The following is a 57,671-nucleotide window of genomic DNA, read 5'->3' on the forward strand; positions in this document are numbered from 1 at the left end:
AAGGTTTTTGGAAAAGCAGTTACACATAGCGAAATCTGCAAAAATCCTCCCACCATGATGTAGAGGAGGAAAATTGATGGCCGTTATTGGTTATATCCGCGTATCAACAATCGACCAGAACAGCGATTTACAGCGTAATGCACTCATAAGCGCAAACTGTGACCGAATTTTTGAAGACCGTATGAGCGGAAAAGTTGCCAGTCGTCCGGGTCTTAAACGCGCTTTAAAGTGCGTTAATAGCGGAGACACCTTGGTAGTGTGGAAACTGGATAGGCTAGGACGCAGCGTTAAGAACCTGATCGCACTCATATCAGAGTTACATGAACGCGGTGCCCACTTCCGCTCTTTAACAGACAGTATTGATACCAGCACCGCCATGGGGCGCTTCTTTTTCCACGTGATGTCGGCATTGGCAGAGATGGAGCGCGAGCTAATTGTCGAACGGACACTGGCCGGGCTGGCAGCAGCCAGAGCACAAGGGCGCATCGGTGGAAGGCCCAACGCATTAAAACCGCATGAGCGGGAACAGATTGCAAGGCTATTGGTTAAGGGGCATACCCGGCAGCAACTGGCCATTATTTACGGTGTGGGGTTATCGACGCTGTACCGGTACTTTCCGGTAGATGGTCAGAGGAAGAATGACGCGGTAGGATTGTAATTCTTTTGCAAATAATGAAACGCCGCAGCGATGCCATTTATCTCACGGAAATGGGCGCATTTATCGCGCGGCGCATCAAAAAGGCACTTCAGCAAAGTTATAGAATGGCGGCGGGGAAGAGGTGGACCACTCCAGTGTCCGTCCGCCCCACGGGTCGCCGGTCATATCCCGGTTTTCGTGGCGGTCGCGCACCGACACCCAGAACATAATGACCTGGCACAGTATCCCGCAGGCTATCAGCGCAGCACCGCTGGCTGCCACGACCAGCAGGGGATGGAACTGGGGGTCAATATTCTGACTCAAGCGGCGGGTCATCCCCATGAACCCCAGCACATAGAGCGGCATAAACGCCACATAAAATCCGATGATCCAGAACCAGAACGCCCTCTTGTTCCATTTTTCATTCAGGGTGAACCCCGTCGCTTTCGGGAACCAGTAGGACACACCAGCCATACTGCCGAACACCACTCCGCCGATAATGACATTATGGAAGTGGGCAATCAGGAACAGGCTGTTGTGCAGGACAAAGTCAGCTCCCGGCACGGCCAGCAGGACGCCGGTCATACCCCCTATAGAAAAGGTGACAATAAAACCTACCGTCCATAACATAGCGGAGTGCATCTGAATGCGCCCCTGATACATGGTGAACAACCAGTTGAAGATTTTCACACCAGTCGGGATAGCGATAATCATCGTCATGATCCCGAAGAAGGCGTTAACGTTCGCACCGGCTCCCATGGTGAAGAAGTGATGCAGCCATACCAGGAAGGAAAGCAAAGTGATGGCGACAGTTGCCCACACCAGCGAGGTATAACCGAACAGACGTTTCCTGGAAAAGGTTGCCACCACTTCCGAGTAGACCCCGAAGACCGGCAACACCAGGATATACACTTCCGGATGGCCCCACGCCCAAATCAGGTTGACGTACATCATCATGTTGCCGCCCATATCATTGGTGAAGAAATGGAAGCCCAGATAGCGGTCAAGGGTCAGCAATGTCAGCGTGACGGTCAGCACAGGGAAAGAAGCGATAATCAGCACGTTGGTACACAACGACGCCCAGGTGAACACCGGCATCTTAAACATCGTCATACCCGGTGCACGCATTTTCAGTATGGTGACGAAGAAGTTAATCCCGGTCAGTGTGGTCCCGATCCCCGACAGCTGGAGTGTCCATATCCAGTAATCCACCCCGACACCGGGACTGTACGCTAACTCCGAAAGCGGCGGATATGCCAGCCAGCCGGTGGTCGCAAACTCCCCCACTCCCAGGCAGAGATTAACCAGCACCACGCCTACCACCGTTAACCAGAAACTCAGGTTGTTCAGGAAAGGAAAAGCCACATCACGCGCGCCAATCTGCAGGGGCACCACAATATTCATCAGGCCGATAACGAAAGGCATCGCCACGAAAAAAATCATGATTACACCGTGACCCGTAAAAATTTGATCGTAGTGCCAGGGCGGCAGATACCCCGCCCCTTCCACTCCGGATGAGGCCAGTACCTGCTGGCTGCGCATCATGATTGCATCGGAAAAGCCGCGCAGTAACATCACGAACGCGACGATGATGTACATGATCCCGAGCTTTTTATGGTCAACGGAGGTCAGCCATTCGGACCATAAATATTTCCACTTACCGTAATATGTGATGGCGGCAACAATTGCCACACCAAGTATCAGAATAGCAACGATCGTTACCCTGACAATCGGGTCCTCAGGTATGGCATCCAGCGTCAGTTTTCCTGTGAGCATAATTAATTTCCCCGCGCTCTGTGTGAGAGGTGTTGTTCCGGCTCTGACCCAGTCATTCCCGTCTCCTTATCGTGATCGTGTGCTTTAAATTTTTCAGTCACGTATCTGAACAACGTCGGATCGATGACAGAGAAGAATTCAACCGGGTGGTTTTCGTCAGGCTCAGCCAGTTTTTCAAAATCAGCCGGACCGAGCAGCATATCCGGTGATTTCTTCACATCAGCGATCCACTGTTCAAACGCGGTATTATCCGGTACGGCAGTCGCTTTAAATTTCATGCCGGAAAAGCCCCTGCCGCTGTAACTGGACGAGATTCCGTTGAAGGTTCCCGTTTCACCGGCGATCAGATGCAGCCGGGTCTGCATGCCCGGCATCGCATAAATCTGGCTGCCGAGTGCCGGAATAAAAAAGCCATTCATCACGGAATTGGATGTAATACGCAAATTCAAGGGGGTATTTACCGGGAATACAATCTGATTGACGGTGGCAATGCCCTGTTGGGGATAAATAAACAACCATTTCCAGTCCAGGGAGATGACTTCGATATCGATGGGTTTCACCGCAGAGGTCAGTGGCCTGGATGGGTCAAGCGCATGGGTGGACTTCCATGTCAGCACGGCCAGAAACAGAATAATCAGGACGGGCACCGTCCAGACCACCGCCTCCACTTTATTGGAGTGGGACCAGTCAGGCGTATATTTCGCCGTGGTATTCGTGGTCCGGTATTTCCAGGTAAACACAACTGCCATCAGAACCACGGGAATAACGACCACTAACATCAGACAAAAAGCCGTAATGATTAGCGCCCGTTGTTCAATAGCGATTTGCCCTTTGGGATCAAGTAAAACAGCATGACATCCGCTTAGTAATAACGTCCCTGTTATTACCGGCAGGCACTTCACAATGGTCTTATATTTATGATATCGCATGGGACAACCTCATTTCACGGACTTGCAGACCGGCAATAAATAATGAAACCTTTTCACGGGGAGATACTCTGCCCTTCTCATTCCCGCTACCGCCATTCCTGTTATTTAATGGCCCGACATCTTCTGAAGCGGTCCTTTCGGTTTTTTGATTAGCCAGATAATGCCTATGGACCCCAGCATCAGAACGGTGGCCGACTGATAGAAATCGTTCGTTGCCAGCATGATGGCCTGACTGTCGATCATTCTCGAAAACAGAGCCGCTGACGTGTCTGTCGGAATACCGGCCGCGCCCAGCGTGTTGCTGACAATCCCTGGCACGTCAGGATTGATTGCCGTCACCAGCTCCGCTCGGTTAAATTTTGTCATATGTTCCCAGTAGGTCTGGGTCAGGGAAGAGCCTACCGCCATGCACATGACACGCAGGAAGTTCTGCAGCCCGGAACCGGCTGCCACTTTCTCCGGCGGCAGTTCGGACACGCCCAGCGAGGTGAGCGTGATAAGGCAGGCGGGAACTCCGGCCCCCAGAACGAACATGGGAACGGCAACTGACATAAAGTCAGCCTGCGACGTCAGCAGGGCACGCATCACAAAGGAGACCGCCAGTACCCCCATGCCATAGCTCACCAGCAGACGGGGATCGACCTTCGGCAGCAGACGACCAATTATGGGCGAGCTCAGGACGGCCAGGATCCCCATGGGGCCCGTCGCATACCCGGCCCAGGTTGCCGTGTATCCCATCCATTGCTGTAACCAGAGGGGGGTCAGCACGATATTCCCGAAGAAAATACCGAACATCAGACAGAGCGTGACGGTAGATACCACCCAGTTACGTGACTTAAATACGCTCAGATCCAGCACCGGTTGCTCAGCGGTGAGCTCCCAGATAATCAGCGAGATCAGGGCAATAGCGGCCACAATGGCGCAGACAATGATAATATCCGAGGAAAACCAGTCCAGTTCACGTCCTTTATCCAGCATGATCTGAAAGGCTGCCACAAAGATGACGAGCAGACCCAGCCCCACGCTGTCCAGCCGGGAACGGCTGATATGTGTTTCTTTCCCCTTCAGCACCCACCAGGTCCCAAACCCCACAATCAGACCAAAGCCGATATTGATGTAAAATACCCACTGCCAGCTCCAGTTATCCGAGATAAGCCCACCCAGTATCGGACCGAATATAGGCGCTACTACCGTCATCATTCCCCAGAGCGCCACGGCAATGTTGGCCTGTTTCTTCGGGAAGGCTGCAAGCAGCAACGTGGAAGAAAGCGGGATCAGCGGGCCACCGGCAAGCCCCTGCAGCACACGGAAAATGGCCAGGCTCGGTAGTGACCAGGAAAGACCGCAGCAGACAGAAAAAATCACAAATGCAACAACAGAAAAAAGGAATACGCGCACCTGACCGAACTGCATCGCCAGCCAGCCGGTCAGCGGCACCGTGATGGCTTCAGCCACCGCATAGGCGGTGATGATCCAGATTCCTTCTGTTGTCGACACGCCCAGGTAACCGGATATTGTGGGCATCGCGACGTTAGTAATGGTGGTATCGAGTACCACCATAAAATTCCCGAGCGAGAGCACGATTGCCGCAACAACCAGTTTGAATCCGGACAGAGGTGGAAATGCTGAACCAGACATACCTTATTTCTCCGTGTGGTCATCTCTGGCATTCGATGTCAGGTCCACCGTCACTTCCATGGACAGCCCGATGCGCAGAGGATTTTTACGCAGTTCTTCCCGCTCCAGACGAACACGCACCGGCAGTCGCTGCACGACCTTAATCCAGTTACCCGTGGCATTCTGCGCCGGTATCAGTGAAAGCGCGGAACCGGAGCCTCCGTCAAATCCCTGAACCACGCCGTGATAAACAACACCGCTGCCGTACAGGTCTGAAGTCAGCTCTACCTTCTGGCCCGGTCTGACGTCGCTGAGCTGACCTTCCTTGAAATTCGCATCAACATAAATATCCTCGATGGGCACAACCCGCATCAGCCGGTTTCCAGCCTGAACATGCTGCCCGATATCCACTGAGCGCTGTGTTACCACTCCATCCACCGGGGCCCGGATAACCATACGCGCCAGGTTTATACGGGCCTGATCGAGACGGGTTCTGGCCGCCACCACAATGGGGTTAGTTTCAACGGTACTGTTCAGAAACAGGGCCTCGTTCGCCTGCCGGGATCCTTTTGCTTCGACACTGCCAGCGCGAGCAGCTTTCAGACTGGCTTCCGCTTCTCCCAGCGCGGCCGTTGCCTCCCGTAATTCTGTCTGCGCATCCGTAAAATCCTGCTCAGATACGGCCCCGGCTTTCACCAGATTCCGGCGACGTCGCTCATCAAGGGTGGCCTTATCAAACCGGGCTCGTGCCCTCGCCACATCATGTTCGGCGCTCTGAATACCTGCTTCACGCGAATCAAGCTGTCCGCCCAGAGCGGTGTCATTGGCCATAATCTGCATCACCTTCCGCCGGGCGCTGCCAAGCTCAGCTTCAGCCTGTGACACCGCAATTCTGGCGTCCGTCTCATCAAGCACGACCAGTACATCACCGGCATGCACAAGCTGCGTGTTGACCACATTTACTTTCTTCACCGGTCCGCCGACAAGCGGCGTGACGTCTGCGACTTCGGCAGCGGTATAGGCGTTATCCGTTGAGACGGATTTACCGGCAAAGAAAATCAGCCAGATGGCATAACCGATGGCGATAAGAATCAGGACGCCACCAAACAAAGCGAATAATTTACGGCGATGCTTTTTTTTATCACCGCTATCCGGTTTTGCATTCGTGTTATCCGGAGCCCTGTCCATATCCTGTGGGCCGTTTTTATCTTTATCTTCAGTCATTACGGTTTCACCTGCGCATCAAATGTTGAACTGGATTCAAATCCGCCCCCAAGGGCCTTGACGAGTGACACATCCAAGACATAACCCCGGGAATGCATGGCTGTATTCGCCAGCTCAGCCTGGAGTAACGCATCTTCAGAAATGAGAACTTCCTGATAATCGGCCAGCCCCCCCTGATACCGGGCTTTTGCCAGATGATAAGCTTCCTCGCTGTGGGACAAAGCAGATGCGGTTGCTTCTGACCTGCCCACCAGAGCAGCAAGGCTCCGTGTAACATCAGCAGTTTCACGTAATGCCTGTGTCAGCGCCTCGTTATACGACGCCACCGCATATTCATATTCCGCTCTCGCACCTTTATAGTTGGCGCGTAAACGCCCGCCTTCAAAAAGGGGTAAGCTGATGGCAGGTCCGACGCTCCCGATATCAGAGCCCGAGCTGAACAGGTTATTCAGCCCCAGTGACTGGTATCCGACGAAGGCCATCAGGTTCACGTTCGGGTAAAACTGCGCTCTGGCAACACCGATATTGCTGGCGGCGGCTTCAACCCGCCACCGTGCGGCCACCACTTCCGGATTGCGTCCGAGCAGGTTTGCGTTCAGCGCATCAGGTAACCCGACAGGGCGGCGCATCTGCAACCGGGGTCTGAGGATATCCAGCCCTCTGTCCGGCCCCCGGCCCAGTAAAGCCGCGATGCCGTTTTGGGTTAATTTGATTTGCTCATCGGCTTCAGCCAGCGCCGCTCTGGCGACATCCAGCCGGGCACCGCTTTCTTCCACGGAGACTCTGGAATCAAGTCCCTGAGCATGGCGTAACTGCACCAGCCTGACGGTATCCGTCCGGTTACGCAGTTGTCGGGCCGCAATGTCACGACTGTCATACTGGTACTGCAGACGGATATAAGCGTCCGCGAGCATCGTCGTCAGCATCAGTTTCGCGGCGGCGGCATCTGCCTCAGCAGCGCTGGCTTCGGATGTCGCGGCACGCAGCGCATCCCGGTTTTTACCCCAGAAATCCAGTTCCCAGCTAAAGTTGAGGCTGGCCTGCCCCATATCATTCCATCCGTGCGGCACGGCTGTTTTAGGGTAGATGTAGTTGTAGCTGAGCTTCTCTTTATCAATGGACGCGCTGGCGTCCATTGACGGGTATAACCGGGAACGGGCGACACCGGTTCTGGCCGTGGCTTCACGCACCCGGGCTTCTGCCTGTGCCAGAGAAGGTGAATGCGCGGTGGCTTCACTCATCAGCTGGTTAAGCTGCGTATCGCCGAAGGCCATCCACCATTTTTCCTGCGGCCAGTCAGCATGCGGAGCGGAAAAACTGCGTTGTGAAATCAGCGCCGCAGCCTGCTCCGGCTGAGGAGCAGTTCCCAGATCGGGGATCGCAGCACATGACCCCAAAGCAAGACTGAGCACGGAGATAACACATCCTTTCAGATAATGCGGACGGTACCTTACTGACTTCGTCCCATGTGCAAATCTGTAACCTGACACACACCTCATTCTTGATCGCCCTGTTTATTCTAGTTTACGGCGAACAAAGTAAACCGATCGGTTCGGTACAGTCAAGACCAAATTTCACTCAACTACGTCGCAAAAATACGTGAGTAGCACTCAGGCCTGAACGATATGATTTCGAGTTTCATCTTATGGTAAGATCAAGCTTTATTCCGGATAAGGAAGTGCAGATGTCGGTATCAACAAAGACCTCAATTGACACTAGAAGAAAAAATAAAATACTTTCTAATGATATAGTTAGTAACTTACCTGAAAAAGCACAACGCGTGCTTGAAGGAGCAAAAGCTATTTTTCTGGAAAGAGGCTATGCAGCAGCATCAACAGATATGATCCAACAGGCTGCCGGAGTCTCAAAATCAACCGTATATGCATATTATCCAAATAAAGAAGCATTATTTACAGCAGTGATTGAAATAGAATGTGAGCGTTTTCTTCAAAAAGTACATAAAATTAAAATTTCGGGAAAAGATATTTATGATAAATTATTTAAAATAGCCCGAACGTATCTGGATATTGTGCTTTCGGAAAATGGCCTCGCTCTCTACCGTGTTGTAGCTTCTGAAGCACCGCGTTTTCCTGAATTAGGTAGACGTTTCTATTTAGCAGGTCCAGAAAAGATAAATAACATTGTTGAAGAAATACTACAACAAGCTGAATCTAAAGGAGAAATCTCGTTAGGTGGTATTGGGCGAAATGCAGTTGCTTCCTTATTCGTGAATATGGTACGCGGTGAGCCTCAAATACAGTGCTTAATGCATCCAAAATCTTCCACTTCTGCTGCACAGCGTGATCAATGGGCAAAGGATGCGGTCAATGCCTTTTTATTAGCCTTTCGTAAAGGATAATTATAATCTCCAGTTTTAAAGAAATTAGAAGATGCTCAGGAGTTTATAATATTATCAATTTGTTCCATATTATTATATGGAACACTACCATCAAGTGGATTACATTTTCCGAATCGTTCTTCTCTATAACTCCAGGCGACTAAATTTAGTTAGCGCCCTAACTTGCCTCTTGACAGAAATTTTGTCTATCCTGATCAAATCGAACCGTACCGTTCGTTTTAGTCAGGAGACGTTAGCATGATCGGAGTAGTAAGGTTTTCAGAACTAATGGAGCACTGGGAGGCAATTTCTCTACCAGCACCAGGAAGCATCTATGAGCCAAAGCAGCGCTCAAGCAACTGCCTCAAACATAACCCTTGCAACATAAAAGATTGGATTACTATTGAATTCTCTCAACAGGGATCCTACAAACGAAAATATGAAAATTTTCGCCATAAAGATCTTGTACTACTACTCTTTATTATTTCGGCTCGATATTTTATTCATAGAGTTTTATCTTCGTTAGTCTTAATATTATTCAGTTCATCCTTCATTATGCTCTCAGGAAATTGTCTCCTCATCCATAGTTACGAGAGAAAATTTCATAGCGAACTAAAAACTAGTTTAACAATTTTATTTTTAAACTCTTTACTTTATAAAATAGGGTTCATTTGTACATTATCGATAATATTCATGAATAATGAAACAGTGAATCGTAATTTAAGTTTTGCATAGAAAAATATGTAAAAGGAGTTTTTCATGTTGAAAAGCAGCGAGATCATAAACGGTTCGCTTCCGAAACCTGACTGGGTAACCATACAAGAAGCCGTTAACATAATTAATACAGAGAGCAACGAAAGAATCAAAGAGAGTGATATTTACCGTTATGCATTATATAATAAAATTAATCTCGCCATATACTTTCAATCTCCAATTATTCTGCGAAAAATAAAATATGCATTTCAAAAAGTAAAAATGCATCCAGCTAGAGGGACATTGATTCATCGTTTATGTCTGCTAGAAAAAAATAGCTTTATTAATGGATGGGACTCAATTTTCAGTACTGAGGGCAGATACGTCCACTCCACACAAAATATTATTGATACATCACTTATTGGGTTTGAATGTATTTTAATAAAGCGATTTCTCGCATGCTCATTGAATATACCATTACCAATTATTGGGAAAAACACGGTAAATTATGGCATCACTGTTACTATGTCCAATGAAGTTTTTCAGCTGTTTGAAAAAACAACCTGGAAGTGTAGAATTGAACATCAAATAAAAAACCTACCAACAGATCTGGCGTTTGATATTATGGAGAGAATTTCTTCAGAGGGAACGATAAATCAAAATACAAAGCAAGAATATTTCCCCCTCTATAATTTGCCTCAGGATTCCTGCTTTGTTATTCGTTACTCAGAGATTGAGAAACTAATTAGCACCCAGGTTACAGAGAAATCCCTCCCCTCTTCAACTAGAATATCCACACCCTTGTCAAGGTTATTTTGGCTCGCTTGTAGGCACAATGATGTTATCAGTCCATTAATAAAACAACCCTATAAATTATTGACAATTTTTGAAGAATGGGCGGCAGCTGATGGTATCACTGACCGTCTAAGCGGTGATACTTTAAAAACAGCACTAGAGCGTGGCTCCCCTCCGTCCTCATCCTTATTAAATTGATATTGTGTTTATCTGTCAACAATATGATCCCGTATTTAGTTTATTAAACCCCGTAATACGGGGTTTACCACTACCACTTCTCCTTCCGTTATGCTTTTTTATTATCTCCAGGCATACCAATGTTTGTTTTGCTACAGGAGACAATCATGACATCACATCAGTTATTACGCTTAAAAAAGGTTGAAGAAAAAACCGGCTTGAAACGTTCACAAATCTATCTGTATATGAAAGAGGGTACATTTCCTCGTTCAATAAAAATCGGACCAGCCAGTGTGGCCTGGCTGGAATCAGAAATTGACGAATGGATCAATATTAAATTGTCCCGGCGCTAAACGCGGTCAAGGGAAGGCGAATTAAAGCAACTGATTCAACTAAATACCCTCCAACAGGCTATATACCCAGATATTTCTGCATCTATCTTGCCTGTTGAAAAAAATATACGGAATACATATTATGATCCCTTCACTAAATTACGCCGTACTCACCAATGCCCTGCAGGCGCTTAATGAAGGCAATATTCGTCACTGTGAAGATCTCGGTTTCACATTTGACGAAATGAATGCCCTCAGCCAGCTCTCGCCAGATGCACTCTTTACGCTGAGCCGAGCAGCCGCGCCTTTTATCGCAGTCTCGCTACGCCACGATGTTCTGCACCAGTTGCTGGCCCATTCTGGTCAGGAAGAACAGCGCCGACAACTAATTGACCGGGCCATACGACTGGGCGGCTCCATCGCACTGATGAACCACTATTTTGGTCTCACCTCCAATGAAGTCTGCCTTCGCCGTCGGTTGCTGGGTGTCAGCGTGCCGTATGGCCGAACGCCTGAACCGGATGAAAAGACAGATGTGGCTATCTGGTTGCAATGGCAGCAGCGCAGGGTAGAAAACCTTGAATCGCCCGATGCACTGATCACCATGATGCAGGTGACGGAAATCCTGCAGCCAGAGGCCGAAGCGCTGTCACTCACCACGGTCTGGAAACGTATCGCACTGTGCGAACAGGAAGCCGCTACTGGCAGGAGGACTCTCCATGCCGGATGAGATCGACCGCGATCAGGAATTTAATGAACAGCGACTGGAGGAGATGATTGAGCAGAACCGTTTTAAGCCGGGTTCAACACGATCATTATTTCACTGTCGTATATGTGGTAAACCTATTCCTGAAAAACGACGGCAGACTCTGCCGGGCATAACCACCTGTACAGAATGTCAGGAACAACTTGAGCATCGCAGACGCTAATAATAGCGATAAAGACGTTCGGGGATATTATTTCTCTGCACGTCTTTCTGTTTCCATTAAAATAGAATGCCTTCTTTATTATCTGTTCTGCATCCTTCTCCCTCTTTCCGCATCTGATAATCCTCGCCAGTTTATCTCTCTTATTTTTGTTTTGAATTTATCGTTTATATCCCGCACTGAATATCTGATTCTGAAAATGCCATAACAACATGGTTGCCCTGATGGACGTTCATTCGTCCAGGCCGGGGATTGTTCTTTAACAAATTGGATCGGGCTGTCACGTAACCACAATTCAGGGTGCCGCTGAATGTTCTCGCTGACCCGTTAAAACCGGAATGCAGAACCGGGATGTGACCTTTTTATTGCTTTCACGGCTATTTTATTAAAGGAAATACCATGAGAAAACCCAATTATCACGTCTTTATCACTCAGGGAAGTCAGCCCGATGCACAGGGCGAGAAAAACACGTACTGGACCAGGGTTGGTGTGGCCTTCGCACATAACGGTAAGCCTGGCCTGAATATCGTGCTGATCCCCGGTATTGCGGTTTCAGGCAGGCTGGTACTGCTTGAACCGAGAGAAGAGAGTGACATTTCACAGGATGCCGCAGCCGTTTAACCCGCTTTTGTCCTTCTCCCCGGTAACGTGTTTTTGTATACGCTGCCGGACCCACGGTTACGAGGCCACTATGCTTTCCACCACAGCCTTTCTGGCGCTGGCGACGCAGTGCGCCACCAGTGTTCACCCGTCCACGGCACTTGATGTGGCACGGGTCGAATCCGGTTTTCACCCTTACGCCATTGCTGAAATCGTGCCGGGCGGCAAAGGTGTGATTTCACATTTTCCCGCAAGCCATGATGAGGCGATGAGCCTCACCGGACGGCTGGCGGCGCAAGGCCGACGCTATTCGGTCGGCCTGATGCAAATCACCAGCACCAATTTCCGCCATTACGGCGTCACGGCCAGCGACTTACTTAACCCTTGCATCAATCTGTCGGTATTTGAGCGCATTCTCGCCGACTGTTACCGGCGCGGTAGCACTCTGAAACGAGCGCTCAGTTGTTACTACTCCGGCAACTTTGAAACCGGTCAGCGACCGGAATCCGCCTTTAACCAGACCAGCTACGTACAGCGCATTGGCTATGTCGTCCCGTCCACCCGGGAAGACCGGCAGCGAGCCCCTGACCCGAGCACACAACCGTCTGCCCGTTATCCCGCCGTTGTGCTGCGCGGCGAGCCTGCCGGTGCCACTGCGCCGATCCTGACTTCCCTGCATTATCCCGATTCCGTCATTCGCGGCGCTATCCCTGTTATCCCTGATGAGGAGAAATGATCATGCGTAAACGCCGTTACTCCGCTGTTGTTTCCGTGCTGCTGTCTGCCCCGGTGCTGGCGGCGAACAGTGGTTTTAACAAGGCCAATGAAACACTGAGCAATACCTCGACCGGCCTGCTGGGACTGGCCGCCGTCACCATCACACTGGCGACTATGTGGGTGGGCTACAAGGTGCTGTTCGACGGCAAGAGCCTGCATGACATGCGTAACATCATCATCGGCGCGATCCTGATCGTCGGCGCGTCCGGCTTCGGTGCCTACTGGGCGTCATAAGGGAGGCAACGATGGCTACGCTGAATAAAGCACTCACGCGGCCTGCCGCCATTATGGGTATTCCTCTGGTGCCGTTCGTTCTCGTCAGCGGGGCCATCGTCCTGCTGGCAGTCTATGTCAGCTATTACCTGGCGATTATGCTCATTCCTGCATGGGCGGAAATGAAAAATAAAACCCGAAAGGACATTCATTATTTCAGTCTGCTCTGGCTGGCGTTTAAAACCCGTGGGCGGCTTTTCACCAATACCCATTTTGGCGCGAATGCCCTGCTGGCAAACCAGTACGATAACGTTGATGTCTCGGAGTTTATTCAGAAAATGAAATTAAACGAGCGTATTACGCTGGATAAATATATTCCGTACTCCTCCCATATTCACCCTTACGTCATCAGAAACCGTCACCGTGATTTGGTTGCCACCTGGGAGCTGGACGGCACAGTCTTTGAATGTGAAGACGAACATCACCTGACCCTGATGGCCACGCACCTGAATAACGTTATTCGTTCGTATGAGGGTCTGCCGGTAACATTCTATATTCACCGGCTCCGTGAAAAATACCATGATGTTTTTGAAGCCTGTTCGGGTATTCCCTTTTCCGATGAGGTAACACGTCGGTATTACCAGCCGGTAAAAGACAAACCGTTCTGGCGGCACCGGCTGTTTTTCACCGTCTGCTACGCGCCGTTCTCTCAGATTGAGAAGAAAACCATGAAAGCGCAGTCGCACAGTAAACGCCAGGCAGCACTGGATGACGCGCTCAAAATCATGCTGGAATACCGCGAAGCACTGGAATCTTCATTATCCCGCTATATGGCAACGCCGCTGGGGATATATGAAGAAAACGGGCGGGTGTATTCCTCACAACTGGCGTTCTTCCATCGTCTGCTTACCGGTCAGTGGCAGAAGGTGGCCGTAACGCGCTCACCATTTTATGAAACGCTCAGTACGCCAGACGTCTTTTTCACCACCGACACCGGTGAATGCCAGACGGTCAGCGGTTCCCGTTTCTTCCGCAGCCTGGAGATTAAGGATTATTCCCCGGAAACCCATACCGGTATGCTGGATGCGCTGCTGTACGCCGAAAGCGAGTATGTTCTGACGCAGTCCTTTACCTGCATGGCACGGGATGAGGCGCAGAATCATATCCGTCTGGCGGAAAAACGGCTTAACTCCACGGACGACGACGCGACTTCCCAGCGCGAAGAGCTGATTGTCCTGCGCGACCTGCTCCAGTCCGGACATGTGTCGTGCGGTAAATTCCACTTTTCCCTGCTGATCTCCTCAGACAGTGCCGGACAGGTGGTGAAGGACACTAACGTTCTGGCCCAGCCCTTCGCCGATCTTGGTATTATGACAACGCTCTCCACCCTGTCACTGCCCGCCGCGTATCTGGCGCAACTGCCGGGCGTGTATACGCTGCGACCCCGACTGGTGGCCGTCAGCAGCCAGAATTTTGCCGATATAGCCTGCCTGCATAACTTCCATCCCCACAAACGCAGCGGTAATCCGTGGGGGGAAGCCATCGCCATCCTCACATCTCCCGGCGGTGGCGGGTATTACCTGAACCTGCACGACAGCCAGGCCGGGCGGGATGACACCGGTGAGAAAACGCCGGGGAATACGGCGATTATCGGGAAAACCGGATCCGGCAAAACCCTGCTGATGACCATTATGCAACAACTGATGCAGAAGTACCGTAACCCGGCGTCGTTTGCGCCTTCTGCCACCATCAAACGGCTGACCACGGTGTATTTCGATAAGGACCGGGCGGCGGAGATGGCGATCCGCCAGGCGGGCGGGCGTTATTTCCGCATCCATACCGGCGAGCCCACCGGCTTCAACCCGTTTGCGCTGGAGCCAACCCGCCGGAACATCAGTTTCATCAAACGGCTGGTGCGCATGCTGTGCCGCCGCAACGGTAAGCCGCTCGATCCGCGCGATGAGGAGCGGATCAGTGCCGCCGTGGACACCATCATGCTGGACTATCCGCCGGAGTACCGCCGGTACGGGATCACCCGGCTGCTGGAAGTGCTGCCGGAGCCGCCGACCACAGACGCCCGCACCAACGGGCTGCGTATTCGCCTGAAACAGTGGGCGCAGGGGGGCGAGTTCGGCTGGGTGTTTGATAACGAGGCCGATACTTTCACCATCAGCGATGTCGATAACTTTGGTATCGACGGCACCGAATTTCTGGATGATGACGATATTCGCGGCCCCGTGACCTTTTACCTGCTGTACCGTGTGACCAGTCTTCTGGATGGTCGCCGCCTGGTGATGTTTATGGATGAGTTCTGGCGCTGGCTGGCCGATGTCGAATTTTCCCGCTTCTCCCTCAATATGCTGAAAGTCATCCGAAAGCTGAACGGTATCTTCGTTCCGGCAACACAGTCACCGGATGAAATCGTCAGACACCCCATCGCCCCGGCGATTATTGAGCAGTGCGGTACCCAGATTTTCCTCGCCAACCCGAAAGCCAGCCATGCGGATTACGTGGAGAAAATGAAAGTGCCGGAAAGTGTTTATGACACGGTCAGGAGCCTGGATCCGGGCGAGCATTATATGGTCATCCTGAAAACACCGCTGCGGGCCGGGGAAACCCGCCCGTTTGTGGCGATGGCGAAAATGGATCTGTCCGGGATGGGTAAATTCACCCGGCTTCTCAGCGGCAGTGAGGACAACCTGAAAATATTCGATGCCATTTATCAGGATGGTATGCGACCTGATGAATGGAAAGATACTTTTTTTGACCGGGCAATCTGAAAGCCAACCTGAGGTACTATCAATGCGTTCCAGGAATCACCGTCTGGCATTATTGTTATTTTTCTCGGCGCAGGCGTTCAGCGCCGGAATACCGGTTTTCGACGCCGTGCAGAATACCGAATCCATTAACCAGTGGATGCAGAAACTACAGCAATGGGAGGGTACGGTTACCCATTATAAAAGCGAACTTAATGCGTATAAGAAGCAACTGGCTACCGCAACCGGCGTGCGGGATATTCAGGGTTTTCTCAGTGATGCCCGAAGCCTGAAAACCGATATTGATAATCTCCGTAAGAACGGTATTTCACTGGATGATCTGCTGACCACGAAGAACAGTTCATATTCTTATGAACTGCAACACCTTTACAGTAAATACAAATCGTTCAGCGTATGCAGCGAGGAACAGGAAGGAATAAAATATCAGGCCCTGGCCGACAGTTGCAAACAGATAATCCTCAATCAGGCAATGGCGATTGAGAATACCACTGACGTTGAAAACAGGATTAACAGCACACTCAGCGATATATCAGACTTATCTGACCGTATATCGAATGCGCAGGACTCGAAAGAGTCTCAGGATCTGGCTAACGCCATCGCGGCGAAAAGCGTACAGTTAAATGCGCTGACGAATCAGTGGGAGATGTCTGTCAGGCAGGCTGAACAGCGAACGACATTGCTGGAACAGCAAAGACAGAAAGCCTTTGAACAGCAGCAGCTAACGGCACCTGTTGCTGACCTTAATAATTTATAAGGAGGTTATCCGTGCTCAGATCCTTATTCACCTTATGCACACTCTCAGGCGTGATATTACTGTCCGGCTGCAAGGAAACCAAATCCGAAGCCTGGTATAAGCAACATCCTGACGAAACTTATGCGGTTTATACGCAATGCCTGAAGGATGGCGAGGCAAGCGATAACTGCGAATTTGCCCACCGGGCAGCACTTATGTTTGCACAGGAAGGCCAGCCCGGGGTTAAGGAAAAATTCGAGGCGATATTTCAGCAGGAAGCTGCAAAACGAAATGCAGTGACACAGTAATAATATTTCCTCCAACAAAACAGGGAATTCTCCCTGTTTTTTTATTTCCTTTCTTTAAATATCAGGTGAGGCACCATGTCCGGTGGTATTTTTGTTGGTATGGACAAAAACATCATGGATGGACTGAATGCTGTACTGGAAGGTCAGTCTTCCACTTACGGCACGATGATCAGCGTCATCATTGTCAGCTCTTTTACCTTATTTATACTGTATCGCGGTTATCAGACACTGGCTGGCAAACTCCGGACCCCGGTTGAAGATGTCGTCTGGGATGTGGGGCGAATGTTGCTGATCACCACCTTTGTGTTAAACCGGGATGGCTGGCTTGATATGGCGGTAGCGGCTATCCAGGGACTCAAAGACGGTGTCAGCGGCGATGATAATATCTGGGCGCTGCTCGATACTGTCTGGGGAAAGGCACAGGCGCTGGGGCAAAAGTTATTTAATATGGACACATCAACTTACGTCAAACTGAATGGCGGCCTTGCCCAAGTGCTGGTATGGGGCGGCTCTATTGTCCTGCTGATGGCAGCCACCTTTGTCAACCTGCTCGCCGAAATCACCATCCTGTTAATGACCACCACCGCGCCGCTCTTTATTTTCTGCCTGCTGTACGGTTTTCTTAAACCGATGTTTGATAACTGGCTGAAAACGATTTTTGCGGCAATATTAACGATCATGTTTTCCGCCTTATCCATCCGTATCGCCATTAATTACCTGAATAAGATACTGGATGCTGCAACAAAAACATCCGCTGAAACCAATATGGTCACGCTGGCGGCGCAGTGCCTGCTGGCCGGGATTGCGGCAGGTGTGGTGGTCTGGTTCTCCGCGAGGCTCGCCAGCGCACTCAGCGGGGCCGCTGTACAGGCGGTGCTGCAGGGGGCAGCCATGAGTGGCCTGAGCGGACTGGCGAATAAATCCTCCAGCCTTGCCGGGCCGGGCGTCAGAGGCAGTGCCCGCCTGGCTGCGAAAGGCGGCATGGCCGTCGCCGCGGCGACCGGCAGGCTCACCGGCGCAGGCGCGGGTAAAACCGTGAGCGCCTGGCAGAAACGCACCACCGCCATCGAAAGCATGAAACGCCTGAACCGGCAGCGTCACCGTTAATCCTCCCTGCCGTTAATTTCCTTTCCCCGTCACGCCGTGGCCTGCGCCACCGGTGCGGCATTCCTGCATCCATACGATAAGGGGCTTCCATGAAATTCAGCATCATCCTTCTGATGCTGTGCGCGCTCACGGGCTGCGCACGGCATCAGGGCGACCTCCCACCGGTATCCGGCGAACCCGAGCCAGTGAATTCCCCCGCCATCATTCAGGAGCTGACTCACCATGTCTGATATTCAGAACATTGTTAATGTTTCCCGCTCTTTTGAATCCATACTGCTGGAAAAGGAAGAGCGTTCCCGAAAAACCGCCTGGCGGGTGGCCGCTGCCGGACTGGTTCTGGCCGCAATGGCGATTGCGGCCATTATTATTCTGCTGCCGCTGAAAACCTCCGACACTGAATTATGGTCAGTGGATAAACAGACCGGGCGCTATGAATATATGACCCGCGTGAAGGAGCGGGATATTGCTGCTGAAAAAGCGCTGGCACATTCACTGGCAGCACACTATGTCAGACTTCGCGAGGGATATAATTATTTCTCCCTCCAGCGTGATTATGACGACGTGCAGTTATTTAACAGCGACAGCGTGAACCGGGACTATCTGGACGGGTTTAACGGCGACCAGGCACCGGACGTGATTTTTAATAAGGCGGAATATGTCGTTTATATCGCCATTATTTCCAATGTGCATGCGCCTGCCACCGGGCCGGATAATCTGGCAACACTGCGTATTAAGCGCACAATCCGTCGTGTTGCTGATAATTCCGTGAAAACGGATGTGTGGAATATCCGCCTCACTTACCGCTACGTCCCGCACCGGCAACTGACCGACAGCCAGCGCGAAGTGAACCCGCTGGGCTTTATCGTCACCAGCTACCAGCGCGATAAAGAGCTGAGGGGGGAATGATGCTGAAACATCCCCTGCTCCTCTCTGGCTTAATGGTGTCATGCCTGGCATGGGGCGCAGCGACACCGCGCGGCAGCGCGTATGACAGCCGGATGCAGAACGTCACGTACAACAGCCAGAACGCCACGGTCGTCAGTACCCGCCCCGGCTACGTCACCATGCTGGTGTTTGATGACGGTGAAACCGTTATCGATGCGCAGGCGGGTTTCCCCAAAGGCTGGACCGTGACGAAAAGCGACAACCGGGTGGGCGTCAGCCCGAACCCGATTACCCAGCCGGTCACGGACGCCAGCGGCAACAACGTCAGCCAGGTGTTTCTGCCGACGGCAAAAGACTGGAAAACCAATCTGTTCGTGGTGACCTCGAAGCGCGATTACAGCCTGGAACTGAACGTGCTGGATAAAGACTCGCCCGCCCAGGCCTTTGTTATCCGCTACCGCTATCCCGACGAACTGCGAAAAAAGTCTGCCGCCGCCAGCGCCGCCCGTCAGCAACATCAGCAGGAAGCACTGGACCGGCAGCGGATAGCGGCGGCATTCGGGCAGGCCACCACGCCGCGCAACTGGCGCTATACAAAACGGGTGGCAGCTGGCTCAGCCTCCATCGCCCCGGACTTTACCTGGGATGACGGTCGTTTTGCGTATATCGGTTTTTCTCCTGCGAAAACCCTGCCATCCGTTTTCCGGGTGGTGAACGGCCTGGAGCAGGCGGTCACGCCCCGAACCATTAAACAGGGCAACTACACCGTGATGGCGGTTCCGGCATCGCCGCAACTGGTTCTGCGTTACGGCACCTCGGTGGTGGGGATCGAAAACGACGGATCCGGGCGTATCCCGCTGACCAACAGTGACACCGTTTCGCCGTCCGTTACGCTGGAGGCAAAATGACCGACAAATCTTTCCCGGACGAACCGGAAAAAACCACCGCAGAACGGGAAGCGGAAGCCCGTGAACGCGCCCGCGCGGCAATGGCATATCAGGAGCCGGAGCAGAAAACGCCGCCCGGTCAGCCGGAAGTGACCCGTTTCCGTAAAGCTTCAGGTCGCCGCACGCTGATCGTCAGCCTGCTGAGTCTGGTCCTGGTCATCGCGCTGGCATCCGGTGGCGATCGTCTTCTCAGCGCCCTGAAAACGGGTGATGAGAAAGAATCTGGCACCGCGCCGCCCTCCTCCGGTACGGTGCAGCATGAGCGTAAGAATCTGGGTCTGGACAGTAACCCGTTTGGCCTGTTCGGGCCTGGGAGGCAGGAAAGCACAGACCCTGCCAGTCAGAGCGCCCCGGCCACTCCAGCTCTGCCGCCCGGGCCGCCCGCCCTGAACAAGGCGGCAGCACTGGCAGACGGGCTGAACAGCGACAGTACAGGGTCAGGCGACGATACACGCACGTCCCGAAGCGGATCGCGCAGCAACGCGGGAACGTCGGGCAGCCCGTCAGCCTCCACGGCGTACACATCCTGTCAGTCTGTACTGGTCAGTGGCGAAGATGGACGTCTGCGCTGCCCGGATACGACAGCACCGGCAGGCAGCAATAACAACGACAATCCGGGCGTTGCCAGTGTCACTGGTGTCAGGCGGCTGGGCCTCGATCCCGATCTCTATATCCCGGTGGATCGTTATATTCCGTGTTCGATGATGCGGCGCTTCGTATCCGATGTTGGCGGTCATATCTCCTGCCTGATCGGTGAGAATGTCTGGAGCGCCAGTAACCACGTGAAGCTGATCCCGGCAGGAACGGTCGCCCGTGGCGTCTACCGCACTGGCGCACTGCAACACGGGCGCAGCCGGATGTTTGTGCTGTGGACGGAGCTGCGCACGCCGGAGCCCGGCAGCCTGCAAATCCCGCTCACCGATACGCAGGCCACCGGCCCGCTCGGTGAGGCGGGTATCGCGGGCTGGATCGACAGCCATTTCTGGGCGCGTTTCGGCAACGCCCTGATGCTCAGTACCGTGCAGGACGTGGCGGCAGCGGCATCAGATGCCGCGCCGGGTAAAGACCGCAATACCGACTATACCGAAAACACCCGCGCCGCCACGGCGGAAATGGCGAAAACGACGCTGGAAAACAGCATCAATATCCCGCCCACGATGTACCTGAACCAGGGCGATGTGATCGGCATCATGACCGGTACGGATATTGATTTTTCCTCTGTTTATCAACTACGGCTGAAAAAGAAATGGTATGAACGCTGAAAACCTGTCACTGGATTTTATGAAAAACCGGCTGTTTGGCGACTTTCTTGCTCAGGATGGCCTGACAGAAATTGCTGTTAACCGGCCGGGTGAGCTGCATACAAAAATTCGGGGAAAATGGCAAAAACAGGCATCCCCCATCACGTTGCGTCAGTGCCATGCTTTTGCCAGAGCGCTGGCGTCCTGGCATGACGATAATATTGACGATACATCACCCATCCTTTCTGCAACATTAGGATCTGGCGAACGTATTCAGGCGATTATTCCTCCGGCCTGTGAACGTAATACGGTGTCCATTACGCTGCGCAAACCCTCGTTTGAGCAGAAAACACATCAGTCATGGATTGATGCGGGATTTTATCAGCGCGTGGCCGGTCAGGAAAAAACGGAAAGTCAGGATAATGCACTAATCCGGTTATATCACAGCGGGGATATTCCCCACTTTATGGAAAAGGCGGTGGAATACGGCAAAACGATTTTTATTGTGGGTGAAACCGGCTCCGGCAAAACCACCTATATGAAAACGCTGCTGCATTATATTCCGCTGCATCTCCGTCTGGTAACGATTGAGGATAATCCCGAAATCCGTTTTTATCACCACAGCAATTATGTTCATCTTTTTTACCCGGCGGATGCCGGGGATAATGCTATTGTCACGCCCGGCAGGCTGATCCGTGCTAATTATCGTATGAACCCTGACCGGATATTACTGGCGGAAATTCGTGGGCGGGAAGCGTGGGACGCGCTGAAAATTGTCGGCTCCGGGCATGAGGGGTTAATCACCTCCCTGCATGCGGGCTGTCCGGCAGAATGTATTGAAGGGATCATTGACCGCTGTTATGAAAACCCCGACTGCCGGAACATTCCTTTTGATGTGTTGTTACGCAAGGTACTTAAAAGCATTGATGTCATCGTCAGCATTGATATACACGGCGATGTGCGCCGGATGAGTGATATTTACTTTAAGCCAGTTCATTTAAACAGCACGAAAGAGACATTCAGAAAATAACCCCGACAAATAACATTAGCCAAAAAACGCAACCTTTAATTAATCATAATGGTAACTGAAATGAAAAAAGCAATATCCTCCGTATTATTGTTCTGCGTTATTGCATCATGTTCAACATCTGTACTGGCTGCTGATGCCTGCGAGGTGGTGTTATGTATGTACGGTAAAGCAACCGGAAATGGCGGCGGCAGTGAATGTCATTCCGCTGAACGTGCATTCTTTAATATCGTGAAAAAGAATAAACACGGTTTTCTGCCTGACCATACAGCTGATGCCAGACAATCGTTTTTACTTGAATGTGATTCGGCAGACCCGGCGGCTATCAGTCAGATCATCAGTAAATATGGCCGCGTTCGTGGTTAATACTGGCGAGACGGGCACAGCGCATGACGGTTTTCAGGTTTTTACGGCTTCTGTTTTTCGCGGATTAAGGAGCGAAGAAACAGGGGCCGTAAAAATGAGGCAGCGGACAGAAATATTTTCGCGGGTTAAGGAGCGAAAATAATTCAGGCACCGCGCCTCACCTGCAAACAGCCGCGCCCACGCGGATTTTGCAGGCCGGGGGGAGCCGGATAAATTTCGCCGCCCCAGCGAGCGAAAAGCTGTCGCCCACGACAGCGGTTTACCCGGGGGGCACAGCCCCGCACACCGTCGCGGCTAAGTCTCCGGCCAAAAGCCGGTAGCGTGGCGCGACCACCCTCTTTAAAGGTCAGCTTCCCTTTTATTCCCGCTGCGAGGAACGAGCAAAGGGAAGAAAAAGGCGAAAGCGACCGTCTTAAAGGGGGTGGTCGCGCGTAGCGGGCGACGGTGTGCCGCCGTTGACTTTGGGGGTTTTGGCGCGGCGTCCAGCAACGTCATTACCCCCATGTGACAGGCAATAAGGGCGTCCAGCCCGCATGTACTGGCGCACGCTGTTTCTTACCGGGAAGCATGCTTTCCGACGCATGGCCGCACAGCGGCCACCTTCTTTACCCCATACGCTCGCCCCGCCTTTTCGCCCGACACCGTGGGGCGAATTGATGGGGCGATGTTATGGGGCGAATAGCTGACGAAGGAGGCATCATGATTTTAAATAAGCACGCCGTTTCACTGTCTCCGATAATGAATGGCGCTCTGCCCTTCATTGCTTTTATGCAACAGAATCAGCTTATGCTGGCGTTATTAGCGGGGCTGACGATGCCGTTTTTGGCCTTGATGAAAAGCGATGAACCGCAGAAAGCCCCGTTATGGAAAAGGTTGATTATCGCTTTTTCCCTGTTGTGTTTTCTCTCCGGCACACTGGCCCCGATAGTCATCGGATCCTTCCAGTGGCTGTTTAAGACCAGACTCACCAGTGATAATACAGTACTGGCCTGGTCAGCACGGATTACTTTCACTGTGACCGGGATTATTTTTCATATTATGCTTCGCCGGGTATTCACGCCTGAACTGGACAGAATAAAGAAACGCCTTGTTAAAAAAACCACCCTTGAACGGGAATTGCGCACCGATGTCCGCACCGTAAAATCCCTGCTGCCGGAAACACTGCATTATAACCCGCTGGATTATATCGACCTGAATAAAGGTATTTTTACTGGTATGGACAGCGAGAAGGAGCCGTTGTATCTCCCGTTAAAGGACTGGCAGAAACAACACGCGGATATTATCGGCACCACAGGAGCCGGTAAAGGGGTTGCTGCTGGTATATTGCTTTATCAAAGCATTCTGGCCGGTGAAGGTGTGTTTGTTATGGACCCCAAGGATGATGAATGGGCACCGCATCTTTACCGCAAAGCCTGCGAGGATGCAGGCAAACCCTTTGCCTTAATCGACCTGCGAAAAAAGCAATACCAGCTAAACCTGATTGAAGATATTACGCCCGAGGAACTGGAAGAATTGTTCGTTGCAGGTTTCAGTCTGGCAGAAAAAGGACAGGAAGCTGACTTTTATCGGATCGACGACCGGAAAGCCGCCCGAATAGCCGCACAATTTGTCATCCATAATACAGCCTCAACCATTCGAGAAGTTTATAACGGAGACTATGTTCAAAGTATTGCAGATAAGATAAAAGCCTTTTTCGGCAAGATTGAGGAACTGGCCTTGCTCAATGCCATCAATGCCCCTACCGGATTTTCGCTTAATAAGATATTTGATGAAGGCGGTTGCTGTTACGTCATCGGTTCAATGCGAAACAGCAAAATAATTACCGCACAGCGCATGCTGCTGGTTCGCCTGTACCAGTTAGCAGAAAGGCGCGACCGTGTAACAGACATACCCCGCCCCATTGCTATTTATCTTTCAGAACTGAAATACCATTTATCCAGGCCAGCACTGGAGGGATTAGGTGCGGCGCGGGATAAAGGTGTGCATATTATTATGGATCACCAGTCCATTGCCGATTTAAAAGACTGCCCGGCAGATTTGAAAGGTGACGCCGTTGTCGGTGCGGTCGTTGAGAACGCTAAATTCAAACTGGTTTACCGGGTTATGGACCCGGATACGGCGGAATGGGTTGCAAGAATGTCAGGCACTATTCTGGTGGATGATGAACTCCGTAAGGCTAAAACGGATAATATGCTGACGGAGACCATCGACAGTGAGCGTACCATTCGCCAGGCCGAACGTTTCTTTATTGACAGTAATATGATCCTGAACCTGCCCGATTTTGTCAGCTTTATCTTTACGACAAAAACGCTACCTTCTGCCTCACTGATTTCACCGATAAAGATCAGAAAGCGTCAGCTAAAAATCTTCTCGGTTTCCCCTGATATTACCGCATCGGCGGCACCGGTGAAAATCGCACTGGATTTTGACGAGGATGATAAACCATCCATACAGGATGTAATGACAACGCACCCGGGTCTTTTTTTCAACGAAAGCGAAGTCAAACCGGCAGAGCCCCAACCTCATGAGGGAGAACACCTGTCCCCGCTGGATTTTTAAGGAGCGGTTATGCTGATTTCGACATATCAAGAGCGCCAGACACGCAACAGAGAAAAAATAAAACAACTGCTGAACTTCCTGAAAGAAGAAACCTACAGCGATTTCAAAACGCTGATGCTGCTATTTGGTTTCCGGGATCATAAATCGCTTTATTCGCTGCTGGCAAAAACTGAGCAAATGGGGTTAATCCAGAAGCATGTGCTTGAATCACGAACAATGAAGATTTCATTATGGGGGATCACCAGCGACGGGCTGGCGGTGGTGTTAACCCCGAATGATAAAATCTTTCCTGCGCGGTTTGAACCATCAAAAATCACCGGCTGGACGCTGGAGCACCATCTTGATAATCAGGCCGCCAGACTTATTCTGGAGAAGAAAGGCGCTTCGGGATGGATTAACGGCGACCGGGCCACCTTTCTCAGCCAGTATCAGGTAAAACATCGCCCGGACGGATTACTGACGCTGCCCGACGGTAACGTTATTGCCATTGAAACCGAGCGCCGCCTGAAAACCCGAGCCCGGTATCAGTCGATCATGGCAAGCCACCTGCTGGCCCGTACCCGCAAGCAGTGGATTTACGTTTTTTATGTTGTACCCGATCCACAGAAGAAGCGTGCACTTGAACTGCTGTTTGACAGCATCAGGCATGTCATCATCAACCATCAGCACGTCCCGCTGGAAGAACGCCACCGCCGGGTGTTTCGCATTTATACCCTTGATGAACTGAAACGCCTGTCATTAGACAGCTATACGTAAGCTTTTACACAGGCCATCATGGTGGCCTCACCGGCCTGGCGGCGATACCGCCAGGCCAGAAATTATTTATTCCACTGCGAGGCGCAGACTGTTCGGTACTCGCTGTGCTGCGTTCCGCCTCAGTCTGCGCCTTGCAGCGTTGCCGGTTAAAAACCATGTAACCGCATTCCCTTGCGGTTGTCCGGCTCCGGCCTCAGAGTTTATCCATCAGATAACGATGTGCTTTAGAGGCTGCGCTGGTCGCTTTGAAAATATAACGCTTGTCGTTTTTCAGCGCTTTCAGCCAGGAAGCAATATAGCTTTCATGTTGTACCTCTCCCTCAATCCCCAGATCCGCCATCAGAAAGGCACTTCCCAGCTCCGCCACCAGTTCTTCTTCTGCATAATCAGCACTGCCAAACTTCCCTTTCATTTCACGGCCCAGACGTTTTTTGCCACCACTCCAGTGAACCAGCTCATGCAGGCCGGTAGCGTAGAAATTCGCCGCATCAGAAAACAGATGGCGCTCCGGTAGCCAGACTTCATCTGTTGATGGGCTGAAAAAAGCATTTTGTCCTTTCTCGATGATGTTTGCGCCGCTCTTCCTTAACAAATTTTCAGCCTGCGGTAACGGGTCAAATGTCGCTTCCGGGCTGACCGTTTCCGTTGTCAGGGGCAAACCGTCGATTTGCTGAACGTTAAATACGGTGAAGGTTTTCAGCATCGGGATTTGGTCGATTTCTCCGGCGTCGTTTTCCTTCTCAAGTGTGGTGTAGAAAATAGCTGTTGTGCCATGCTCACCCTTGCGAACCTGTCCACCAGTTGCCTGTGCCTGTTTGTAAGTCACCCAGCGGGAATCGCTGAAACCTTGTTTAGATGCGCTGCACCATAACAGCATGATATTAATACCGCTATAGACTGTTCCGGTTGTGTAATTGGATGGCAGACCAGACATGCCGGATACACGCTGCCAAGGGCAGGACCAGGGTTTAACACCGGCTTCCAGTGCTGCAATGATGTTGTCGGTAACGGTCTGATAAATATCCTTTCTGGTTTTAGAAAATTTCGTTTTTGAGGAGCCTGACGGGTCCAGCGGGGATACGCTGGTCGCCGCTGCGGTGTTAGGGGCGCTTGTCCGGGGGTTAAGCAGGGAAATTGTCATGGTTTTTTCTCCGTCAGTGTGTGATTTTCGTCTTCGTATCGCCTGACGGTTCGCTTTCCCGGCATCGTTCTGTGCTGCAAGGGCGCAGCATGCGTGCCATTTACCCTTGCGGGACGGGTTGTGTTGGGAAACGATTAACAGGAAGCCGATACAGGAACGAAAAGCGCACAGGAGAAAAAACTTGCCCCTGCATATCCGGGCGTAGCGCCCTTGCTCCGCAGAAGTGAAATGGTTTTATTTTTTTTGAGGGTATAGCGGTTTATTGAATTTAGGCATAAGGTAATTTTGTCGGGGCCACCCAAAACTGATCTTTGCTTCAAGATTTACCAGAAATTTTTTGTTGCATCCGGTTTAATTACAATCGCTGAAATTTCCTATGAGTGTAAGGCCACCTAGACTCCCTAGGCTCGCTAATGACTATACCCTTTAACAACTCTCTTTAAGGGCTGTATGGGATTAATGGCAGAATGGCTACCGTATTATTAACAACAAGTGGGTTCGCTTATCAATTCAATGGATAACTTGTACTGAGGGAGGAAGTAGAATGAAGCTTGAAGCAATTCGGTTATCTGGTTTCCAGTCTTTTGGCAAAGAACCAACTGAACTAAGCTTGGAAGATGTGACCTATCTCATTGGTCCTAATGGATCAGGTAAAACAGCAGCACTTCAGGCTTTATGCCGACTTTTTGCGTTTGATCCAACATTGCGTCGTGTCCAGCGAACAGATTTCCATGTCCCTTTTGATGAGGATGAATTTCCTCCTGAGAGACAGTTGTGGATTGAAGCTGACTTTCTGTTTCACGAACTTGCGGAGGACGAGGATAACAGTACTGTGGCTCCTTATTTTGGTCACATGCGACTTGATGAGCCAGAAGGTATTCCACGTGTGCGTTTTCGCCTCACTGCTACTATGGGAACAGATGGGGATATAGAAGAAAACTTAGTATATGTTTTGGATGTCAGTCCTGATAGCTCACCTCAAACCACAGCTCAAGTAACCAGGGCAGAGCGTAATAATATTCAAGTTCACTACTTACCAGCCAGACGGGACCCTGCAGACCATATTGCTTACGGTGCTAACGCTTTACTCGGACGTTTACTCCGTGCTGTTCGTTGGGATGATGAACGTAATACGATTAGAGGATTAACCAACCAGATAAGCGACAGCCTAGCAGCTAATCCCTCCATCAATGCTTTCAGTGAAAGTTTGAAATTAACTTGGGCAACCCTACACAAAGGTAAATTTTTCTCAGATCCTAAAATTACATTTGTGGCTTCGGAGATTGAAGCATTGCTACGCCATTTATCGGTTTCATTTACTCCCGGCCATGATGGCTCGCTTGTCGATTTTTCTCGGTTGAGCGATGGTCAAAAATCGATGCTTTACCTTTCTCTTGTTCTATCATCTCAAGCGATCGGTAGAGCTGTTCTCGCAGAGGAAGATGTTACATTTGATCCCGACAAGTTGCGCCCTCCGATTTTTACGCTGGTCGCAGTGGAAGAACCAGAGAATAGCCTTTCTCCCCATTACCTGGGACGTATCGTCAGTGCCTTGAATACCATGGCAAAAAATATTGATGCTCAAGCCTTAATTGCTACTCATGCACCATCAATGTTACGAAGAGTTGATCCTAAATTTATACGTTATCTACGACTTACTGAGGAAAGAAAAACACGAATTACGTGTATCAAATTGCCCCCTAAAACAGATGAAGCACATAAATTTGTGAGAGAGGCTGTACAAGCATTCCCTGAGATCTATTTCTCACGCTTGGTTGTGCTTGGTGAAGGAGATAGTGAAGGAATCGTACTGCCTCGTTTGCTCCAAGTTAAAGGCACTCCTGTGGATGAATCAGCTATTACGGTAGCACCGTTAGGTGGCAGGCATGTAAATCATTTCTGGCGGTTGCTTTCAGCACTGCAGATTCCCTATCTGACTTTGCTTGATCTGGATGTAGCTCGGTATGGCGCTGGATGGGGGCGAATTAAATACGTTAACGATCAGCTTGCAGCATTTGAGCCGGAGAAAGTACTTCCTACAGAATGGAAAATTACAAAATGGAATGATGAAACTACGCCAATAAGAACTCACCATTTTTTTAATAAAGGCACTCAAGACATTTTCAAAGAACTTGAAAACCGATCTGTGTTTTTTTCCTTTCCTATGGATTTGGACTTTTCCATGTTGCTAGCTTATCCCGAAGCTTATGGAGTTGAAAAAGAGGAGCCGGATGAGTCAACAATAAAAGCAGTGCTTGGCAAAAGCTATGACAATATTTCTCAATATAGCGTAGATGAACAGAGTTTTTTCGCTACATATCATCTACGTTTTAAATTAGGTAGTAAGCCCGCCGCACACATTGATGCTCTAGCGAAACTAAGCGACAAAAAATTAATTGCGAATATGCCAGAGTCGCTTAATAGACTAGTTGATGCCGTTATTGCCAAACTTGGAGAATTACCTGAATGATTCCTATTGAAGCATGGCAACCCGCAGATGGATTAACGCTGGAACCAAATGCAAAACGAGCAGCAAAAGCCCGCAAACGTTGCTTAGCTCTTACCGCTGGACCGGGCGCAGGTAAAACTGAAATGCTTGCGCAGCGGGCAGATTTCCTGTTACGGACAGGGACATGTCGGTATCCGAAGCGGATTCTCGCTATCTCCTTCAAGGTTGATGCTAGTAGAAATCTAAAAGAGCGCGTCGAACGGCGCTGTGGTGCAGACCTTGCCTCCCGTTTCGATAGTTATACTTTCCATGCATTTGCCAAGCGAATAATTGATCGCTTTAGACCAGTACTGAAAGGAAGAGAGGCATTAGATTCAGACTATACGATCGTTGATAAGAAAATCAGTATTTCTCGTTCCCAAATCGAATTTAGTGATCTTGTTCCGTTGGCTATTAAAATATTGCAAAACTCAAAAATTGCTCGTAATTCTATTCGTCAGACTTACAGCGATATTTTCCTTGATGAATTTCAGGATTGTACAAATTTGCAATATGAATTGGTTAAACTTGCTTTTCTAGGGACTAAAATCCGGCTTACTGCAGTAGGTGATACCAAGCAAAAAATCATGGGTTGGGCGGGAGCGATGGATGGTATATTCCAAACATTTACTGATGATTTCAATGCAGTTCCACTTAACATGTACCGAAATTTCCGGTCAAAGCCACAATTGCTGCGAGTACAAAACGAAATAATTCGTCGGCTTGATCTTGCATCTGTCATGCCAGATGAACAATTGAATGGTGACGAAGGTGAGATTCATGTCGAGAGTTTCAGAAACAGTCAAGAAGAAGCCATTTATTTGGCAAATATTATTAATGACTGGATTAATAAAGAAGGATTGGCACCAACAGAAATTGCCGTCTTAGTTTCTAAGCAGTTAGATCTCTATGCTGACCACCTAATGATGGAGCTGGAATTACGAGGAATTCCATATCGAAACGAGCAGCAAATGCAGGATATTACTGTTGAGCCAGTTGCACGTTTAATCGTAGATTATCTTTCATGCCTCTATGGAAAGCGTGAACCCAAGGCTTGGATCCGTCTGATGAATCAGCTGATTCCTTTTGCTGATGAAGAAGTACAGTCCTGTGCGCGAAAGGACCTTGATCGTTTGTTAAAAAAACAGCGCAAAGAAGCAACTAGTGCTGAACAGCTTGATTCACCTTTTTCTTGTTGGTGGAAGTTTGTAAAGGAGTTTTTAAAACATATTGGCACTGATACAATCGTAGCCCTATCACCTGATTACGAATCACACAAGCGTCTACAGGAAGTTTTTCGTGATACCAAAGCAAGGATTGAAGAGTTGCTTGAAATTGAATCAGATTTGCCACAAGCTCTTGGACGGTTTACGGATGACCAAGCAGTCAGAATTTTAACCATTCACAAAAGCAAAGGGCTTGAGTTCGATTCTGTAATTATAATGGCGGTGGAAAACGAGATTTTCTTTGGTAACCAAGATGAGAATCGATGTGCATTCTTCGTTGGTGTTTCACGGACGAAGAGACGATTATTTTTAACTCATGCTGCACAGCGTGAACGGCCTGCTAATGCCAAACGTTGGGAAGTCCATCGAACTGTTCAATCCGAATATATTGGTTATGTTACACCATTTATTAAACGGTAATAATTAGCAGCGTTCAACTATTTGTTAAACGCCGTAGTAATTTTGAAAAGACCACTCTCCGCCTCACAGAAAGGTCATGAATAATTACTTAGCTCTACTATATAAAATTAGATCAGCGCTAAGTAAGATTCATATAGTATATAGCAATATACTCGCTACTATGCATAAAGTTACAAATAATATTTATTGTTTAATCATCATCCCTCGTTTCTCTTACAGCCAATTGAATGTTTTTATACTCAGATCTTAGAGAGTCATATTGGGAAGAATCCAATAACTTTCCAGAATTTAATGTAATAACATTGGCATCATTTTTAAATTCATTTAATGCATTATTCTCCATTGCACACAGTATTATCTGATAGTCCTCTGGGATACTGCGCATTAGTTCTTTGATGACGGTTTCATAACGATGCCCCGCCTGTTCTTGCTGGTTGGGTGTATCAATGACGAAAGGAGGCACTATGCAAGTTTTAGCACTATGTATTTGTTGCAGTACGGAGAGTTGATAAGCAAGCAATCCCCTGGCAGCCTCAGCAGCACCGCCACCAAGTAACTGTTTATAATCAGTAGGTGATTTCACTTTGCTAAGATTTACTCCTGTTGATCCTAGTGCTTCAATATTTCCCAATAGCTTTGACATAAAAGAAGAATTCAGTTCTTCCTTATCCTTGTTTGAAAGAAGTTTTCTCTGATCTTTTTTCAATTCGGCGACAGAGTTATTGGCTTTGCTGATTTTAAGATCTTCATTATCAATTTTAACTTGAATACTTCTTGAGACCTTTTCTTTCGAAATAGCATCAATTACTTGTGTAATGAGTGTTTTTTCGCCCGCATTGTCATCGGTGAGATACTTCTTATTAATTCTTTCAATTTCATTAGTAGCAAATTGAGCTACCTCATTTAACTCAAATAATGAGGATCTAAGCGCCTCTATTTCTGATGCTATTGAGTTTGCCTCGTCAAGTAGCGAATCCTTCTCTGAAAGAAGCAATGCTCTGTTAGTCAGTGAGTTATCGTGAAGAGTACCACACAATGGGCACTCTAAATGATCTGTCGGTATAGATTCGACCGCAAACTTATAATCTTCTTCGAGTTCGTTTGCAGAACTGGTGGCTAATTCATACTGTTTTTCGAGATCATATATATTTGAGGTAATCGTAGCCTGAGCATCATAAAGCCTCCTTTGGTAATCGATAAACTCTTGAAGCTCAGTATTTATCTCTTTCTGAATTTCGCTAAATTTCTCATTATCTAATGCTATGGTGATATCAGCAGAATTATCAACTATGACGTCAACTGCGCTTTGAAATTTTTCTATTTTTGCTGTTGATTCTTTTTTTACCTCACTATATTCATAAATTTCTTCTTCTAATTCAAAATGTTCTGGTTTCAGATAGCCAGTAAAATACTTTATTAACGATTTTTTCCAGTTGGCATACTGACCTAAGTTTTCAAATGAATCCCAAGGTGAACTCCAGCTTTTTATCTGATCAATATAGAATGGTAAAAAATAATATGCTGGCGGAGGAGTCTCTAATTTCCCATCAGTCCGATTAGGAAGCTTCATTTTAAAGTTAACAAGATCTGATAGGTCTTGTGAAAAATCACCAGTTATATGTGTGTATCTTTTCGCTTCACCATCGATAGCGCCCAAAATTATTGAGTGGCTTCCACGGCAAGAAAAATATTCTTTATTATTTATAGTGAAATATAATATCGATTTAATGTCATTTGATTTCCATTCTTCGTCGATAACTGGATCGCATCCTAGCGACCATAGTAAACTCTTGGCTAGAGTGGACTTGCCGATACTGTTATCTTCTCCTGTAATTAGATTCAATCTCTTCGGGAACGTGAACTGATTCGCAAGTCTTTTCGAATCTGATATCAGAACCAATCGTTGAAATTGCAAGCTTCTCATTTTTCTTGTTCCTTAAATTTCTAATTAATAATTTATAATGTTCTTTTGTTATTTTTATATTATTCATGCATCACCTTCAAAAAACAGTAAATTATCTCGCAAAGTATATCATCATCTTCTGGGATTTGGCTTTCAATATTCAGCTGTTTAGCTTTCATAACAACTGCCTTAATGTAATCGCTTGTTTCAGTATAGTCTTCTTCCGGAACATTACTGAGCGCCTGTTGAGCTATTCTCATTATATTCATATCAAAAGCTGAAGCATACCCGACTCTACGTAAGTAAATTTGTTTTATTTTTTTTACCATCTTTCGATATGTTAAGGTATTCCATTTCATATCGCTTTTAGCTAAATACTCAAAGTCTTTCTCAAAGTCTTCAAATTTTGGACTCGTTGTATTTACAGCTATGACATCTTTTACCGTATGAGATGTGAGAGACTTATCCTCTACCATTTTCTCCCACATAGTAAAGTCGTAAGTATTCTGTCCTTTGCGATGAATCTCGTCGATAATTGCCCTATAAATATTGACAGCATTACAATGACTATTTGGAAATATTTCATTTACTAATTCAGCAAATCTGGCAATAACGAATTCTTCTTGATTTTCTAACTTTATTTTTGGAATGATGAACTTTAGATTTTCTGGAAAAATATCTATCCCAAGCTCGGACTTTAATTTCCCAGTTAAGCCCGATAGACAATCCACGCTAAGATCACCCGAAGTTATAATATCTAACTTTAACTTATTATCTTTCTGATCAAATGAGAAGCCACTAGCGGATACAAGACCTATTTCCGTAATACGTGTTTCATACTCAGTGCCTATACATGAGCTTAATAGTTTTCCTAGAATGGAGTTCTTAAGTCCCTCTGCACCTTTTACTCGTTTAGTTAAAGAGTCAACAGTGAAGGAATTCCCAGTATTTTTCACTTGAAAAAATTCAAATTTCGCCGAACTGCCAAACAATGAGTCTGCGATAACGACATCCTCATGATATTCAATTAATAATGCATAGTCTGCATTGGATTTATGTTTTTCAATTATTCTGCATAAAGCCCAATGATATTGGAAATTATATTTTCCAAATGTAGTTGCTCCTGAAGTTTCTCTCTGAGCATGACCTAAAATATTACTTTCCATTGATAAGTCCATCCTTCTAGTGGAGATGACTCGGCTCACCATTAATATTTCTTATCAATTTAATTTATGAAGGACACAAAGTCTATCAGATCATGCTTTTTAGCCCCTTCCACAGTAGATCCATCACATGGATAGAGTGCAGCCCATCAGATGCAACCTTGGGTGTTTCAATTTTCTTCCCTTGCGACCCTTTGAGTTACTAGGTTTTTATACAGTACTTTAAACAGAACGAGGGTATCAAATAGTATGGTATGAATCAGCTAACCTCAACAAATACACAGAGTAATGTGCGCTTGTCGCCACTGCTGTGTTAAGGACGCTAATCTGGGTATGCAGGGAAATTGTCATGATGTTTTCTCCGTTATGTAGTGTGATTTTGTCTTCGTATTGCCTGATAGTTCACCTTCCTGACATTGTTCTGTCGTACAAGTGCACATAACGCCTGTCATTAATCCTAGCGGGACGGGTTGTGTTAGGAAACGATCAGCCGTAAGCCTATAATTGAACGAAAAGATCACAGGAGACCCCAATGCAACATTGTTTGTATGGGCGCCTCTTGCGCGTCTAAAACAACAGGTTTTTTGACAGTGTTTCTTTTCATCAGTTTTAGGTGATCTGATGGTCTTTACCTGTGAATATGTTTGATAAGTATCACTCTTATTGAAAAAATTTTTTCAACCGTACGAAGCTCGCTGACAAAAACTAGGCTGTAAGGTATGCTGAATCTTAAAGCAGCTAGTGCCTTAATTTTTCTAACTGAATGGGGGAGTTCATGAAAAACTACTATACCATTGTTAAATCTGGCGCTGATTGGCGAATATTGTCGGCCAAAAATGAAAAGATAGCTACCAGTCAAAATTACAGGACACAAAAAGATGCTATAGAGGCAGCAAGAAATTTAATTAAGAATGGAGGGATTGTGTCCATTCATTCTGCAGATGGAAAAATACGTGATGTCATTAGCCAGAACAGCGAAAATTGGAACATTAAAAGGGCAAATACTAGCAACAGAATAGCTAAGAAAGAGATATTTAAAATCCTTGCTGACAACTTAGAAAAAAACAAGGCGTAAGTATGAGCTATGAGACTAATGTTTTTATAAATTGCCCATTTGACGATGCTTACACTGATTTTATTGATGCAGCATTGTTTGCAGTTTACCGTTGTAATTTTAAACCTCGATGCGCATTGGAAATAAATGACGCTGGTGATCAACGGCTCGATAAAATAAATCGCATAATCAAGGATTGTAAAATTGGAATCCATGACATATCTAGAACTGAATTAGATCACGTCAATAATTTGCCTAGATTTAATATGCCATTGGAACTAGGGTTATTTCTTGGTGCTAAAAAATTTGGCTCGAGTAAAAATCAAAAAAGCAAACTAGCAATTATTGTCGACAATGAAAAATACCGATATCAAAAATATATTTCAGATATTTCAGGACAAGACATTATGTCACATGACAATAGCCCTGAAAAATTCATAAAAATCATAAGGGACTGTTTATCCTCATACAGAATCGTTCAGAGAATCCCATCTGCAGCAATAATTATTGAAGACTACCGTAGATTCTTAGGAATTAAGCCAGCGCTGTGTGCTCAACTACAACTAGTTGAGCATGAGCTTACTTTTAATGATAAAACCAGCATTATTGAATGTTACATAGAGTTTTATGCAGCAGCAGCATAACTCTAAACAGGGGCAATCAATCCATATGCCCCTTAATGAAACATGAATAACAGCATTGCCTCCGAGACAAATGAAGATAGCCGGTTGTACTAATGGATTAAAATATCAGACTGTATATTCCTCTAATAAGGCCATTCGATATATTGTAATAACGCCAATAATAAATTCTTCGTTTTAGCGTTTACTTACCCTCCCACCGCCACGATTCGACATCCACTACCCGGTCGAAGAAAGATCGCGAAGACGTCAATATCATGAGCCGCTCGATTGCCTTTGCCTCTATAGTCAATCAGAGCATTACATCCAAGACGTCTAAATACCTCTACAATGGCCTCCTGATAAACTCGCCAGTCCGTATAGCTCATGCAACTCTCCTATGGGGAGGCTATTTTTTTGTGTGTGCCATCCAGCTTGCGATGAATAAGCGAAACCAACGTAAGGATGTCCAGCGCATCCAGTTCAGACATGGGCCAATTCTTCTTAGGCGCATGGGCTAGTGGATTGCGCACAGCGCCGAATAGACCAATCAGTAGATTCGCAAAACCTTTCTGTTCGCTCTTTTCTGAGTCGGTGGTAAGCGATCCCAAAGTCAGAACAGGTTGTTGTCCGGTAAATGCCTTGTTCACCAAGTCAGCACCATCACCGCTCAACCCGGACAACTGACGAATACGTTCCGCAACCCCCTTCGTCGCCTCGAAGACGGCATGAAAATAGTTTTCGTCAAGAAGTTCGGCACGGCAATAGTTCAAAACTTCCGCATGCACAGCACGGCTTTCGAGTGCAGCCTTAAGTCGCCCAGCGCGGGCTCGAGCAGAATCCAGAGTCGTTACTTTAGCGGCGCTCGCGACCTTACCATCCTCACGGATATAAAAACCGGAAAAAGCCAGGACAACATTGAGTTCATCACGTCGCCAGGCAAACACCGATGGATCACGGGCGTAATTAACCGGGTTCATCGCACGGTTAATGAACATAATAAGATGGTTGCCGACCTGATACTGGTTCTGCGCACCTGCGAGCGCATTAAACAGACGTTTCCACTTTGTCATTCCTGGCGATGTGTCCGCAACTTTAATTTCTTGTAGCAGTCGCTCGATCTGCGACCCACTCAAGCCACGTTCGGTATCAGCAAGGACGCGACAGGCGGCCTCAAGGTGCTGAGAGTTGAATGATGGAATACGTATCATGAATTATCTTTCTATCACCTCTCAGGCCCACTCGAGCGCCGTGATGATCGATTGCCCTTCGGTGCCGACCTCCACAAACAGAGCGTGCTCGTAACCAAGCTGCTGCTTATAACCTCGAAGTTTTAGTAGATCGATCTCTCTATCTACGCGACTCGTTGATTTTTTGAACTCCAAGACCAAATGATTCTGTCGTGTACCTCGCCGATGCACGATCACATCAGGAAATACTGTCTTTGCCTCAACGTCTTCGCTGTCTGGATAAAGTTCCAAATGTCTGAGCCGTTTAGGGTCAATGCTGTCCCGGTTGTATTCGCAATCTACAGTCCAACCGGGGAAACATTGTTGGAGGTACATCGCAAAGCGAAAGGTAATCGACCGTTCGTTAGCATCGATACCGAGAAGATCATGATCAATGAATAGTAGCTCGGATAATGCATGTGACACAGCTTCGCCTGGTGCATATTGGTTGAGGTAGTGAATTTGTTCCGGGGTCAGTGCCATCATCACATTCGCATACTTAAGAAATTATATTGGGCTTTCAAGAAGAATGAGTACGCTGTAGGTTCCATTTTTCATTGCCTAACTAAGGCTCACACTGAAGGAAGTATACACTGATTGAAACGTCGTGAAGATTCTCTGTCTCGCGTCGTCTAGCTCGTCAGCCACGCGTTGCGTGAGCGTAAACGTGGGGCAATCGGGCTGACCACATCCACAAGGTCTGATTTCCCCTTCCTTAAGCCGAGTTACGAAGATGCGCCGCAGTTGGTCGACCTGACGAACCACTTTTCCCATCACTGTCTGGATGCGTTGATTTTTGAGATGGTGGATCGAAGGAATGCGCCTGATCTCGACGCCCTCACGCGTTCTCCACAAACCTGTATTTAGTGCGCCAATGGTATCTTCGATTGCCTTCTGAAAAGCAGGGAGAGAACTTTCTTGTTGAAACGGTGTGCGAAATGCTGGCCGGTCAAATACGGCAGCCATCAGTTGCAGAACATCGGCGTCGGAAAGGTCGGGAAAATCATCCGTGAATTTTTGAATATCAGCTTCAACATCAGGAAACTCGACGCCCTGGACAAAACGGTGCAGCAGATATTCAGCACGAAGACGCAAGTTTTCTTCGAACTCTACGCCCGACCATATCGTTACATGCCTGACGCCCAAGGAAGCTGCTGCTTGCTCGATGCGCGTTCTGCCAGCATCCGAGACCGCACCACGAGAGACGAACTTAAAGACGTCTGGGACACTGCCAGTTGCTTTAATCGACTTACTCATGTCGCTCTTAGCTTTTGCCAGTGTCAATGTGTCTCGGTTCGCGCATTGGATGATGGTCTTACGTGCTGGCTGGTCATCAAATGGTTCAATACCCGAGATATCTCGCCCTTGATCACCTCCTGATTGACCGTGCCAAATCAGATCATGCCAACCCGCGCGCAGGTGGTATGCAAAAACTAGGCGCTCGAACTGGATACCACTGTAGTCCTCAAAATGAACCGGAGAAACCGTTATCGTCGCCATACTCGCTCCTTTTCTGCTGCTATTAGTCTTCGGTAAACCTTACTACGTCCCTGTGAATTTCCGCCGTTACCCAATGAAAAGCACCAAATATTGGTGGCAAACCTTGCTTCGCCAAATGCCCACGGAGTTTGAAATGCAGAATAACTTATTAGTAAACTGGACGCGACAGCAGCACTGTAGCTCGCGCACAAAACAAATCTCCGGATCGAGTGTCCTTAACGACCTGTCTCAATTAATCAAAAACGGCGTTCTGCTATTTCTTAACACAATCCGTCGCCAAGAGCTGAGGCAGATTGAGATTGGCCTTGTAGCCAAAACGACTATCTACGAGATGGGTGCGGAAGTGAATTTCCGCCTCGCTTTGATCTGACGCTACGATGCGTTGTGCGGGATCTGGCCGAGATGGAAGAATGACTCAAAGTGCTCAAGTAAGCCCCTCGTGTCAACATCTGAAAGCCAAAAGTCCGTCTAAAAATATGTAGATGATGCTACCCACTGATTGACTGTGTTTACCAAACAAATTTAGGGAAGAGACAAAGTCTATTAATTAGTTTGACTGCTCCGCGTTGAGTGACACATTACGCCGTTAGCAACGCCTACTGCTGGCACAAAGCGGCCAGTCCTGTTGGCTGTCAGATCCGCTATGAGCAAAAAGTGGAAGCTCATAATTGTTCTCACCTCCGATGGTGCAATACGTAACTTACAGCGCGATAATCTGCAACGAGCCGATCGCTTGGTTCTGCCCTTGGATTAATTTATAATGATTGATATTCACTTTGAATTTTGAAGACATTATACCGCTTGTAATTTCATAGCATAGTTGATGACAGATGATATTCCTGATGGTTTAATTAAGTGATTGCCAACAGTTTAAAAGAGGAATTATGGGCACGGAAATTTCACTTAAGGTTTCAGGTGCAACGCTAGATTGGAGTAAAAATAGCTTAGGTGTTGATCATGGTGCATTGTTCCAGTCAACCGACCACATAATGATACCTCAGCACGAACGCTATGATCTGGAAGAAACCGATGAAATTGATGAAGAAAGACGCCTTCAGTGGACCGTACTCAGGAAGCCTCTTGCAGCAGTAGCTGAACGGGTTGAGTTACTTGGTTTTTCTCTTACTGCTATTCGTGCGGAATATGAAAATCTTGTAAAGCATGAGGTTTATCAAAGAAACGAAATGATTGAAGCCTATCCCGATAATTGGGAACCTTTAGAAAATCTTTTTAGTTTTGATGAGTTTCTGGGCTTACTTAAGAGCTATGATCTGGGGGAGTTAAACGATAAAGATATCGACTTTGATAATTCAAAAAAAACAGAGAATGATAATTTCATTTTGAAGTTATTCCCTAACGACATTTTAAAAAGAATTCCTCTCTATGATCCTTATAACAACTTTTACTGGTCAGAAAAAACAGCGTTTTTCAGTGTCATAAACATACTTCATCCATACTCTATGATCAAACTTTTAAGTGAAAACAAACATAATCTTAGTGAGTATGTCGAGTGGGACTATGGGGAAATAGTCGCTAACGGATGGGTTCACATTAACCAAATAAAAACTGAAATTAACCGTGAAAATTCTTTTCTCATAGCAACTGAAGGTTCCTCGGACTCACATATATTACAAAAGGCATTTAAGCTAATTAAGCCTAGCGTTTGTGAATTTTTTCGTTTCATCGATGTAACATCTGGCCATCCATTCCCCGGCACTGGGGGATTATCAAAGTTTGCTGAGGGATTAGTAAAAATTGATGTACAGAACCAAATCATTTTTGTACTCGACAATGATAGTGAAGGGGTTGAAGCTTTCAAGAAAATCATAAAGATGAAGCTTCCTCATAATATGAGTTGCATATGTCTTCCGAATCTTAAGGAGTTTGAAAGTTTCCCTACTTGTGGCCCAGACGGCCTAACCTTATCCAATATTAATGGAACTGCTGCCGCTATAGAGTGTTACTTGGATTTAACATATAGTGAATATGACTCATACACTGTTAGATGGACTAACTATAAAAAAGAGACCGGGATGTATCAAGGCGCACTTGAATTTAAAGAGTATTACGCAAAAAGATATCTTGATACATCAGAAGCTAAGCTTATCGAAAGTAAATATGACACCTCCAAACTTGAGGCTTTGCTTAATGCGATCATTGATGCTTGTTCCAAATTATCTGGATCAATACGTATTGAAAAAATAAAGAGTCACTATCCAAATATATGGACTGAAGAAAAAGTTTAACTCCATTGAATTATTTTTAACAACCTGAAAATAATATTGTGTATCACGTCATTCAAATATTACAATACGGCATATTGGGTGTCCGTTTCTGGCACAGAACAGACAGCCCTTATAGATGTGACAATAGTAGCGATCACCAAATGCACGAGACCGCTCTAATCAGTTTTATTTAATCAGTTTTGATTGGTGGTCATTCTGGTGGTCTTGACAGGGAGAGTTTTCAGGTTTAGCTTATTTATTAGCCAGCTACTGGCAAAGGCGATCCCAGTCAGAGGAGCCATATTTAAGAAGCCTGCTTAGGAAACTAAGCAGGCTTTTTGCTTTTCAGGTCGCTATAAAATCCCCTCTTATAAGCACCCTCTGCCTGCTCTGCACCTCTGTTACGTGCCGCATCACAACGTTGATTAAAGTTATGTAAATGTAAATCGTTTAAACTTTGCAATTATTGTAAGTGCTAGTGATTATCATTTATTGTACGCGAGCCAAAGGAACGAGCCCCCCGCTCGGTTCACTGTACGTTCCAATTACTCTGGGATATAAACGATGAATTCTCTGCCTCGCGCCGGACTGCGCCGTATCACCCTTGCCTCTGCCCTGGTCTTCTCAGTTAGCCTACCGGCTTTCGCTCAGGAAACGTTAACGCTCTATACCACCCGTGAACCGGGTCTGATCCAGCCTTTGCTTGATAGCTGGACCAAAACCAGCGGCATCAAAGTCAGTACGGTCTATATCAAGGACGGTATGCTTGAGCGCGTTAAAGCTGAAGGTAAAAATTCACCTGCCGACCTGCTGATGACCGTCGATGCCGGTAATCTCATTGATTTAGTGGAAGCGGGTGTAACTCAGCCAGTAGAGTCAGAAGCACTGAAAACCGCTATTCCGGCTAATCTGCGCGGCGCAGATAATCAGTGGTTTGCGCTGTCGATGCGTGCCCGCGTGCTGTATGCCGAGAAGTCACTGCCAATCGATAACTGGCATTACGAACAACTCGCCAGCCCTGAGTACAAAGGTAAAGTTTGTATTCGTTCCGGACAGCACCCGTATAACACAGCGCTGATCGCCGCAATGATTGCTCATCACGGTGAAGCAAAGACCGAAGAATGGCTGCGCGGTGTGAAAGCTAACCTGGCGCGTAAAGCTACCGGTGGCGACCGCGATGTAGCTCGCGATATTCTCGGCGGCATTTGCGATATTGGTCTCGCCAACTCCTATTACGTCGGCCATATGAAAAACGCCAAAGAAGGCAGTGATGCACGTCAATGGGGCGATGCGATTAAAGTCGTTAAACCCACCTTTGAAAATGGCGGTACACACGTCAACATCAGTGGCGCAGCTGTAGCCCGCTACGCACCAAATAAAGCCGATGCCGTTAAGCTGATGGAATATCTGGTTTCCGCACCTGCCCAGCAGCAGTATGCGAAAGCGAACTTCGAATACCCGGTACTGAAAGGCGTGACGCTTGATCCGGTTATCAGTGCAACTATTGGTGAAATCGACGTCGATAAAACGCCGTTAACCGAAATCGTTAAATATCGTAAACAAGCTAGTCTGCTGGTAGATAAAGTTGGATTCGATCAATAAACCTCTGCAAGTTCCGACGTTACGCGGCCTGGTTTCCGGGCCGCAGTCATTATTAACGCCGCTACATCTTGGCGCGCTGTGCGTAGCGCTTGGCGTTCTGACGCCGATCATTGCGCTGATTTGGCAGGCTACCCAGGCCGATTTATCTCACTGGGATAATCTCCTGACGTATGTACTGCCTGCCGCACTAAAAAATACCGTGCTGTTATTAGCCGGTGTCGCGGTGATGGTCGGCGTGATTGGCGTAGGCAGCGCATGGGCGGTAACGGCATGGGATTTTCCTGGACGTAAAATTCTTAGCTGGGCGTTACTGTTGCCGCTGGCGATGCCGACCTACATTGTGGCCTTTGCGTGGCTCGATCTGCTGCATCCGATTGGCCCTCTGCAAACCTTTATCCGTTTTTTATTGGGTTTTGACAGCCCAAGACAGTTCCGACTGCCTGATTTACGCTCACTTTCCGGCGCAATCATCCTGCTCGGATTAGTGCTGTACCCATACGTGTATCTGACAACCCGCGCCATGTTTATTAGCCAACCGGCTCATTTACTGGAAGCCGCACGCACGCTGGGATGCAGCGCAACCGGAACCTTCTTTCGTGTTGCTTTGCCCATGGCTCGTCCGGCACTGGCCGTTGGGATCAGCCTGGCACTGCTGGAAACGCTCAACGATATTGGCGCATCAGAGTTTCTCGGTGTACAGACGTTAACCGTTACCGTGTACACCACATGGATCTCGCGGTCTGATTTATCTGCCGCGGCACAAATTGCCTGCATGATGCTGATGTTTATATTCCTGATTCTGACGCTGGAATTTTATGGTCGCAGAAAACAAGGATTCAGCAGCCGCAGCCTGCGGGAGATTCAACCTACGCGCGTGCATGGCTGGCGTGGTTGGCTGCTCGGTGGCGTTATTTCACTGCCGGTTGTGCTGGGTTTTCTGGCTCCGGTACTGTTTTTAATTTGGGAAAGCGCCAAACGCATAGGCGATGAGAACCCCCTTTCCTCTTCGTTACTGTCAGCATTGCAAAATACGCTATCGCTGGCAGCGGGAACCACGCTGGTGGTGGTTTGCGTCAGTATGCTGGTGGCCTGGAGCGCGCGTCATAGCGCCGCAGACAACGCCATGCCGGGATTTCGTCGCGGCGTGATGCGTCTGGCCTCTTTAGGCTATGCGGTTCCCGGCACAATTCTGGCGATTGGCTTTTTACCCCCCGCCATGGCTGTCGACCGCTGGCTGGCAGATTTACTGGATGTTCGCGGCCTGCCGCTGATGTCCGCCGGGATCCTGCTGGTAATTTGTTGTGCCATGCGATTCCAGGCGATTGCCATTGGCGCGCTGGATTCTGGTCTGGGCCGCATTCCACCTTCGCTGGAACAGGCGTCTCGTCTGTTGGGTGAGAATGGTGCGGGGACGTTTGCACGAGTCCATTTTCCCCTGCTGCGCCCAGCGTTAGTCAGCAGTGCCCTGCTGGTTTTTGCTGATGCCATGAAAGAGCTGCCAACAACGTTGCTTTTGCGCCCGGTCAATTTTGAAACGCTGGCAACGTTGCTGTATGCGGAAGCCGCCCGTGGAACCTATGAAGAAGGTGCTATCGCCGCGCTAATGATTGTTTTAGCTGGCACGCTACCGGTTATTTTGTTGGTGCGTCACCAAATGACTCGCCGTGGTTAAGAGAGCAACAATGTCAGAAATTGCATTACGACTCCAGGATGTATGCGTTGCTTATGGCAACAGCCAGCAATCGGTACTGAGCGGATTTTCAATGTCGGTACGTCAAGGTGAAATTGCCTGTCTGCTGGGCGCTTCAGGCTGCGGAAAAACCACGGTACTACGCGCAGTTGCTGGATTTGAACGCCTGCAAAACGGAGAGATCTATGTGTCACAGCGACGTGTTGCCGGTCCCGGCGTTCATCTGCCACCGGAAAAACGTCATGTCGGCATGGTCTTCCAGGAATATGCGTTATTCCCCCATCTGACCGCACAGCAAAATGTGGCCTTTGGATTGCGTCGCATGCCGCGTGAGGAACAACAGGCCAGAGTGACTGAGCTGTTGAAAATGGTGGAGTTACACAGCCATGCCAACCGCTATCCGCATGAGCTTTCCGGCGGGCAACAACAGCGTATCGCCCTTGCTCGCGCGTTGGCGCCACATCCGGAAATCCTGTTGCTGGATGAACCCTTCTCCAGCCTTGATAAGCGCACGCGTGAGCGTCTTGGCAACGAGGTACGGGATATTTTGCGCGCCGCCGGGCAAACGGCGCTGTTGGTTACCCACAGTGAACACGAAGCCCAGCTAATGGCTGACCATATTGGCGTGGTAAAAATGGGGCAGTATCAAATTAAAAAAGCGACCCATCCGACCTGAAGGTCAACAGGGTCGCCCTGAAAATTAATAATGCTTCTGTACCAGGCTGATGTTCACCGGCATACCGGAACGTCTTTCCAACGCCTGGCTCCCGCGGCTCACATCCACGTCATTCCCGCTGATAAAGGTGCGCAGAGCGGGAGTGACTGGCAAAGGCACCTTTCTGTCAGACTCGTATTCCGAACGGTTTCGTGACAGCGGCTCATGTACTTCTACCCAGCGACTACCGTCCGGCTCTTCGCTGTATTTCACCGGTCGGTCTATCAGTTGTACACGCGTCCCTACAGGCACCGTATCAAACAGGTACTTGATGTCATCATTCCGCAAACGGATGCACCCCTGACTTACCCGCAGACCAATACCGAAATTGGCGTTTGTCCCGTGAATGGCATAAAGCCTGCCAATATAAATTGCATACAGGCCCATCGGATTTTCTGGTCCGGCAGGAACAAATGCCGGCAAGCTTTCCCCGCGAGCGGCGTATTCACGTCGGGTATTTGGCGTCGGCGTCCAGCTTGGTGCTTCCTGCTTACGTTCGACCGCCGTCACCCAGTTACGCGGCGTTTCTCTACCCGCCTGACCAATGCCAATGGGTAAAACCTCAACCGTATTGCTGCCAGCAGGATAATAGTAAAGCCGCATCTCGGCGACGTTGATGACAATCCCCTCGCGCACGGTATCCGGAAGTATCAGTTGCTGCGGCACAACCAGCGTTGAACCCGATTTAGGCAGAAAAACATCGACGCCCGGATTGGCTTCAAGCATATTGCTCAACCCCTGTCCGTACTGAGCGGCAAATGCCTCCAGCGGCTTGGTGTTTCCTGGTGGAACCGTAATAGTCAAAGTGCTACCCACCAGGCGACTACCCTCTGGCGGCAGCGGATAACTCACCGCCTGCGCTCCCTGACTCGCAAGCAGCATAATGAGTGAACAAAGCAGTTTTACACGACGCATCTTTTTCCTTTCCTTCGTCGCAACAGATATCCGTTAAGTATAGCTTTTATTATCTGTTTTAGTGGGTTACGACATATTTGCGCATAAAAAAACCTCGCCATCAGGCGAGGTTCAGGTTGAGCGGTAACTACGCTTCCTTACCATCTGGAAGCACGATGTTACTGGCGGCGAGCTGCCCCATATTTTTGTACATAGCACAGGCAGCTTCAACAATCGGCATTGCCAACGCGGCCCCACTGCCTTCACCCAAACGCATCCCCATATTCAGATAAGGATCCAATTCAAGATGCGCCAGCGCGGTGCGGGCGCCCTTCTCAGCGGAGAAGTGTGACGGAATTAAGTAGGGTTTAATTTGTGGTGCAATCTGGCTGGCCGCCAGAGCAGCAGAATACGAAAGAAAACCGTCCAGCACCACAGGCAGACCACAGGAGGCCGCCCCCAGCATCACCCCCGCCATACCGACAAGATCAAACCCGCCAACCTTAGCCAGCACATCGACTCCATCATGGCGATCCGGTTGATTGACGGCAATTGCCCGGCGCACAACGTCTACCTTATTCCCCACCCGAGAAAGAGGAAGGTTAGCGCCAATACCCACGACTTCCTCAGCATCACTGCCGGTCAGCACGCTGACAATGGCCGCCGCAGGTGTAGTATTTGCCATACCAAGCTCCCCGACGCCAAACAGCGTTACACCGTCTTTTGCCAGCTCATGGGTATAGCGGATGACTTCCAGCAACAGCTCCTCGGCCTGCGAACGGCTCATTGCCGGGCCTTCGGCTATATTGCCGCAACCGCGTGCCACACGCATATTCACCACACCGGGAATAGGTTCAGCATCAATCCCAACATCTATCACATGAACCTTCGCCCCAGCCTGAGCGGCCAGGACGCAGACGCCGGTCGTTCCACGCGTCATATTGGCAGCCTGAATAGCCGTGACAACTTTAGGCGAAACGGCAACCCCTTCATCCCACACGCCGTGATCGGCGCACATCACCAGCATCGCTTTGCCGTTCACATGCGGCACACCCTTCAGGCCAGGCATCCCGGCCAATTGTACGGCGAGAGATTCGAGTCGCCCCAAACTTCCCGGCGGCTTAAGCAAGCCGTCGATATGCTGCTGTGCACGCAACATCGCGGCACTGTCTGGTGATGGGATCGTGCGGAGTAAAGAGGTTAAAGTCTGCATAAGGGTTCCAGTATGTGGGCTGACTCAGAGCAGAGCCAGCAAGAAAATCAACTCGCCAAGTTCAATGGCTGCGCCCAGCGTATCGCCGGTTTGCCCACCCAACGTGCGTTTTAATAACTGCCCAAGAATAAAAACCGCCACCATTGTGACAACCAGCGCTGCCACGCCGCGCATGCCAGGAAGTAGCACGGCGGCAAGGATCGCCGCTAATCCCAACGTAACGCAGGTTTGACGCCCGGTGACTTTGCCAATAAAAACGTTGCCCAGCCCTTCTTCACGGGCATAGCGATGCCGATACATCAGCAACACCGCCGTTCCTCGCCCGGCGACACATGCCGCTGCCAGCGCGGCCAGCATTGGCGTGCCACGCAAAGCCAGTTCGCTCACCACCAGCACCTTCGCCAGTAAAACGAAAATTAACGCCAGTCCACCGTGGGTGCCCAGACGACTGTCGCGCATGATTTCCAGCATCCGCTCGCGTCGGCGCGCCGAAAAAATGCCGTCACAGGTATCCGCCAGACCATCCAGATGAAATCCCCCGGTCAGCAATGCCAGTGTCAGCACCGCAAAAAAGGCCGCCAACGGAATACCGCACCAGGTCTGGAGCGCCATAAAGACCAGCCCCGTCAGCCCTCCCAACACGACGCCAATCAGGGGAAACATTACAATACCGCGGGAATAGTGCTCGAAATCCAGTCCTTGCGACCAGCGAGCAGGAACGGGCAAGCGACTGATAAAAGAGAGCATTGCCCAGAACAACTTACTCATTTAATTTTGACTCCAATTCCTGATACCACCAGCCAGACCTCATCCGCTGCCGCCGCCAGTCGCTGGTTCACGCGTCCTGCAATATCACGAAAATGCCGCGCCAGACGATTCTCCGGCACAATCCCCATACCCACTTCGTTAGTGACCAACACGATCTTTGCCGGGCAGCGCTGACAGGCTGCGATCAGCGAACGGATTTCACCTTCGATAGACTGCTCCATCGCCGCGTAATCCCAGCTGTCCGGATCGCTTTCACCGCCCAGCGCAAACAGCAAGTTGGTCACCATCGTGGTGATGCATTCCAGCAGAATAGCTTCCTGAGGATCGTTCGTGTCCGTGATCAGTTCATCAAGATGTTGCCAACGTTCGGCTGTCCGCCAGTGCGCAGGACGTCCATCGCGATGATGCTGAATTCGCGCAGCCATCTCCTCATCAAAAATCTGCGAAGTCGCGATATACAAAACGTTTGGGGAATCAGCGATCAGCGCTTCCGCATGCCGACTCTTACCGCTTCGCGCGCCGCCAGTAACCAGAATCATCATACTGGCTCCCGGTGTTGCTGCATGATGGTATAAATTTTTTCAATATCGATGTGTTGCCGCATCGCATCCGCCAGCAGATCAAACTGCTGCGATTTATATTGCGCGTAATGGAAGGTGGAATCCAGCGGAGCTAACCCTTTACGTTCTCGCAGGCCATTGACCAACGCACGGGTGAAATCATCGCTGTCGAAAAGACCGTGAAGATAGGTGCCGAACGCCAGGCCATCCGGAGTGACCGCGCCGTCAACAACGTTGCCGCCGTCTTTGTGCAACGTCATCACCGACCGGCATTCATCGGTTAATGCTGTTTCGCCCATATGAATTTCATAACCGCGAACGGATAACCCCGCCGTGCCCGCCAGCCAGTCAGGCAGCGATGAAGACATTTGTCCCTCAACCAGGGTCGTGGTTTTGTGCTGGGCAAAATGGGTGACTGTATTAAGTAAGCCCAGACCCGGCAGCGTACCGAGGCCCGACTCTACTTCATCAATGATGGTGTCGCCGAGCATTTGATAGCCGCCACAAATCCCAACCACCGGTACGTTATTACGATGTAATTGCACGACGCCATGCGCCATCCCGCTTTCACGCAGCCACACCAGATCGCCAAGGGTGTTTTTGCTACCCGGCAAAATCACCAGATCGGCCCCCGCCAGCTCTTCAGGCTGGCGAACATAGCGCACGCGCACGTCCGGCTGAGCAGCAAGCGCATTGAAATCAGTAAAGTTAGAAATGTGCGGTATTTGAACTACGGCGATGTCGATATCGCGTTTGTCAGTGCGCAAATACTTGCCCTTTTGCAGCGCAACGCCGTCTTCATCTTCCAGATCAACATCCAGCCATGGCATCACGCCCAGTACCGGAACACCGGTCAGCGCTTCAATTTGCTCGATACCGGAGTGCAGTAGCGTCACATCACCGCGAAACTTGTTGATGATCACCCCTTTTACCCGCGCGCGTTCGTGATCGTGCAACAGCGCCAGCGTGCCGTAAATGGAGGCGAACACCCCGCCACGATCGATATCCGCCACCAAAACGACAGGGCACTGCGCCATCTCTGCCATACCCATATTGACGATATCGCGATCGCGCAGGTTAATCTCTGCCGGGCTCCCCGCACCTTCCAGCACCAGCACATCGAACTCCTGCGCCAGGCTATTATAAACTGACAAGATCTGTTCCCGCAGACGTGGCTTGTACTCGTGGTAACTCACCGCGTCCATATCGGTTGCCACTTTACCCATCAGCACTACCTGCGCTTTTCGATCGCTGGTCGGTTTAAGCAGCACCGGGTTCATACGCACATCTGGCGTAATGCCTGCGGCTTCGGCCTGAAAAATTTGCGCGCGGCCCATTTCTTTTCCCTCTGGCGTAATGCCAGAGTTCAGCGCCATGTTCTGCGATTTGAACGGCGCGGTATGCAGTCCATCCTGATAAAAAATACGACACAGCCCGGCGACCAATACGCTTTTACCCACATCAGATGCCGTTCCCTGCAACATTATTGCCTGCGTCATGACGCCTCCTTCAGTGCGTTCTCTCGCATACAACTAAAAAATTCAGCCTCTGTTTTACACAGCGGGAAGCCCAACTCTGTATGCAGCTTCACCAGCCAGGGCTGAGTTAATCCCGCTTGTTCAATAAGATCCGTACGGGCGAATACGTCGCCTGGCGTGCCGTGCGTGAGTACTTCGCCCCGGCGTAAAACGTACACCGCATCGCTGACTTCATAGATAAGATCGATATCATGGCTGGAAATTACGACGTGGTTTCCTTGCGCAACGATGCGTTTGATTATCTCAATCATCTGCGTGCGGCCTGACGGGTCAAGGCCCGCAGTAGGTTCATCCAGCAGCAGATACTGCGCCTGCAACACCAACGCCCCGGCAATCGCTACGCGTTTTTTTTGCCCATGGCTTAAACACTGAATGGGCTGATGGCGAAAATGCTGGGCGTCGACCAGCGTAAGCGCATCTTCCACGCGGCGAGCGATTTCAGCTTCATCCACCCCAAGATTGCGCAGGCTAAAGGCGATATCGCTGTCGATATCGGTATAAAAGATTTGCTGATCGGGGTCCTGAAATACCGTTGCCACCTGTTGACGCAGCGCCAACAGGCCGCGCTTGCTGTAATCCAGCGGTTTGCCCTGCCACATCACCGCGCCTTGCTGTGGGCGCAATAAGCCACTCAGGTTCATAAACAGCGTGGATTTCCCGCAGCCATTAGCGCCTACCAGTCCGGTGACGGCATGCGTCGAAAAATCCAGCGTTAGCCCTTTGAGGATCGGGTCATCCTGATAGCGAAACCAAAGCGCTGAGGTGGCAAGCATACTTTTCCTTACAGGTGAAAATCACCCTGATACAGTTTGATATCCAGTGTGGTGGTCATTTGCTGGTAGCGGATCAACACACGGGTAAACAGCAATCCCACCAGCATTGCCAGAGAGCGATAGCCCAACGGCAAGCTACGATAACCAAAACGCAGCGTTTGTGCGCGATGAATAGCCAGCGCCTCGTCTAACAGGATAAAAATAAACCGCCAGGTCAGCAGGATCTGCTCAGTTAGCAGGCGAGGAACGTGCGCGCGTTTGAGTAAGATAATTAATTGCGGAAACGGCAGATTCAGTACCAGCCAGAAGGTTGCCGCCAGCGCCGCAAGGCTGCGCCAGAAGGTTTCATTGGCGGTTACCAGGCCTGGTGCGCTGATCCCCAACCAGTAACTTCCCACAGGTATGCTGGCCAACAGCGTCTGTGGATCGCGGCTGATGCTAAACAAAATGGTCACCACGCCAACCGTGAGAAAACCAAACGGCAATGCCATCCAACGGCACCAGCGCCAGAAGGAAATACGCAGCAGCCAGCAGCTCAGCGCGGCAATAAGTAAAAGCTCAATACCCTGCCCCAATGGGGGCAGAGTAAACGCCAGAATCATCATCACCAGCCAGAGCAGAAATTTCCGCACCGGCGAGACATGAACCCAACGGCTTTGATAGCTAAGCCTGTCAAGCCCGGTCATCACGGCGTTGCCTGCCCTTGGTGTAACCCAGGATATAGAAAATCACGGCTGCGCCAAGCGATCCCTGGAGCGTAAACAGCAGACTTTCAATTTCACCGCTTGCGGGTTCATACAACGGCTGGAACCAGGGCTCATAATGCGGGGCAATAGCCTGAATCTGGCTTTCCGCCTCACCATCTGAACCGCCGTACTCCCCACCGTGGTTGATAAAGAACGGCAGGATCACCAGCGCCACTACCATGCCCAATATAATCAGCGTCTTTTTCATCGTTAATGCCCTTGTGCGGTTATCAACTGGCGTTTGGTTAGCTGATCGTAAATCAGCACGGTAAGTAACCCTTCCGCTATCGCAATTGGGATCTGCGTCAGGCAGAAAATCCCCATGAACTTGATGATTGAGCCGGTAGCGCCAGCGGACGGATCCGGGAACGCAACGCCCAACTGCACCGAGGTCACGAAATAGGTGACGAGATCCGCCAACATCGCGCACAGGAAGACGCAGACATCACGACGCAGCCCTGCACGGCAGGCCATTTTCCACACCATGTAACCCACTACCGGGCCAATTACCGCCATCGACATGCCGTTCGCGCCGAGCGTCGTCAAACCACCGTGCGCCAGCAGCAGAGCCTGGAACAGCAGGACAATCGCACCAAGGATGGCTACCACGCCCGGTCCAAACAGGATAACCGCCAGGCCTACACCGGTAGGATGTGAGCAGCTTCCAGTAACGGAAGGAATTTTCAGCGCCGACAGCACAAAAATAAAAGCGCCACACAGGGCCAGCAAAACCTTCTGGTGGTTATCCTCCTGCACGATTTGGCGCAGACGTACCAGTCCGTACCAAAGGCAGGGTAAAAACAGCAGCCACCAGGCCAGCGCCCACATCGGCGGCAAGAAACCTTCCATAATGTGCATGGCGAACGCTTGTTCAGGAACAATCATCAGTAATAGCGCCGCAGCCAACCCGCTGAAAGACAGCTGTTTTAGCTGTTGTTCAAGCTTCATTGTGCATACTCCCACTGTTTATTGACCAGAATGGTCGAGAAATAAGGCAGCGGCTGATCGTCGCTCACCTCATCGAGATGACGCCAGCACTGTTCACCTGGCAGCGTGGCTTCAGACATCATTAATGCACAGTCCAACAAACCCTCTTGTTGTAGCAGCGCTTTAATACGCGCAAAACGACCGTACACTTTCATCAACACCAGACTGTCATGCTGTTTTAATGCCTGCTGGATTTCCGCTTCCGGTGCGGTACAGGAGACCACCGCCAGTGACTGCTGTTCCATAGCGAGCGGCGTTTTGGAACGCGCGGCAATCGCGGCGAAAGACGTGACGCCAGGAACGATTTCCAGCCAGTCAGGACAACCAATACGCTGAAGTAAAAAGACCCAGGTGCTGAACAGCATCGCATCGCCGAGAGTGATAAACCCCACCTGCTTACCGGCCTCGACTTCCTGAACCAGCGCGGCAGCAACTTCATCCCAGACGGCCTCTTTTTCAGCGCTATCGGCACTCATAGGAAAATGACAGCAGCGGACTTCGGTCTGTTCACCGATATACTCACGTACAATCGACAATGCCAGACTGTCGCCGCCTTTACGCCCGGCAGGCGCATAGAGAATATCCAGCTCGCCCAGCGTGCGTGCGGCACGCACGGTAATCAAGTCGGAAGCACCTGGCCCGGTGCTCAGTGCATACAGTTTTCCGCTCATGCTGCTTCCTCCAGCGCCACATTAAGCGCCTGCTGTAAATGTGCCACGAACATGGCGCGAACCGCTGGGTTCTCACCCAGACCACTAAGCCACGGCGTAGCCGGTATCCCTGCTGCATTGAACAACGTTTTCCAGGAATCATCTTCGTCGGAGGCCATATCGTTGATGGCATGGTCGCCAGCGACTAACATCAGCGGCATCAGATGCACCGCCGTCACCCCTTCCTGAGATAAACTTTCAATCAGCACATCCACTTCCGGATAGCTTTCCACCGCCCCAACCCGCGCGGGAAAGCGCTGCGCCGTCATCATATGATCGAGACAGGCATAGGCGGCAAAAGCATGGTGGCTGGCACCGTGTCCCATAAAGACCACTTTTTCACTTTCGCCAAGCGCCGGCATCTGCTGTCGCAGCGCCAGCATCAACTGTGCGTAATCTTCATGGCTGCTCAGCAGCGGTACGCCGAGCGTCAGGCGTGAAAACAGCGGACGCATACTTTGCACTTCGCGGACAATTTTTTCGTATTCGTCACCATTAATAATGTGCAGCGACTGAATAGCTACATCCTGATACCCCTGCTCCGCCAGTTTTTGCAGCGCCTGCAGCGGCGTGTCGATTTCAATGCCGTCGCGCTGCTTGAGCTTGCGGATTATCATCCCGGAGGTAAACGCCCGGAACAGGTCGCGGTCAGGGCAGCTAGCTGCAAGATCGCGCTCACAGGCCACGATATTTTTCTCGCAGGTGTCGTGATAGCTGGTGCCAAAGCTGACCACCAGAAGCGCCTTTTTCATCTCAAACTCCTTAAGCAGTGGCCAGCCAGCGCGTTAAACGCGCCCCAAAGGCGGCCTGACTTACCAGTAACTCTTCTCCCGTCACCAACGGTGCCGGACGTGTAATCACGATGCAGGGGATACCGGCATCCAGACAGGGTTGAACTTTTTCCTGATAACCACCTTCAGCGCCAGATGCTTTGGTGATCACCACATCAGCCTGACACTGACGATAAAACGCGGCGTTGAACTCGGCGCTAAATGGCCCGCACAGTGCGAAGATTTCACCGACGCCAAATCCCAGATCCGCGCATTGCTGAATGACCTCAGGAACAGGCAGAACGCGCGCCAGCAGCGTTTTTTCAGGCAACCCTTCGCGCCAGATGGCCAGATCTTTACTGCCGGTCGTCAGCAGTACACGATCGCCGAAGCGTCGCGCCACCTCACAGGCTTGCGGAATGCTTTGTACGGTATACAGGTGCGGGTGAGTTAAACCACTCAACTGCTCAGGGCGCTGGTAGCGGCTCAGCAGTACGCCCGCCGCTTCGCAGGCGCTCATGATGTTGCGGCTCACCACCTCGGCGTACGGATGTGAGGCATCGATCACCCAGCGCGTCCGATTTTCCTGTAGCCAGGCAATCATTTGTTCGCGCTCCAGACGCCCGCAGCGCACCTGGCCTTTGATGTCTCCCGCCAGTTGTTTCCCTGTTGGGGTTGCAACTGACAGGGTGTAGGCCACGTTTGCCGCATCCAGTTGCTGGCACAGCATGCGCGCATCGCTCGTACCGCCCATGACCAGCACATCACCGTAATTCACAGCACATAACCTCGTGGTGTGATCATCAGGCCGTCCTGAACATAGGTTGTTTTGTTACCCACGATCACAAGGCTGGTCATATCAACCGGTTCGAAATCCATTTCACCGAGCGTGGTTAACCATTTTTCCTGCTTTTTACGTCCGGCAGACTTCACAATACCCACCGGCGTTTGTGCGCTTTTGCTGGCGGAAAGCAGCTCAAATGCGCGCGCCAGATGACCTTCGCGACCCCGACTGCGCGGGTTGTAGAAACAGATAACAAAGTCTGCCTCACCGGCGGCAACGATGCGTTTTTCGATAACCGGCCATGGCGTTAACAGATCGCTTAAGCTGATGTGGCAGAAGTCGTGCATTAGCGGCGCGCCCAGCAAAGAGGCCGCGGCAATGCTGGCGGTCATGCCAGGGATTAGCCTGACCTCAACATCCAGCTTTTGCTTGCTGACCAGTTCGAGCACCAGCCCGGCCATACCGTAAATCCCCGCGTCACCGCTACTGATCAGCGCCACGTTGTGACCCGCCTGTGCCAGTTCGATCGCCGCCTGGCAGCGTTCAATCTCTTTGCACATTCCGGTTTTGATCACCTGCTTGTCACCCGTGAACGCTTTTACCAGATGGGTGTAGGTTTTATAGCCAACGATGATTTCCGCTGCCTGCAGTGCTTCAACGGCTTCCATGGTCATCATTGCCTGCGAGCCAGGGCCAATTCCAATTACGCTTAACATCAGTGTGAAACTCCCAAAGTGATAGTGACGCCCTGTTCTCGCAGGGTCTCGCCCAACAGTTTTCCGTGGCTCAACAGCCAGGCTGCAGGACCGGAAACGCTTCCTGTACCCACCGTTTTGCGAACAAACGATGAGGCTGGAAAACGGTGCTCATGCTCACGCAGCGCGTCAGCAGTAAAGGTTTCGAAAGGAACGCGGCAGCACGAAGCCAGTTGGATAAGTCCCTGTTCATCCTTTTTCAGCGTGATGCTGCCAATCGCTTTTAGTGCCAACGGATCGAGCTGTTGAGCTTCAAGTTGCCGGGCAAGCAGCGCAGCCAGCAGAGGGAACGGCGTATCACGGCGACAGCCAATTCCGGCCACAACCCGCTGTGGCACCAGCTTCCAGTGCGGAACAGGCAGGTCAGGTAAATTGGTGCGTAAGGTGATGCACACCAACGCATCCAGTTCAGGGAGCTGGTTGAGATCGGTAACCGTGATAAATCCGCGCCGGTCGCAATGGCTGACATCCTGCGTCAGTTCGTCATCCCACCACAGACCAACCCGCTTATTGCTGACCAGCATCTGATTCACGATTTTCACCGCCGAACGGAAATCACTCATCCGCGCATTCAACTGGAATGCCAGCGTATCCAGTGCCGCCATATCGTTCACATCCGTCGCGGTAGTGATAACCGGGTCAGCGCCCAACATGCCCGCCAGATAACGCGCCAACGCATTGGCACCGCCCGCGTGACCGGAGAGCAGGCTGATGACATGCTGGGCACGTTCATCAATGACCACCACCGCCGGATCGCAGAATTTGTCATTGACCAGCGGGGCCAGTACGCGCACCGCAATGCCGGTCGCACCGATAAAAATCAGCGCCGAGTAATTCGTAAACGCTTCGCGGGCGGTATTCGCAAAGCCGTTTTCAAAGGGAATAAACCCCTCCTCCAGCAGCTTTTCACTGGTAAAACAGGTAACCGGCAGCATGGCTGCCAAACGTTTCGCCAGCACAACGCCACCAGGAGTCAGGCAAAAAAGCGCAATTGACTCAGGCTTTACGGTATTCATGGCTAAAGTCCGCCGCATAGAGTTTGGAGTAGTGATACTCCGAGCCCAGGAAATTACCGACCAGAATAAGGGCCGTTTTACGGATGCCCGCATCGCGAACCTTGTCGCCAATATCCGCCAGGGTCCCGCGCACGGTCTGACTTTCCGGCCAGGTCGCTTTATAGATCACCGCCACGGGCGTGGTCGCCGGATAGCCGCCTTCAATCAGACGCTCAGCCACCCGATGAATGCGCTGGACGGAAAGATAAATAGCCATTGATGTCTGGTGGCTGGCAAACGACTCCAGCTGTTCGCGCTCGGGGACCGGCGTGCGCCCTTCCAGGCGCGTAATGATCAGGCTCTGTGAAACTTCGGGCACGGTATACTCAACGCCCAGCTCTGCCGCCGCGCCGAGGAACGCGCTGACGCCGGGCACCACCTGCCAGTCAATCCCGCGTTTGGTCAGCTCCTCACCCTGCTCGCGTACGGAACCGTACAACGAGACATCGCCGGTTTGCAGGCGCACAACGGTCTTGCCCGCTTTCACTCCGGCTTCCATCAGATCAAGGATCTGCTCCAGATGCAGTTCGGCACTGTCGTGACATTCAGCACCGGCAGGGCAATACTCCAGCAATTCAGTGTTAATCAGCGATCCGGCGTAGATAACAACCTGCGCCTGCTGCAGCAACCGGTAACCTTTGAGGGTAATCAGCTCGCGATCGCCAGGACCTGCGCCAACAAACCACACGCTACGGGGATCAAAAATCTCAGACATGGTTTCCTTCCTTCTGACAGGCGATAACAAATACGGGGTTATTCGGTTTAAAATAGTGACCATTGCCAAGCGTGGTAAGCGAGGAAACCTGTAGCTGCAGGCAATCCACTCCCTGTACGCCAAGATGATCCAGATGTGCCAGCGCGGTGTTGAGGTTTTCCTGGAGGATAAACGTCATCACCAAACGCCCTGCGGGATGCAATTGGCGCATCGACCAGTCAATCAGTTCGGTCAGATGGCCGCCGCTGCCGCCCATAAAAATGGCATCGGCTTTTTCCGCGATGGTCATGGGAGCAACGCCGGGAAAAATATCGATATTTGCGCAGGCAAAATGCTGGCGGTTTTCATCCAGCAACCTGAGCGCAGCCGGGTTACGTTCGATGGCCGTTACACGTAATCCGGGATATTGCAACGCCGCCTCTATCGACACGCTGCCGGTTCCGGCACCAATATCAATCAGGTGACTGGCGCGGTGTAATTCAAGTTTTGAGAGGGCAAGTGCGCGTACCGCTTCTTTGGTCATCGGCACTTTCTCTCCACGCAGAAACAGCTCATCTTTCATCAAGGATCACCACTGCATTCATGTCATATTCAGCGTTAACTTCACGCACAGGCAGGAAATGGATCTGTTCGTTTTCCATCGCCAGGTTTTCGCCAATCACCATCCAGCGATGCCCCTTGCCTCGG

56 protein-coding genes and 2 pseudogenes (1 of these 58 running past the window's edge) are annotated in these 57,671 nt (G+C 49.9%); 29 read left to right on the top strand and 29 right to left on the bottom strand.

From position 1 onward, the window contains the following. Positions 1-76 precede the first annotated feature (76 nt). Positions 77-658: a recombinase family protein gene (locus OGY33_RS09150; RefSeq protein WP_057069777.1), complete on the top strand. Its 582-nt coding sequence runs from the start codon at positions 77-79 to the stop codon at positions 656-658. Between the two features lie 81 nt (positions 659-739). Here the strand turns inward: OGY33_RS09150 and cyoB are convergent. The 5 genes and pseudogenes from cyoB to OGY33_RS09175 all read right to left on the bottom strand — a co-directional run. Next, positions 740-2,413 (bottom strand): annotated as a pseudogene (gene cyoB, locus OGY33_RS09155) (cytochrome o ubiquinol oxidase subunit I); the annotation flags it as partial. 2 nt (positions 2,414-2,415) lie between these two features. Then, positions 2,416-3,342: a ubiquinol oxidase subunit II gene (cyoA, locus tag OGY33_RS09160; RefSeq protein WP_023137327.1), complete on the bottom strand. Its 927-nt coding sequence runs from the start codon at positions 3,340-3,342 to the stop codon at positions 2,416-2,418. 105 nt (positions 3,343-3,447) lie between these two features. Beyond that, positions 3,448-4,980 (bottom strand): DHA2 family efflux MFS transporter permease subunit, encoded by a 1,533-nt coding sequence (locus tag OGY33_RS09165; protein ID WP_023137328.1) that lies wholly within the window; start codon positions 4,978-4,980, stop codon positions 3,448-3,450. Positions 4,981-4,983: 3 nt separating this feature from the next. Then, a complete protein-coding gene (locus OGY33_RS09170) occupies positions 4,984-6,183 on the bottom strand; it encodes an HlyD family secretion protein (protein ID WP_050310708.1) in 1,200 nt (399 codons plus the stop codon). Further along, on the bottom strand, positions 6,183-7,595 hold the full coding sequence (locus OGY33_RS09175) for an efflux transporter outer membrane subunit (protein ID WP_003036410.1): 1,413 nt from the start codon (positions 7,593-7,595) through the stop codon (positions 6,183-6,185). Before OGY33_RS09175 ends, OGY33_RS09170 begins: the two co-directional genes overlap by 1 nt. Positions 7,596-7,867: 272 nt before the next feature. On the opposite strand from OGY33_RS09175, the gene OGY33_RS09180 reads away from it, so the two are divergent. From OGY33_RS09180 to mobC, 20 genes are all read left to right on the top strand, one after another. Continuing rightward, a complete protein-coding gene (locus tag OGY33_RS09180) occupies positions 7,868-8,542 on the top strand; it encodes a TetR/AcrR family transcriptional regulator (protein ID WP_077266344.1) in 675 nt (224 codons plus the stop codon). Between the two features lie 738 nt (positions 8,543-9,280). Beyond that, positions 9,281-10,207: a hypothetical protein gene (locus OGY33_RS09185; RefSeq protein WP_050310707.1), complete on the top strand. Its 927-nt coding sequence runs from the start codon at positions 9,281-9,283 to the stop codon at positions 10,205-10,207. Between the two features lie 146 nt (positions 10,208-10,353). Beyond that, positions 10,354-10,539: an AlpA family transcriptional regulator gene (locus tag OGY33_RS09190; protein ID WP_003036401.1), complete on the top strand. Its 186-nt coding sequence runs from the start codon at positions 10,354-10,356 to the stop codon at positions 10,537-10,539. A 121-nt stretch (positions 10,540-10,660) separates the two neighbouring features. Further along, positions 10,661-11,248 carry a DUF2857 domain-containing protein gene (locus OGY33_RS09195; protein ID WP_003036399.1) on the top strand — a complete coding sequence of 196 codons (588 nt, stop codon included), beginning with the start codon at positions 10,661-10,663 and terminating at the stop codon, positions 11,246-11,248. Continuing rightward, entirely contained in the window at positions 11,238-11,447 is a 210-nt protein-coding gene (locus tag OGY33_RS09200; protein WP_050310705.1) for a TraR/DksA family transcriptional regulator, read from the top strand. The genes OGY33_RS09195 and OGY33_RS09200 overlap by 11 nt, the downstream gene beginning before the upstream one ends. 396 nt (positions 11,448-11,843) lie before the next feature. Beyond that, positions 11,844-12,065, top strand: coding sequence for a hypothetical protein (locus tag OGY33_RS09205; RefSeq protein ID WP_050310702.1), 222 nt, complete (start codon positions 11,844-11,846; stop codon positions 12,063-12,065). A 70-nt stretch (positions 12,066-12,135) separates the two neighbouring features. Beyond that, positions 12,136-12,780, top strand: coding sequence for a lytic transglycosylase domain-containing protein (locus OGY33_RS09210; RefSeq protein WP_003036391.1), 645 nt, complete (start codon positions 12,136-12,138; stop codon positions 12,778-12,780). After that, on the top strand, positions 12,777-13,055 hold the full coding sequence (locus OGY33_RS09215; protein WP_003036389.1) for a TrbC/VirB2 family protein: 279 nt from the start codon (positions 12,777-12,779) through the stop codon (positions 13,053-13,055). The genes OGY33_RS09210 and OGY33_RS09215 overlap by 4 nt, the downstream gene beginning before the upstream one ends. 11 nt (positions 13,056-13,066) lie before the next feature. Next, positions 13,067-15,814, top strand: coding sequence for a VirB4 family type IV secretion/conjugal transfer ATPase (locus OGY33_RS09220; protein ID WP_050310701.1), 2,748 nt, complete (start codon positions 13,067-13,069; stop codon positions 15,812-15,814). Positions 15,815-15,836: 22 nt separating this feature from the next. Then, complete coding sequence (locus OGY33_RS09225; RefSeq protein ID WP_050310699.1) at positions 15,837-16,565, top strand: TrbJ/VirB5 family protein; 729 nt, start codon at positions 15,837-15,839, stop codon at positions 16,563-16,565. An 11-nt stretch (positions 16,566-16,576) separates the two neighbouring features. Continuing rightward, the gene (locus OGY33_RS09230; RefSeq protein WP_047063072.1) at positions 16,577-16,852 is read left to right on the top strand and encodes an EexN family lipoprotein; all 276 of its coding nucleotides are present in this window, start codon (positions 16,577-16,579) and stop codon (positions 16,850-16,852) included. Between the two features lie 75 nt (positions 16,853-16,927). Then, positions 16,928-17,959 carry a TrbL/VirB6 family protein gene (locus tag OGY33_RS09235; protein ID WP_064356189.1) on the top strand — a complete coding sequence of 344 codons (1,032 nt, stop codon included), beginning with the start codon at positions 16,928-16,930 and terminating at the stop codon, positions 17,957-17,959. Between the two features lie 89 nt (positions 17,960-18,048). Then, a complete protein-coding gene (locus OGY33_RS09240) occupies positions 18,049-18,189 on the top strand; it encodes a hypothetical protein (RefSeq protein ID WP_020078407.1) in 141 nt (46 codons plus the stop codon). Next, positions 18,182-18,865 (top strand): VirB8 family type IV secretion system protein, encoded by a 684-nt coding sequence (locus OGY33_RS09245; protein ID WP_050310695.1) that lies wholly within the window; start codon positions 18,182-18,184, stop codon positions 18,863-18,865. The genes OGY33_RS09240 and OGY33_RS09245 overlap by 8 nt, the downstream gene beginning before the upstream one ends. After that, positions 18,862-19,752: a P-type conjugative transfer protein VirB9 gene (gene virB9, locus OGY33_RS09250; protein WP_003036368.1), complete on the top strand. Its 891-nt coding sequence runs from the start codon at positions 18,862-18,864 to the stop codon at positions 19,750-19,752. The genes OGY33_RS09245 and virB9 overlap by 4 nt, the downstream gene beginning before the upstream one ends. Then, on the top strand, positions 19,749-21,053 hold the full coding sequence (gene virB10 / locus OGY33_RS09255; protein WP_050310694.1) for a VirB10/TraB/TrbI family type IV secretion system protein: 1,305 nt from the start codon (positions 19,749-19,751) through the stop codon (positions 21,051-21,053). The genes virB9 and virB10 overlap by 4 nt, the downstream gene beginning before the upstream one ends. Further along, positions 21,043-22,062, top strand: a complete 1,020-nt coding sequence (gene virB11 / locus OGY33_RS09260; protein ID WP_003036362.1) for a P-type DNA transfer ATPase VirB11 — start codon at positions 21,043-21,045, stop codon at positions 22,060-22,062. Before virB10 ends, virB11 begins: the two co-directional genes overlap by 11 nt. Positions 22,063-22,122: 60 nt before the next feature. Beyond that, positions 22,123-22,425 (top strand): TrbM/KikA/MpfK family conjugal transfer protein, encoded by a 303-nt coding sequence (locus OGY33_RS09265; RefSeq protein ID WP_050310693.1) that lies wholly within the window; start codon positions 22,123-22,125, stop codon positions 22,423-22,425. A gap of 699 nt (positions 22,426-23,124) precedes the next feature. Further along, positions 23,125-24,984 carry a type IV secretory system conjugative DNA transfer family protein gene (locus OGY33_RS09270; RefSeq protein WP_050310691.1) on the top strand — a complete coding sequence of 620 codons (1,860 nt, stop codon included), beginning with the start codon at positions 23,125-23,127 and terminating at the stop codon, positions 24,982-24,984. 9 nt (positions 24,985-24,993) lie between these two features. Then, complete coding sequence (gene mobC / locus OGY33_RS09275) at positions 24,994-25,740, top strand: MobC family replication-relaxation protein (RefSeq protein ID WP_050310690.1); 747 nt, start codon at positions 24,994-24,996, stop codon at positions 25,738-25,740. A gap of 193 nt (positions 25,741-25,933) precedes the next feature. Here the strand turns inward: mobC and OGY33_RS09280 are convergent, their stop codons facing one another. Continuing rightward, the gene (locus OGY33_RS09280) at positions 25,934-26,881 is read right to left on the bottom strand and encodes an ArdC family protein (RefSeq protein WP_050310688.1); all 948 of its coding nucleotides are present in this window, start codon (positions 26,879-26,881) and stop codon (positions 25,934-25,936) included. Between the two features lie 544 nt (positions 26,882-27,425). On the opposite strand from OGY33_RS09280, the gene OGY33_RS09285 reads away from it, so the two are divergent. Further along, positions 27,426-29,351 (top strand): ATP-dependent nuclease, encoded by a 1,926-nt coding sequence (locus OGY33_RS09285; protein ID WP_050310687.1) that lies wholly within the window; start codon positions 27,426-27,428, stop codon positions 29,349-29,351. Continuing rightward, positions 29,348-31,015 carry a UvrD-helicase domain-containing protein gene (locus tag OGY33_RS09290; RefSeq protein WP_050310685.1) on the top strand — a complete coding sequence of 556 codons (1,668 nt, stop codon included), beginning with the start codon at positions 29,348-29,350 and terminating at the stop codon, positions 31,013-31,015. The genes OGY33_RS09285 and OGY33_RS09290 overlap by 4 nt, the downstream gene beginning before the upstream one ends. 190 nt (positions 31,016-31,205) lie before the next feature. On the opposite strand, the gene OGY33_RS09295 is transcribed toward OGY33_RS09290, so the two are convergent. Next, positions 31,206-32,939: a hypothetical protein gene (locus OGY33_RS09295; RefSeq protein WP_050310684.1), complete on the bottom strand. Its 1,734-nt coding sequence runs from the start codon at positions 32,937-32,939 to the stop codon at positions 31,206-31,208. Positions 32,940-32,998: 59 nt separating this feature from the next. Continuing rightward, positions 32,999-34,084: a DUF4297 domain-containing protein gene (locus OGY33_RS09300; RefSeq protein WP_050310682.1), complete on the bottom strand. Its 1,086-nt coding sequence runs from the start codon at positions 34,082-34,084 to the stop codon at positions 32,999-33,001. A gap of 772 nt (positions 34,085-34,856) precedes the next feature. Here OGY33_RS09300 and OGY33_RS09305 point away from each other — a divergent pair. Continuing rightward, on the top strand, positions 34,857-35,156 hold the full coding sequence (locus OGY33_RS09305; RefSeq protein WP_050310681.1) for a DUF2188 domain-containing protein: 300 nt from the start codon (positions 34,857-34,859) through the stop codon (positions 35,154-35,156). A 2-nt stretch (positions 35,157-35,158) separates the two neighbouring features. Further along, entirely contained in the window at positions 35,159-35,779 is a 621-nt protein-coding gene (locus OGY33_RS09310) for a hypothetical protein (RefSeq protein ID WP_044784805.1), read from the top strand. Between the two features lie 209 nt (positions 35,780-35,988). Here the strand turns inward: OGY33_RS09310 and OGY33_RS09315 are convergent. The 4 genes and pseudogenes from OGY33_RS09315 to OGY33_RS09330 form a co-directional block, all read right to left on the bottom strand. Continuing rightward, positions 35,989-36,144 (bottom strand): annotated as a pseudogene (locus OGY33_RS09315) (restriction endonuclease); the annotation flags it as partial. A 9-nt stretch (positions 36,145-36,153) separates the two neighbouring features. Further along, positions 36,154-36,966: a TIGR02391 family protein gene (locus OGY33_RS09320; protein ID WP_047063039.1), complete on the bottom strand. Its 813-nt coding sequence runs from the start codon at positions 36,964-36,966 to the stop codon at positions 36,154-36,156. Positions 36,967-36,987: 21 nt separating this feature from the next. Next, positions 36,988-37,467, bottom strand: a complete 480-nt coding sequence (locus OGY33_RS09325; RefSeq protein WP_050310730.1) for a hypothetical protein — start codon at positions 37,465-37,467, stop codon at positions 36,988-36,990. A gap of 78 nt (positions 37,468-37,545) precedes the next feature. After that, a complete protein-coding gene (locus OGY33_RS09330) occupies positions 37,546-38,484 on the bottom strand; it encodes a hypothetical protein (RefSeq protein ID WP_050310679.1) in 939 nt (312 codons plus the stop codon). An 884-nt stretch (positions 38,485-39,368) separates the two neighbouring features. Here OGY33_RS09330 and OGY33_RS09335 point away from each other — a divergent pair. From OGY33_RS09335 to OGY33_RS09350, 4 genes are all read left to right on the top strand, one after another. After that, a complete protein-coding gene (locus OGY33_RS09335; RefSeq protein ID WP_050310678.1) occupies positions 39,369-40,730 on the top strand; it encodes a HEPN/Toprim-associated domain-containing protein in 1,362 nt (453 codons plus the stop codon). A 543-nt stretch (positions 40,731-41,273) separates the two neighbouring features. After that, complete coding sequence (locus OGY33_RS09340; RefSeq protein WP_003834073.1) at positions 41,274-42,311, top strand: extracellular solute-binding protein; 1,038 nt, start codon at positions 41,274-41,276, stop codon at positions 42,309-42,311. Continuing rightward, positions 42,295-43,983 (top strand): ABC transporter permease, encoded by a 1,689-nt coding sequence (locus OGY33_RS09345; RefSeq protein ID WP_191238350.1) that lies wholly within the window; start codon positions 42,295-42,297, stop codon positions 43,981-43,983. Before OGY33_RS09340 ends, OGY33_RS09345 begins: the two co-directional genes overlap by 17 nt. A 10-nt stretch (positions 43,984-43,993) precedes the next feature. Continuing rightward, complete coding sequence (locus OGY33_RS09350) at positions 43,994-44,677, top strand: ABC transporter ATP-binding protein (RefSeq protein WP_149607956.1); 684 nt, start codon at positions 43,994-43,996, stop codon at positions 44,675-44,677. Positions 44,678-44,701: 24 nt separating this feature from the next. On the opposite strand, the gene ldtA is transcribed toward OGY33_RS09350, so the two are convergent. From ldtA to OGY33_RS09435, 17 genes are all read right to left on the bottom strand, one after another. Then, positions 44,702-45,631, bottom strand: coding sequence for a L,D-transpeptidase (gene ldtA / locus OGY33_RS09355; protein ID WP_128612319.1), 930 nt, complete (start codon positions 45,629-45,631; stop codon positions 44,702-44,704). A gap of 127 nt (positions 45,632-45,758) precedes the next feature. Beyond that, complete coding sequence (gene cobT / locus OGY33_RS09360; RefSeq protein ID WP_048216014.1) at positions 45,759-46,823, bottom strand: nicotinate-nucleotide--dimethylbenzimidazole phosphoribosyltransferase; 1,065 nt, start codon at positions 46,821-46,823, stop codon at positions 45,759-45,761. A 24-nt stretch (positions 46,824-46,847) separates the two neighbouring features. Further along, positions 46,848-47,591: an adenosylcobinamide-GDP ribazoletransferase gene (gene cobS, locus OGY33_RS09365; RefSeq protein WP_286571510.1), complete on the bottom strand. Its 744-nt coding sequence runs from the start codon at positions 47,589-47,591 to the stop codon at positions 46,848-46,850. Next, entirely contained in the window at positions 47,588-48,133 is a 546-nt protein-coding gene (gene cobU / locus OGY33_RS09370; RefSeq protein WP_048216012.1) for a bifunctional adenosylcobinamide kinase/adenosylcobinamide-phosphate guanylyltransferase, read from the bottom strand. The genes cobS and cobU overlap by 4 nt, the downstream gene beginning before the upstream one ends. Continuing rightward, on the bottom strand, positions 48,130-49,650 hold the full coding sequence (locus OGY33_RS09375) for a cobyric acid synthase (protein WP_048216011.1): 1,521 nt from the start codon (positions 49,648-49,650) through the stop codon (positions 48,130-48,132). Before OGY33_RS09375 ends, cobU begins: the two co-directional genes overlap by 4 nt. Then, positions 49,647-50,462: an energy-coupling factor ABC transporter ATP-binding protein gene (locus OGY33_RS09380; protein WP_003839037.1), complete on the bottom strand. Its 816-nt coding sequence runs from the start codon at positions 50,460-50,462 to the stop codon at positions 49,647-49,649. The genes OGY33_RS09375 and OGY33_RS09380 overlap by 4 nt, the downstream gene beginning before the upstream one ends. 8 nt (positions 50,463-50,470) lie before the next feature. Further along, positions 50,471-51,148 (bottom strand): energy-coupling factor ABC transporter transmembrane protein, encoded by a 678-nt coding sequence (locus OGY33_RS09385; RefSeq protein WP_003834087.1) that lies wholly within the window; start codon positions 51,146-51,148, stop codon positions 50,471-50,473. Then, on the bottom strand, positions 51,135-51,416 hold the full coding sequence (locus OGY33_RS09390) for an energy-coupling factor ABC transporter substrate-binding protein (RefSeq protein ID WP_003030289.1): 282 nt from the start codon (positions 51,414-51,416) through the stop codon (positions 51,135-51,137). The genes OGY33_RS09385 and OGY33_RS09390 overlap by 14 nt, the downstream gene beginning before the upstream one ends. 2 nt (positions 51,417-51,418) lie before the next feature. Then, positions 51,419-52,156, bottom strand: coding sequence for a cobalt ECF transporter S component CbiM (cbiM, locus tag OGY33_RS09395; RefSeq protein ID WP_003834098.1), 738 nt, complete (start codon positions 52,154-52,156; stop codon positions 51,419-51,421). Next, a complete protein-coding gene (locus tag OGY33_RS09400; RefSeq protein WP_048216010.1) occupies positions 52,153-52,866 on the bottom strand; it encodes a cobalt-factor II C(20)-methyltransferase in 714 nt (237 codons plus the stop codon). Before OGY33_RS09400 ends, cbiM begins: the two co-directional genes overlap by 4 nt. Then, entirely contained in the window at positions 52,863-53,657 is a 795-nt protein-coding gene (cbiK, locus tag OGY33_RS09405) for a sirohydrochlorin cobaltochelatase (RefSeq protein ID WP_048216009.1), read from the bottom strand. Before cbiK ends, OGY33_RS09400 begins: the two co-directional genes overlap by 4 nt. Positions 53,658-53,667: 10 nt before the next feature. Next, the gene (locus OGY33_RS09410) at positions 53,668-54,453 is read right to left on the bottom strand and encodes a cobalt-precorrin-6A reductase (RefSeq protein ID WP_191238348.1); all 786 of its coding nucleotides are present in this window, start codon (positions 54,451-54,453) and stop codon (positions 53,668-53,670) included. Then, a complete protein-coding gene (locus OGY33_RS09415) occupies positions 54,450-55,175 on the bottom strand; it encodes a precorrin-3B C(17)-methyltransferase (protein WP_003030278.1) in 726 nt (241 codons plus the stop codon). Before OGY33_RS09415 ends, OGY33_RS09410 begins: the two co-directional genes overlap by 4 nt. Further along, the gene (cbiG, locus tag OGY33_RS09420; protein WP_003834107.1) at positions 55,175-56,230 is read right to left on the bottom strand and encodes a cobalt-precorrin 5A hydrolase; all 1,056 of its coding nucleotides are present in this window, start codon (positions 56,228-56,230) and stop codon (positions 55,175-55,177) included. The genes OGY33_RS09415 and cbiG overlap by 1 nt, the downstream gene beginning before the upstream one ends. Next, on the bottom strand, positions 56,211-56,984 hold the full coding sequence (locus OGY33_RS09425; RefSeq protein ID WP_003030275.1) for a cobalt-precorrin-4 methyltransferase: 774 nt from the start codon (positions 56,982-56,984) through the stop codon (positions 56,211-56,213). The genes cbiG and OGY33_RS09425 overlap by 20 nt, the downstream gene beginning before the upstream one ends. Further along, positions 56,977-57,546: a decarboxylating cobalt-precorrin-6B (C(15))-methyltransferase gene (locus tag OGY33_RS09430; protein ID WP_008785138.1), complete on the bottom strand. Its 570-nt coding sequence runs from the start codon at positions 57,544-57,546 to the stop codon at positions 56,977-56,979. Before OGY33_RS09430 ends, OGY33_RS09425 begins: the two co-directional genes overlap by 8 nt. Continuing rightward, positions 57,536-57,671, bottom strand: partial view of a cobalt-precorrin-7 (C(5))-methyltransferase gene (locus tag OGY33_RS09435; protein WP_103014233.1) — the final stretch only. The gene runs 470 nt beyond the window's last position; 136 of the gene's 606 nt are visible here — the last part of the coding sequence; the start codon falls outside the window, past its right edge — the gene reads right to left on this strand; it ends in the stop codon at positions 57,536-57,538. Before OGY33_RS09435 ends, OGY33_RS09430 begins: the two co-directional genes overlap by 11 nt.

The organism is Citrobacter sp. Cpo032 (assembly GCF_030332975.1).
Classification (GTDB): domain Bacteria; phylum Pseudomonadota; class Gammaproteobacteria; order Enterobacterales; family Enterobacteriaceae; genus Citrobacter; species Citrobacter portucalensis.

Coding starts and splice junctions, on each gene's coding strand:
- OGY33_RS09310 (WP_044784805.1), top strand. CDS start 35,159: ATGAGCTATGAGACTAATGTTTTTATAAATTGCCCATTTGACGATGCT.
- OGY33_RS09325 (WP_050310730.1), bottom strand. CDS start 37,467: ATGGCACTGACCCCGGAACAAATTCACTACCTCAACCAATATGCACCA.
- cbiM (WP_003834098.1), bottom strand. CDS start 52,156: ATGAAGCTTGAACAACAGCTAAAACAGCTGTCTTTCAGCGGGTTGGCT.
- OGY33_RS09305 (WP_050310681.1), top strand. CDS start 34,857: ATGAAAAACTACTATACCATTGTTAAATCTGGCGCTGATTGGCGAATA.
- ldtA (WP_128612319.1), bottom strand. CDS start 45,631: ATGCGTCGTGTAAAACTGCTTTGTTCACTCATTATGCTGCTTGCGAGT.
- OGY33_RS09195 (WP_003036399.1), top strand. CDS start 10,661: ATGATCCCTTCACTAAATTACGCCGTACTCACCAATGCCCTGCAGGCG.
- OGY33_RS09150 (WP_057069777.1), top strand. CDS start 77: ATGGCCGTTATTGGTTATATCCGCGTATCAACAATCGACCAGAACAGC.
- OGY33_RS09240 (WP_020078407.1), top strand. CDS start 18,049: ATGAAATTCAGCATCATCCTTCTGATGCTGTGCGCGCTCACGGGCTGC.
- cobT (WP_048216014.1), bottom strand. CDS start 46,823: ATGCAGACTTTAACCTCTTTACTCCGCACGATCCCATCACCAGACAGT.
- OGY33_RS09180 (WP_077266344.1), top strand. CDS start 7,868: ATGTCGGTATCAACAAAGACCTCAATTGACACTAGAAGAAAAAATAAA.
- OGY33_RS09295 (WP_050310684.1), bottom strand. CDS start 32,939: ATGAGAAGCTTGCAATTTCAACGATTGGTTCTGATATCAGATTCGAAA.
- OGY33_RS09400 (WP_048216010.1), bottom strand. CDS start 52,866: ATGAGCGGAAAACTGTATGCACTGAGCACCGGGCCAGGTGCTTCCGAC.
- OGY33_RS09265 (WP_050310693.1), top strand. CDS start 22,123: ATGAAAAAAGCAATATCCTCCGTATTATTGTTCTGCGTTATTGCATCA.
- OGY33_RS09280 (WP_050310688.1), bottom strand. CDS start 26,881: ATGACAATTTCCCTGCTTAACCCCCGGACAAGCGCCCCTAACACCGCA.
- OGY33_RS09220 (WP_050310701.1), top strand. CDS start 13,067: ATGGCTACGCTGAATAAAGCACTCACGCGGCCTGCCGCCATTATGGGT.
- OGY33_RS09185 (WP_050310707.1), top strand. CDS start 9,281: ATGTTGAAAAGCAGCGAGATCATAAACGGTTCGCTTCCGAAACCTGAC.
- cyoA (WP_023137327.1), bottom strand. CDS start 3,342: ATGCGATATCATAAATATAAGACCATTGTGAAGTGCCTGCCGGTAATA.
- OGY33_RS09320 (WP_047063039.1), bottom strand. CDS start 36,966: ATGATACGTATTCCATCATTCAACTCTCAGCACCTTGAGGCCGCCTGT.
- OGY33_RS09170 (WP_050310708.1), bottom strand. CDS start 6,183: ATGACTGAAGATAAAGATAAAAACGGCCCACAGGATATGGACAGGGCT.
- OGY33_RS09385 (WP_003834087.1), bottom strand. CDS start 51,148: ATGACCGGGCTTGACAGGCTTAGCTATCAAAGCCGTTGGGTTCATGTC.
- OGY33_RS09335 (WP_050310678.1), top strand. CDS start 39,369: ATGGGCACGGAAATTTCACTTAAGGTTTCAGGTGCAACGCTAGATTGG.
- OGY33_RS09350 (WP_149607956.1), top strand. CDS start 43,994: ATGTCAGAAATTGCATTACGACTCCAGGATGTATGCGTTGCTTATGGC.
- OGY33_RS09415 (WP_003030278.1), bottom strand. CDS start 55,175: ATGTTAAGCGTAATTGGAATTGGCCCTGGCTCGCAGGCAATGATGACC.
- OGY33_RS09285 (WP_050310687.1), top strand. CDS start 27,426: ATGAAGCTTGAAGCAATTCGGTTATCTGGTTTCCAGTCTTTTGGCAAA.
- OGY33_RS09425 (WP_003030275.1), bottom strand. CDS start 56,984: ATGTCTGAGATTTTTGATCCCCGTAGCGTGTGGTTTGTTGGCGCAGGT.
- OGY33_RS09245 (WP_050310695.1), top strand. CDS start 18,182: ATGTCTGATATTCAGAACATTGTTAATGTTTCCCGCTCTTTTGAATCC.
- OGY33_RS09390 (WP_003030289.1), bottom strand. CDS start 51,416: ATGAAAAAGACGCTGATTATATTGGGCATGGTAGTGGCGCTGGTGATC.
- virB9 (WP_003036368.1), top strand. CDS start 18,862: ATGATGCTGAAACATCCCCTGCTCCTCTCTGGCTTAATGGTGTCATGC.
- OGY33_RS09200 (WP_050310705.1), top strand. CDS start 11,238: ATGCCGGATGAGATCGACCGCGATCAGGAATTTAATGAACAGCGACTG.
- OGY33_RS09300 (WP_050310682.1), bottom strand. CDS start 34,084: ATGGAAAGTAATATTTTAGGTCATGCTCAGAGAGAAACTTCAGGAGCA.
- cobU (WP_048216012.1), bottom strand. CDS start 48,133: ATGATGATTCTGGTTACTGGCGGCGCGCGAAGCGGTAAGAGTCGGCAT.
- OGY33_RS09270 (WP_050310691.1), top strand. CDS start 23,125: ATGATTTTAAATAAGCACGCCGTTTCACTGTCTCCGATAATGAATGGC.
- OGY33_RS09190 (WP_003036401.1), top strand. CDS start 10,354: ATGACATCACATCAGTTATTACGCTTAAAAAAGGTTGAAGAAAAAACC.
- OGY33_RS09210 (WP_003036391.1), top strand. CDS start 12,136: ATGCTTTCCACCACAGCCTTTCTGGCGCTGGCGACGCAGTGCGCCACC.
- OGY33_RS09330 (WP_050310679.1), bottom strand. CDS start 38,484: ATGGCGACGATAACGGTTTCTCCGGTTCATTTTGAGGACTACAGTGGT.
- OGY33_RS09430 (WP_008785138.1), bottom strand. CDS start 57,546: ATGAAAGATGAGCTGTTTCTGCGTGGAGAGAAAGTGCCGATGACCAAA.
- OGY33_RS09380 (WP_003839037.1), bottom strand. CDS start 50,462: ATGCTTGCCACCTCAGCGCTTTGGTTTCGCTATCAGGATGACCCGATC.
- mobC (WP_050310690.1), top strand. CDS start 24,994: ATGCTGATTTCGACATATCAAGAGCGCCAGACACGCAACAGAGAAAAA.
- OGY33_RS09215 (WP_003036389.1), top strand. CDS start 12,777: ATGATCATGCGTAAACGCCGTTACTCCGCTGTTGTTTCCGTGCTGCTG.
- cbiG (WP_003834107.1), bottom strand. CDS start 56,230: ATGAATACCGTAAAGCCTGAGTCAATTGCGCTTTTTTGCCTGACTCCT.
- cobS (WP_286571510.1), bottom strand. CDS start 47,591: ATGAGTAAGTTGTTCTGGGCAATGCTCTCTTTTATCAGTCGCTTGCCC.
- virB11 (WP_003036362.1), top strand. CDS start 21,043: ATGAACGCTGAAAACCTGTCACTGGATTTTATGAAAAACCGGCTGTTT.
- OGY33_RS09235 (WP_064356189.1), top strand. CDS start 16,928: ATGTCCGGTGGTATTTTTGTTGGTATGGACAAAAACATCATGGATGGA.
- OGY33_RS09340 (WP_003834073.1), top strand. CDS start 41,274: ATGAATTCTCTGCCTCGCGCCGGACTGCGCCGTATCACCCTTGCCTCT.
- OGY33_RS09165 (WP_023137328.1), bottom strand. CDS start 4,980: ATGTCTGGTTCAGCATTTCCACCTCTGTCCGGATTCAAACTGGTTGTT.
- OGY33_RS09290 (WP_050310685.1), top strand. CDS start 29,348: ATGATTCCTATTGAAGCATGGCAACCCGCAGATGGATTAACGCTGGAA.
- OGY33_RS09205 (WP_050310702.1), top strand. CDS start 11,844: ATGAGAAAACCCAATTATCACGTCTTTATCACTCAGGGAAGTCAGCCC.
- cbiK (WP_048216009.1), bottom strand. CDS start 53,657: ATGAAAAAGGCGCTTCTGGTGGTCAGCTTTGGCACCAGCTATCACGAC.
- OGY33_RS09375 (WP_048216011.1), bottom strand. CDS start 49,650: ATGACGCAGGCAATAATGTTGCAGGGAACGGCATCTGATGTGGGTAAA.
- virB10 (WP_050310694.1), top strand. CDS start 19,749: ATGACCGACAAATCTTTCCCGGACGAACCGGAAAAAACCACCGCAGAA.
- OGY33_RS09225 (WP_050310699.1), top strand. CDS start 15,837: ATGCGTTCCAGGAATCACCGTCTGGCATTATTGTTATTTTTCTCGGCG.